Origin of the sequence: Halomonas sp. IOP_6, assembly GCF_021151565.1 — a bacterium.
Taxonomy (GTDB): Bacteria; Pseudomonadota; Gammaproteobacteria; order Pseudomonadales; family Halomonadaceae; genus Vreelandella; species Vreelandella alkaliphila.
On the sequence record NZ_JAIRBO010000004.1, the window covers coordinates 1 to 56,578 of the forward strand.

Annotated in this window: 54 protein-coding genes, 1 rRNA gene and 1 other RNA gene (1 of these 56 cut by a window edge); 25 read left to right on the forward strand and 31 right to left on the reverse strand. The window is 51.3% G+C overall.

What is annotated here, in order from left to right; all coding sequences use genetic code 11:
* Positions 1 to 107: ribosomal RNA gene (locus K7H08_RS08380) — 16S ribosomal RNA — on the reverse strand; the annotation flags it as partial.
* Positions 108 to 791: 684 nt separating this feature from the next.
* Between K7H08_RS08380 and pyrB the strand changes: the two genes are divergently transcribed.
* Positions 792 to 1,817 carry an aspartate carbamoyltransferase gene (pyrB, locus tag K7H08_RS08385; RefSeq protein ID WP_038480031.1) on the forward strand — a complete coding sequence of 342 codons (1,026 nt, stop codon included), beginning with the start codon at positions 792 to 794 and terminating at the stop codon, positions 1,815 to 1,817.
* A 15-nt stretch (positions 1,818 to 1,832) separates the two neighbouring features.
* Here pyrB and ruvX read toward each other — a convergent pair whose 3' ends face one another.
* The 7 genes from ruvX to K7H08_RS08420 all read right to left on the reverse strand — a co-directional run bounded on the left by ruvX (position 1,833) and on the right by K7H08_RS08420 (position 6,699).
* Positions 1,833 to 2,288: a Holliday junction resolvase RuvX gene (ruvX, locus tag K7H08_RS08390; RefSeq protein ID WP_038480028.1), complete on the reverse strand. Its 456-nt coding sequence runs from the start codon at positions 2,286 to 2,288 to the stop codon at positions 1,833 to 1,835.
* 12 nt (positions 2,289 to 2,300) lie between these two features.
* Positions 2,301 to 2,858: a YqgE/AlgH family protein gene (locus K7H08_RS08395; RefSeq protein ID WP_038480025.1), complete on the reverse strand. Its 558-nt coding sequence runs from the start codon at positions 2,856 to 2,858 to the stop codon at positions 2,301 to 2,303.
* A 73-nt stretch (positions 2,859 to 2,931) separates the two neighbouring features.
* Positions 2,932 to 3,888 (reverse strand): glutathione synthase, encoded by a 957-nt coding sequence (gene gshB / locus K7H08_RS08400; RefSeq protein ID WP_095603320.1) that lies wholly within the window; start codon positions 3,886 to 3,888, stop codon positions 2,932 to 2,934.
* Between the two features lie 76 nt (positions 3,889 to 3,964).
* Positions 3,965 to 4,669: a CvfB family protein gene (locus K7H08_RS08405; protein ID WP_038480019.1), complete on the reverse strand. Its 705-nt coding sequence runs from the start codon at positions 4,667 to 4,669 to the stop codon at positions 3,965 to 3,967.
* A 269-nt stretch (positions 4,670 to 4,938) separates the two neighbouring features.
* Entirely contained in the window at positions 4,939 to 5,694 is a 756-nt protein-coding gene (locus K7H08_RS08410) for a 16S rRNA (uracil(1498)-N(3))-methyltransferase (protein WP_198348710.1), read from the reverse strand.
* A gap of 2 nt (positions 5,695 to 5,696) precedes the next feature.
* Positions 5,697 to 6,206 (reverse strand): protein-export chaperone SecB, encoded by a 510-nt coding sequence (secB, locus tag K7H08_RS08415; RefSeq protein ID WP_083000211.1) that lies wholly within the window; start codon positions 6,204 to 6,206, stop codon positions 5,697 to 5,699.
* A 70-nt stretch (positions 6,207 to 6,276) separates the two neighbouring features.
* Entirely contained in the window at positions 6,277 to 6,699 is a 423-nt protein-coding gene (locus tag K7H08_RS08420; protein ID WP_089040097.1) for a rhodanese-like domain-containing protein, read from the reverse strand.
* 251 nt (positions 6,700 to 6,950) lie between these two features.
* On the opposite strand from K7H08_RS08420, the gene gpmI reads away from it, so the two are divergent.
* From gpmI to K7H08_RS08435, 3 genes are all read left to right on the forward strand, one after another.
* Positions 6,951 to 8,513: a 2,3-bisphosphoglycerate-independent phosphoglycerate mutase gene (gpmI, locus tag K7H08_RS08425; RefSeq protein WP_198348711.1), complete on the forward strand. Its 1,563-nt coding sequence runs from the start codon at positions 6,951 to 6,953 to the stop codon at positions 8,511 to 8,513.
* 5 nt (positions 8,514 to 8,518) lie between these two features.
* Entirely contained in the window at positions 8,519 to 9,655 is a 1,137-nt protein-coding gene (locus K7H08_RS08430; protein ID WP_231657690.1) for a murein hydrolase activator EnvC family protein, read from the forward strand.
* An 87-nt stretch (positions 9,656 to 9,742) separates the two neighbouring features.
* Positions 9,743 to 11,044 (forward strand): S41 family peptidase, encoded by a 1,302-nt coding sequence (locus tag K7H08_RS08435; RefSeq protein ID WP_120385981.1) that lies wholly within the window; start codon positions 9,743 to 9,745, stop codon positions 11,042 to 11,044.
* On the opposite strand, the gene K7H08_RS08440 is transcribed toward K7H08_RS08435, so the two are convergent.
* The 4 genes from K7H08_RS08440 to K7H08_RS08455 all read right to left on the reverse strand — a co-directional run bounded on the left by K7H08_RS08440 (position 11,041) and on the right by K7H08_RS08455 (position 15,581).
* Complete coding sequence (locus K7H08_RS08440) at positions 11,041 to 12,297, reverse strand: UbiH/UbiF/VisC/COQ6 family ubiquinone biosynthesis hydroxylase (protein ID WP_231657691.1); 1,257 nt, start codon at positions 12,295 to 12,297, stop codon at positions 11,041 to 11,043. The genes K7H08_RS08435 and K7H08_RS08440 overlap by 4 nt on opposite strands.
* A gap of 25 nt (positions 12,298 to 12,322) precedes the next feature.
* Positions 12,323 to 13,561, reverse strand: a complete 1,239-nt coding sequence (gene ubiH, locus K7H08_RS08445) for a 2-octaprenyl-6-methoxyphenyl hydroxylase (RefSeq protein WP_231657692.1) — start codon at positions 13,559 to 13,561, stop codon at positions 12,323 to 12,325.
* An 86-nt stretch (positions 13,562 to 13,647) separates the two neighbouring features.
* A complete protein-coding gene (gene pepP, locus K7H08_RS08450) occupies positions 13,648 to 14,988 on the reverse strand; it encodes a Xaa-Pro aminopeptidase (RefSeq protein ID WP_231657693.1) in 1,341 nt (446 codons plus the stop codon).
* Positions 14,989 to 15,002: 14 nt separating this feature from the next.
* Entirely contained in the window at positions 15,003 to 15,581 is a 579-nt protein-coding gene (locus K7H08_RS08455) for a UPF0149 family protein (protein ID WP_120385984.1), read from the reverse strand.
* 206 nt (positions 15,582 to 15,787) lie between these two features.
* On the opposite strand from K7H08_RS08455, the gene K7H08_RS08460 reads away from it, so the two are divergent.
* The 3 genes from K7H08_RS08460 (at position 15,788) to K7H08_RS08470 (ending at position 17,000) form a co-directional block, all read left to right on the forward strand.
* Entirely contained in the window at positions 15,788 to 16,096 is a 309-nt protein-coding gene (locus K7H08_RS08460; RefSeq protein ID WP_009723371.1) for a cell division protein ZapA, read from the forward strand.
* A gap of 51 nt (positions 16,097 to 16,147) precedes the next feature.
* Positions 16,148 to 16,330, forward strand: a non-coding RNA gene (gene ssrS, locus K7H08_RS08465) — 6S RNA.
* A 34-nt stretch (positions 16,331 to 16,364) separates the two neighbouring features.
* Positions 16,365 to 17,000 (forward strand): 5-formyltetrahydrofolate cyclo-ligase, encoded by a 636-nt coding sequence (locus K7H08_RS08470; protein ID WP_231657694.1) that lies wholly within the window; start codon positions 16,365 to 16,367, stop codon positions 16,998 to 17,000.
* 412 nt (positions 17,001 to 17,412) lie between these two features.
* Here K7H08_RS08470 and ilvA read toward each other — a convergent pair whose 3' ends face one another.
* Positions 17,413 to 18,927, reverse strand: coding sequence for a threonine ammonia-lyase, biosynthetic (gene ilvA, locus K7H08_RS08475; protein ID WP_038479987.1), 1,515 nt, complete (start codon positions 18,925 to 18,927; stop codon positions 17,413 to 17,415).
* Between the two features lie 160 nt (positions 18,928 to 19,087).
* On the opposite strand from ilvA, the gene rpiA reads away from it, so the two are divergent.
* Positions 19,088 to 19,762 (forward strand): ribose-5-phosphate isomerase RpiA, encoded by a 675-nt coding sequence (rpiA, locus tag K7H08_RS08480; RefSeq protein ID WP_231657695.1) that lies wholly within the window; start codon positions 19,088 to 19,090, stop codon positions 19,760 to 19,762.
* On the opposite strand, the gene waaA is transcribed toward rpiA, so the two are convergent.
* From waaA to K7H08_RS08495, 3 genes are read right to left on the reverse strand one after another with little or no spacing between them, the layout of a single operon-like run.
* Positions 19,754 to 21,043, reverse strand: a complete 1,290-nt coding sequence (waaA, locus tag K7H08_RS08485; RefSeq protein ID WP_231657696.1) for a lipid IV(A) 3-deoxy-D-manno-octulosonic acid transferase — start codon at positions 21,041 to 21,043, stop codon at positions 19,754 to 19,756. The two genes, rpiA and waaA, sit on opposite strands and share 9 nt — an antisense overlap.
* Positions 21,043 to 22,473: a bifunctional D-glycero-beta-D-manno-heptose-7-phosphate kinase/D-glycero-beta-D-manno-heptose 1-phosphate adenylyltransferase HldE gene (gene hldE, locus K7H08_RS08490; RefSeq protein WP_038479978.1), complete on the reverse strand. Its 1,431-nt coding sequence runs from the start codon at positions 22,471 to 22,473 to the stop codon at positions 21,043 to 21,045. Before hldE ends, waaA begins: the two co-directional genes overlap by 1 nt.
* Entirely contained in the window at positions 22,463 to 23,560 is a 1,098-nt protein-coding gene (locus K7H08_RS08495) for a glycosyltransferase family 9 protein (protein WP_038479975.1), read from the reverse strand. Before K7H08_RS08495 ends, hldE begins: the two co-directional genes overlap by 11 nt.
* On the opposite strand from K7H08_RS08495, the gene K7H08_RS08500 reads away from it, so the two are divergent.
* Positions 23,559 to 24,326, forward strand: coding sequence for a 3-deoxy-D-manno-octulosonic acid kinase (locus K7H08_RS08500; RefSeq protein WP_038479972.1), 768 nt, complete (start codon positions 23,559 to 23,561; stop codon positions 24,324 to 24,326). The genes K7H08_RS08495 and K7H08_RS08500 overlap by 2 nt on opposite strands.
* A 3-nt stretch (positions 24,327 to 24,329) precedes the next feature.
* Here K7H08_RS08500 and K7H08_RS08505 read toward each other — a convergent pair whose 3' ends face one another.
* Together K7H08_RS08505 and K7H08_RS08510 are read right to left on the reverse strand one after the other, a co-directional pair.
* Positions 24,330 to 25,244: a glycosyltransferase family 9 protein gene (locus tag K7H08_RS08505; protein ID WP_231657697.1), complete on the reverse strand. Its 915-nt coding sequence runs from the start codon at positions 25,242 to 25,244 to the stop codon at positions 24,330 to 24,332.
* Complete coding sequence (locus tag K7H08_RS08510) at positions 25,241 to 26,272, reverse strand: glycosyltransferase family 4 protein (protein WP_231657698.1); 1,032 nt, start codon at positions 26,270 to 26,272, stop codon at positions 25,241 to 25,243. The genes K7H08_RS08505 and K7H08_RS08510 overlap by 4 nt, the downstream gene beginning before the upstream one ends.
* A gap of 77 nt (positions 26,273 to 26,349) precedes the next feature.
* Here K7H08_RS08510 and K7H08_RS08515 point away from each other — a divergent pair, with 77 nt between their 5' ends.
* Both K7H08_RS08515 and K7H08_RS08520 read left to right on the forward strand, forming a co-directional pair.
* Positions 26,350 to 27,102, forward strand: a complete 753-nt coding sequence (locus K7H08_RS08515) for a glycosyltransferase family 2 protein (protein WP_231657699.1) — start codon at positions 26,350 to 26,352, stop codon at positions 27,100 to 27,102.
* Between the two features lie 135 nt (positions 27,103 to 27,237).
* On the forward strand, positions 27,238 to 28,890 hold the full coding sequence (locus K7H08_RS08520; RefSeq protein ID WP_231657700.1) for a sulfatase-like hydrolase/transferase: 1,653 nt from the start codon (positions 27,238 to 27,240) through the stop codon (positions 28,888 to 28,890).
* On the opposite strand, the gene waaF is transcribed toward K7H08_RS08520, so the two are convergent.
* Together waaF and rfaD are read right to left on the reverse strand one after the other, a co-directional pair.
* Positions 28,880 to 29,926: a lipopolysaccharide heptosyltransferase II gene (gene waaF, locus K7H08_RS08525; RefSeq protein ID WP_120385991.1), complete on the reverse strand. Its 1,047-nt coding sequence runs from the start codon at positions 29,924 to 29,926 to the stop codon at positions 28,880 to 28,882. The genes K7H08_RS08520 and waaF overlap by 11 nt on opposite strands.
* The gene (rfaD, locus tag K7H08_RS08530; RefSeq protein WP_038479957.1) at positions 29,919 to 30,875 is read right to left on the reverse strand and encodes an ADP-glyceromanno-heptose 6-epimerase; all 957 of its coding nucleotides are present in this window, start codon (positions 30,873 to 30,875) and stop codon (positions 29,919 to 29,921) included. The genes waaF and rfaD overlap by 8 nt, the downstream gene beginning before the upstream one ends.
* Positions 30,876 to 30,985: 110 nt before the next feature.
* Here rfaD and glyQ point away from each other — a divergent pair, with 110 nt between their 5' ends.
* The 4 genes from glyQ (at position 30,986) to gmhB (ending at position 35,638) form a co-directional block, all read left to right on the forward strand.
* Positions 30,986 to 31,945, forward strand: coding sequence for a glycine--tRNA ligase subunit alpha (gene glyQ, locus K7H08_RS08535; RefSeq protein WP_231657701.1), 960 nt, complete (start codon positions 30,986 to 30,988; stop codon positions 31,943 to 31,945).
* Complete coding sequence (glyS, locus tag K7H08_RS08540; protein ID WP_038479954.1) at positions 31,945 to 34,011, forward strand: glycine--tRNA ligase subunit beta; 2,067 nt, start codon at positions 31,945 to 31,947, stop codon at positions 34,009 to 34,011. The genes glyQ and glyS overlap by 1 nt, the downstream gene beginning before the upstream one ends.
* 241 nt (positions 34,012 to 34,252) lie before the next feature.
* Entirely contained in the window at positions 34,253 to 35,050 is a 798-nt protein-coding gene (locus K7H08_RS08545) for a hypothetical protein (protein WP_038479951.1), read from the forward strand.
* Positions 35,051 to 35,059: 9 nt separating this feature from the next.
* Entirely contained in the window at positions 35,060 to 35,638 is a 579-nt protein-coding gene (gene gmhB / locus K7H08_RS08550; protein WP_038479948.1) for a D-glycero-beta-D-manno-heptose 1,7-bisphosphate 7-phosphatase, read from the forward strand.
* Positions 35,639 to 35,794: 156 nt separating this feature from the next.
* Here the strand turns inward: gmhB and gyrB are convergent, their stop codons facing one another.
* The 4 genes from gyrB to dnaA form a co-directional block, all read right to left on the reverse strand.
* Entirely contained in the window at positions 35,795 to 38,215 is a 2,421-nt protein-coding gene (gyrB, locus tag K7H08_RS08555) for a DNA topoisomerase (ATP-hydrolyzing) subunit B (protein ID WP_038479945.1), read from the reverse strand.
* A 39-nt stretch (positions 38,216 to 38,254) separates the two neighbouring features.
* Entirely contained in the window at positions 38,255 to 39,358 is a 1,104-nt protein-coding gene (gene recF, locus K7H08_RS08560) for a DNA replication/repair protein RecF (protein ID WP_231657702.1), read from the reverse strand.
* 105 nt (positions 39,359 to 39,463) lie between these two features.
* Positions 39,464 to 40,567, reverse strand: a complete 1,104-nt coding sequence (dnaN, locus tag K7H08_RS08565; protein ID WP_009723350.1) for a DNA polymerase III subunit beta — start codon at positions 40,565 to 40,567, stop codon at positions 39,464 to 39,466.
* A 55-nt stretch (positions 40,568 to 40,622) separates the two neighbouring features.
* Positions 40,623 to 42,089: a chromosomal replication initiator protein DnaA gene (gene dnaA / locus K7H08_RS08570; RefSeq protein ID WP_038479938.1), complete on the reverse strand. Its 1,467-nt coding sequence runs from the start codon at positions 42,087 to 42,089 to the stop codon at positions 40,623 to 40,625.
* A 534-nt stretch (positions 42,090 to 42,623) separates the two neighbouring features.
* On the opposite strand from dnaA, the gene rpmH reads away from it, so the two are divergent.
* The 4 genes from rpmH to mnmE all read left to right on the forward strand — a co-directional run bounded on the left by rpmH (position 42,624) and on the right by mnmE (position 46,446).
* The gene (gene rpmH, locus K7H08_RS08575; protein ID WP_009723348.1) at positions 42,624 to 42,758 is read left to right on the forward strand and encodes a 50S ribosomal protein L34; all 135 of its coding nucleotides are present in this window, start codon (positions 42,624 to 42,626) and stop codon (positions 42,756 to 42,758) included.
* A 13-nt stretch (positions 42,759 to 42,771) separates the two neighbouring features.
* Positions 42,772 to 43,173, forward strand: a complete 402-nt coding sequence (gene rnpA, locus K7H08_RS08580; protein WP_084183640.1) for a ribonuclease P protein component — start codon at positions 42,772 to 42,774, stop codon at positions 43,171 to 43,173.
* A gap of 115 nt (positions 43,174 to 43,288) precedes the next feature.
* Complete coding sequence (gene yidC / locus K7H08_RS08585; RefSeq protein ID WP_089040122.1) at positions 43,289 to 44,974, forward strand: membrane protein insertase YidC; 1,686 nt, start codon at positions 43,289 to 43,291, stop codon at positions 44,972 to 44,974.
* A 101-nt stretch (positions 44,975 to 45,075) separates the two neighbouring features.
* Positions 45,076 to 46,446 carry a tRNA uridine-5-carboxymethylaminomethyl(34) synthesis GTPase MnmE gene (gene mnmE, locus K7H08_RS08590; protein WP_198348725.1) on the forward strand — a complete coding sequence of 457 codons (1,371 nt, stop codon included), beginning with the start codon at positions 45,076 to 45,078 and terminating at the stop codon, positions 46,444 to 46,446.
* 38 nt (positions 46,447 to 46,484) lie between these two features.
* On the opposite strand, the gene K7H08_RS08595 is transcribed toward mnmE, so the two are convergent.
* From K7H08_RS08595 to rdgB, 4 genes are all read right to left on the reverse strand, one after another.
* Positions 46,485 to 47,330: a 23S rRNA (adenine(2030)-N(6))-methyltransferase RlmJ gene (locus K7H08_RS08595; protein ID WP_038479928.1), complete on the reverse strand. Its 846-nt coding sequence runs from the start codon at positions 47,328 to 47,330 to the stop codon at positions 46,485 to 46,487.
* A 94-nt stretch (positions 47,331 to 47,424) separates the two neighbouring features.
* Positions 47,425 to 48,099: an OmpA family protein gene (locus tag K7H08_RS08600; RefSeq protein WP_038479925.1), complete on the reverse strand. Its 675-nt coding sequence runs from the start codon at positions 48,097 to 48,099 to the stop codon at positions 47,425 to 47,427.
* 48 nt (positions 48,100 to 48,147) lie between these two features.
* Complete coding sequence (hemW, locus tag K7H08_RS08605; RefSeq protein ID WP_038479922.1) at positions 48,148 to 49,317, reverse strand: radical SAM family heme chaperone HemW; 1,170 nt, start codon at positions 49,315 to 49,317, stop codon at positions 48,148 to 48,150.
* Positions 49,310 to 49,918 carry an RdgB/HAM1 family non-canonical purine NTP pyrophosphatase gene (gene rdgB, locus K7H08_RS08610; protein ID WP_038479919.1) on the reverse strand — a complete coding sequence of 203 codons (609 nt, stop codon included), beginning with the start codon at positions 49,916 to 49,918 and terminating at the stop codon, positions 49,310 to 49,312. Before rdgB ends, hemW begins: the two co-directional genes overlap by 8 nt.
* A gap of 284 nt (positions 49,919 to 50,202) precedes the next feature.
* On the opposite strand from rdgB, the gene K7H08_RS08615 reads away from it, so the two are divergent.
* The 6 genes from K7H08_RS08615 to K7H08_RS08640 all read left to right on the forward strand — a co-directional run bounded on the left by K7H08_RS08615 (position 50,203) and on the right by K7H08_RS08640 (position 54,393).
* Positions 50,203 to 50,895: a response regulator transcription factor gene (locus K7H08_RS08615; protein WP_038479916.1), complete on the forward strand. Its 693-nt coding sequence runs from the start codon at positions 50,203 to 50,205 to the stop codon at positions 50,893 to 50,895.
* Between the two features lie 22 nt (positions 50,896 to 50,917).
* The gene (locus K7H08_RS08620) at positions 50,918 to 51,433 is read left to right on the forward strand and encodes a curli production assembly/transport protein CsgE (RefSeq protein WP_231657703.1); all 516 of its coding nucleotides are present in this window, start codon (positions 50,918 to 50,920) and stop codon (positions 51,431 to 51,433) included.
* Positions 51,433 to 51,849, forward strand: coding sequence for a curli assembly protein CsgF (locus tag K7H08_RS08625; protein ID WP_051626403.1), 417 nt, complete (start codon positions 51,433 to 51,435; stop codon positions 51,847 to 51,849). Before K7H08_RS08620 ends, K7H08_RS08625 begins: the two co-directional genes overlap by 1 nt.
* Before the next feature lie 74 nt (positions 51,850 to 51,923).
* The gene (locus K7H08_RS08630; protein ID WP_038479910.1) at positions 51,924 to 52,754 is read left to right on the forward strand and encodes a CsgG/HfaB family protein; all 831 of its coding nucleotides are present in this window, start codon (positions 51,924 to 51,926) and stop codon (positions 52,752 to 52,754) included.
* Positions 52,755 to 53,021: 267 nt separating this feature from the next.
* A complete protein-coding gene (locus K7H08_RS08635; protein ID WP_051626402.1) occupies positions 53,022 to 53,570 on the forward strand; it encodes a hypothetical protein in 549 nt (182 codons plus the stop codon).
* 61 nt (positions 53,571 to 53,631) lie between these two features.
* The gene (locus K7H08_RS08640) at positions 53,632 to 54,393 is read left to right on the forward strand and encodes a hypothetical protein (RefSeq protein ID WP_038479907.1); all 762 of its coding nucleotides are present in this window, start codon (positions 53,632 to 53,634) and stop codon (positions 54,391 to 54,393) included.
* A gap of 74 nt (positions 54,394 to 54,467) precedes the next feature.
* Here K7H08_RS08640 and K7H08_RS08645 read toward each other — a convergent pair whose 3' ends face one another.
* From K7H08_RS08645 to thiD, 3 genes are all read right to left on the reverse strand, one after another.
* A complete protein-coding gene (locus K7H08_RS08645) occupies positions 54,468 to 54,848 on the reverse strand; it encodes a hypothetical protein (RefSeq protein ID WP_231657704.1) in 381 nt (126 codons plus the stop codon).
* 73 nt (positions 54,849 to 54,921) lie between these two features.
* On the reverse strand, positions 54,922 to 56,202 hold the full coding sequence (gene hemL / locus K7H08_RS08650; protein ID WP_038479904.1) for a glutamate-1-semialdehyde 2,1-aminomutase: 1,281 nt from the start codon (positions 56,200 to 56,202) through the stop codon (positions 54,922 to 54,924).
* Positions 56,203 to 56,238: 36 nt separating this feature from the next.
* Positions 56,239 to 56,578 carry the end of a bifunctional hydroxymethylpyrimidine kinase/phosphomethylpyrimidine kinase gene (thiD, locus tag K7H08_RS08655; protein WP_038479901.1) on the reverse strand. Its footprint extends 470 nt past the window's final position, so only the last 340 of its 810 coding nucleotides appear in the window; the start codon falls outside the window, past its right edge — the gene reads right to left on this strand; its stop codon occupies positions 56,239 to 56,241.

Here is a 56,578-nt window from a genome sequence, read left to right on the forward strand (position 1 = left end):
TCCGCCGCTCGTCAGCGGGTAGCAAGCTACCCCTGTTACCGCTCGACTTGCATGTGTTAGGCCTGCCGCCAGCGTTCAATCTGAGCCATGATCAAACTCTTCAGTTTAAAATCATTGTGATACTTACTCGTCACTCGAAAACGTAATGTTTACGAACAACAAAAGCGCATCAAACTTGGCTCAAGGTTCAAACGAATTCATTCAACTATTGTTTAAAAACTTACGTTTAAAAACTGTCGTTCTCATGACCGCTTGCCTTGATATTTGGTGATTTATCACCCTCATCGGCAAGCGCCCACATGAATTACCTGATCAAATTGTTAAAGAGCTGTTTTCGCTGCTGAACTTCCGAAGAAGTAACTGGCTAGCCGATGAACTGGCTTGCCTCAGCGAGGAAGGCGTATTCTACGCATTTCCTGGTGTTTGTCAATCACTGTTTTGAGTGAGTGAAGCGAGTGAGCGAAGAAAGCGAGATAACGTTGCTTTCTGGCGTGGCTCGTTTCAAAAAGCGTTGGAAGACATCGCAGTATATTGCTGCTGAGTTCTTCTAACTCTCTGACAAACCGAAGGTTTTCACCTTCATTCACCGCTGGTAACGCTGTGCGTCCCCGGCAGCGGATGCGTACTTTACGGATTCGCTGCCGTCTTGGCAAGAGCTATTTATAGATAAATGCAAAAAAGTTTTAAGGCAAACCGTTTTGTGTTTGAAAGCGCTTCGACGGCACTCCATTGACGGTTACACTTACTCAAGCTTTATAGCACCCAACGCCCACTTCACTTTGAGGTCCGTGATGAGCCAGCACCTATTAACTGTCGATTCATTACAGCGCGAAAGCGTTGACCACCTGCTACGCGTTGCGGCGCGTATGGAACCCATCGCCAGTCGCCGCCAAGTTACTCGGGTGCTGGAAGGTGCTGTGCTTGGTAATTTGTTCTTTGAAGCGAGTACACGCACACGCGTGAGCTTTAATGCTGCGTTTTGCCGTCTGGGGGGAAGTGTGTGTGACACCACCGGCTTTACTTTCTCTTCTATGGCCAAGGGTGAATCGCTTTACGATACTAGTCGAGTAATGAGTGGCTATTGCGATGCGATTGTTATGCGCCATCCAGATCAAGGATCGGTAGCAGAGTTCGCCGCTGCCACCAATGTGCCGGTAATTAACGGTGGGGATGGCCCTGGTGAACACCCAAGCCAAGCACTGCTTGATCTTTATACGATTGATAAAGAGTTTCAGCGATTAGGTAAATCACTCAGCGGCGCACATATTCTGCTGACCGGTGATTTGAAATATGGTCGCACCGTGCATTCGCTGATCAAGCTACTGTCTCTCTATGATCCGCTACGCATTACCTTGGTATCTCCACCGGGCCTGGAAATGCCGACCGCGCTGATTGACCTTGTGACGTCTCGTGGGCACCGCGTCGAACAACGTGACTCACTGGCCAGCGACTTCTCAGATCTGGACGTGGTTTACACCACACGCATCCAGAAAGAGCGTTTTACTGATGAAATGAACGAGAGCTTTCAGGGGCTTTCCGACGACTTTATGGTTAATCGCGACTTTCTGGATCAGCGCTGCAGCCAAAGTACGATTGTCATGCACCCACTACCCCGAGATAGCCGCCCTGGCGCCAATGACCTAAACGTGAACCTTAACGGTGATCCGCGTTTGGCGATTTTCCGCCAAACTGACAACGGGATACCCATGCGGATGGCCATTTTTGCCACGCTATTAAAGGTAGATGAGCTGATTGAGAAAGACCTGAGACCCGTGCGCTGGTTTGTGCCATCTCAAACCGGCACTCTAGACCGTTAAGTCATTACATCAGGTTTAATGAGCGATCCGCCCACCAGGAAGTCCTTCCTGGTGGGCAAACCAACCTTCTAGAATAAGCACAGCAGCTATGCCATCGACACTTTCTTCTCGATAGTTACCACGATGACCTGCCGCATGAGCGATCTGCTTCGCTTCGCGAGTAGAGCCACGCTCGTCAACCATTTCACAGGGCTTGCCATAGCGCCCGTGCAGGCGATTACCGAACTTGCGTGACCGTGCGCTCATCGCAGACTCAGTACCATCCATATTCAGCGGCAGGCCAACTACAAACAAGTCAGGCTGCCACTCCTCTACTAACCGTGTAACAACGTTCCAGTCAGGAATGCCGTCTCGGGCGGTTAGCGGCGTTAGCTCGCGTGCGCTATTAAGCAACTCATTGCCTACCGCGACGCCAATACGCCGAGTACCAAAATCAAATGCGAGTATTAGCCGTTGCCCACGATCAGCCATAAAACTCAACCATCATGCATGGCCCGCGTCGCGGGTCATCAGGTTTAGATCAACGCCCAGTATGCCAGCGGCAGCGGTTAGACGCTCGGCGGGAGGGGTGTTAAACAGTACGCTGCCTTGGCCTTCGACCGTCAGCCACGCATTCTCTTTTAGCTCGTCTTCTAATTGCCCAACGTCCCAACCAGCGCAGCCTAGGCACACCAGAAAATCTTCGGGGCCGGTATCGTCGGCAAGCGCCTGAAGAATATCCATCGAGGTGGTAAGCGCGATACCGTCTTCTACCTGAACACTGGAGTCCCACTCTTGGCTATCACCGATATGCAGAATAAAGCCACGATCCTTATGCATAGGGCCGCCATAATAGACCGGTGCATTACGGTGCGGGCTATCATCGCCTCCCAGCGACAGCTGCTCAAAGAGGGCATCGAGGGTAATTTCAAGTGGACGATTGGCGATGACCCCCATGCAACCATTGTGATCATGGTCGCAAAGGTAGATCAGGCTACCGGCAAAATTAGGGTCATCCAAGTGAGGCATAGCCATCAAAAAATGATGCTTAAAGCTTTGCATGCGTCTCCTACGGCTCGCTGAATACTCAACGAGCCTCGCGTTATTAGGCGAATAGAACGTTCAACGGCATCGGTTAGTTAAGACGACGCTCAATAGCATCCAGCAGCATTCCGGCAATGTCCGTGCCGCGCTGATCATCAATTTCACGTACACAGGTAGGACTGGTGACGTTAATTTCAGTGATGTAGTCACCAATCACATCTAAACCAACAAACATCAGCCCTTTTTCACGAATCATGGGTTGCACCTGCTGAATCAACCAGTGGTCACGCTCAGTCAATTCACGGCTGACACCGCGCCCGCCAGCGGCGAGGTTACCCCGAGTTTCACCCGCCGAGGGAATACGCGCCAGCCCGTAGGGCACGGGTTCACCGTCAACCAATAAGATACGCGTGTCGCCATCTTTGATTTCGGCTAGGTAGCGTTGCGCCATAATTTGCCGCTGGCCGTGCAGGGTTAATTGCTCAATGACCGCACCAATGTTGCGGCCATCAGGGCCAATATGAAAAATCCCAGTACCGCCCATGCCATCAAGGGGTTTGAAAATCACATCACCATGTTCCGCGTGGAAAGCACGCAGGACGTCATCACGACTGGCGACAATAGTGGGCGCACAGCACTGGGGAAACTGCTGGGCAAATAATTTTTCATTACACTGCAACAACGCAGCGGTTGGATTAACTACCAGAACGCCTTCCCGCTCGGCAAACCCCAGCAGATGGACCGCATTGGTAAAGTCGGCATCGACAGGCGGGTCTTTGCGCATTAGCACAATATCCAACTCCACCAGTGGGCGCTGAGCCGCTTCGCCGAGGTCGTACCAATGGTTAGGATCGCGATGCACCGTTAATGGGCGCATACGTGCATAAGCCTGTCCTGCGTTCAAGAAAAGATCTTCTTGCTCCATATAATGCAGTGTGTAGCCGCGCTCTTGCGCCGCCCACAGCATGGCCATGGTGGTATCTTTCTTGTAAGCGATGTCGCTGATGGGATCCATCACCACACCGAGATGCAACGTTGATTGGCTCATCGGGGTAACATCCATACATGAACAAAAGGTAAGCAGTATGCCGCACTGCCTGCACAGCTCCAACCGTCGCTAGGGACTACTCGTCTTGCCCGTCCGTTAACGCGCCCGGTACAAGCCGGATAGCACCAGGCTCTAGGGTAATTAACTGCTGCTTATAAAGTCGCCCGATGGCCTGCTTATAAGCACTCTTGCTAACACCTAATCGCGTCTTAATATCATGCGCGGAGCTTTTATCACCCAACGCTAGATAACCACCACTTTCACGTAGCGCCTGCAATACTTTATCACCCACTACATCTAAGCGAGCCACACCCGGGGGGAGCAGGCAAATGTCGACACGACCATCTTCGCGGCGCTGCTTTACATAGCCTTTCAGCGACTGCCCGCGGCGCAGCGGCTGGGTAATATCATCTTGATAGATCAACCCCCAATAGCGGTGATTAACCACTACCTTCATTCCAAGGTCGGTGCGATCGGCCACTACCACAGCCACTTCATCACCTTTTTCCAGCGCCCAAGCATCGTCTGTCAAAAAACGATCCAGGCGCATGGTAGCCACAGGTCGCCCTTGGTCATCGCTATACAGCATTACCAGTACCCGCTTACCGGGATCGGGACGAAAGCGCTGCTCGCTATAAGGCAGCAGTACATCTTTGGGCTGCCCCCATTGCAGAAACGCCCCTGTGCTATTGACCGCCGTCACGGTCAAATAGGCTACGTCACCCAGCTGAGCAGCGGCGTCGCTTGCGGAGCGGGGAGAAGAGTGAGACTCACGGACCATGGGTACCGTCCTTACAGAAAGTAGACTTTCATTATGGTGCCTTGCGCACGCAAGGCAAAGTGCAGCCGGTATACGTAAATTCGACAGCGCATAAGCAGCGACTGACACCACTCAACAGGGCATCAGCCCAGCTAGTAAGCACTTACTTACGCGCACCGTTAAAAAATAAGCCCCTAAAATATTCCTTAAGAATAGGCTCTTAAGAATAAATATTTAAAAATGAGCTCTTACAAGTGGGTACAGAGAAGTGAGCACTAAAAAGTGAGTACTTACACATCACCGAAGTGGTGCTGTAGCAACGTTAACGCAACAACAGGTGCCGTTTCAGTACGCAATACTCTTGGGCCGAGCGTCAGCGGTGTAAAACCACCGACAGTGGCCGCATTAATATCCGCAGCACTTAAGCCACCCTCTGGGCCGATTAAGAGCGCTACTGAAGCGGGGCATGGCTGTTGCGAAAATACATTGCCCGTCGCTAGGTGAAGCATCAAGCGTAACGGCTCTTGCCGCTCGGCCAGCCAATCATCCAGCGCTTTTGGTGGATAGACGGGGGGGACAACCGCTCGCCCACTCTGTTCACAAGCGCTAGCCGCAACCGCCTGCCAGTGAGCCAGTTTTTTCTCTTCACGATCGCCCTTGAGACGCACATCACCCCGCTCTGTGTAGAGCGGGGTAATCGCTGCAACGCCCAGCTCAACGGCTTTTTGAATGGCATAATCCATCCGGTCGCCTTTCGAGATCGCTTGGCCAAGGTGCACCGCTAACGGCGATTCGCCACTACCCGGCCAGACAGCCTCGATGATCACTGTCGTTTGCTTGCGACCAACATCGGCTAAGCGCACGCCAGCCTCTTGGCCGTTGCCATCAAACAGCATCAGCGGTGCACTTTCGCCCAACCGTAGCACCCGCGTCACATGCCGCGCTGGGCCGTCAGGCAGAGTGATGGTTGCGCCCACTGCAAACTCAGCGGGCACATAAAGGCGGGGCATTTTGCCGTGTAAGGCAACCCAGTCAGCAGCATGCATACTTAGTGAGTATTCTCGGCTGCTTGCTGAGCCTGCTGCGCTTCACGCTGCTTGCGCTGAGCATACATGGCTTCAAAATTCACCGGCGCCAGCATTAGCGGCGGGAAACCACCACGGTTGACTAGGTTGTCAACGCACTCACGGGCATAAGGGAACAGCAAGTTGGGGCAGAACGCACCCAGAGTTTGTTCCAGCTGAGCCCCTTCAATTCCAGCAATACGGAACAGGCCGGCTTGCTCTACTTCTGCAAGGAACGACGTAGTGCCGGTTTCGCTATCGTTAACCTGGGCAGTCACCTTTACAACCACTTCGTACTGGTCGTCGGCTATTTTCTGGCTAGTGGTGTTCAGATCCAGATTCACCTTAGGCTTAAATGCCTGCTTGAATACTGAAGGTGAGTTCGGCGCTTCAAAGGAAATATCTTTCACATAGATACGCTGTAAAGAGAACTTCAGCTGAGGCTTTTCGCCTTCTGCGGCGCCTGCCTGCGGGGTGTTGTTATCTTCCGCCATTGGGATACTCCTAATTGTTCATCTGCTAAAAAATTGCGCGACAGCGCACGGTTAAATACTTTCTACTTAATTACTTTTTTACCACCGGAAGACCATCGGCCTGCCACTGCACCATGCCACCTCTTAACTTATTGACACGTTCAAAACCTGCCTTAGCAAGTTTTGCCTGGGCAGCGCCAGAGCTCTGGCCATGCTTACATACCACGATGATCGGCTGGCTTTTCACTTTCTCCAGTTCATTCATGCGGCTGTCGAGGTTGCTTTGAGGAATATTGCGTGCACCTGCAATATGTCCTGCTTTAAAGTCTTTGCTTTCACGGATATCCAGCACCACCGCGTCTTCACGGTTAATAAGCTGAGTCGCCTGGGTAGAGGTCACAGCATGCGTGGCGGCGCTGCGCGCTTCGTACGCCACCCATGCTATTAATACCAGCAAAAACGCCCCGACAAGTAGGGGGTGGTTCATTACGAATTCGAACAGCTGATCGATCATCGTGAACACAATCTCTTGGTCTATGCAGAAAAAAGCGGCCTAGCCGCCTCCAGAAACGCAACAAGTATACACGTCACACGGCATACCGCGCAGGCCATGACGCCCAACGGCTGCCTGCGTTATGATGCCCCATGCGCGCGCCTGTCGCGACCCTGATTATAAGGTGTTGTCTGAAAACTGTTTGAGCAACCTTCACCAACGTTTCAAACAGCACCTCATGTCGCTTGGCTGACCAACATAACGAGGTTTTCATGGCTACAACTGCACCGCGCCCCGTGGCGCTAATCATTTTAGATGGCTACGGCCACAATCCCGATAGCGCCCACAACGCAGTGGCCGCAGCTAATACGCCCAACATGGACAAACTGTGGGCCAACCGCCCGCATGCCTTTGTGCACACTGATGGTCGCCATGTGGGTCTGCCTGACGGGCAGATGGGTAATTCTGAAGTAGGCCATATGAATATTGGTGCCGGACGCATTGTCTACCAGGACTTCACCCGCATCACCAAAGCAATTGAAGACGGCGATCTAGACACCAACGAGGTGCTGACCAAGCCCATCGACGAGGCCGTTGCCAATGGCCGTGCTGTCCACTTGCTTGGGCTGCTTTCTCCCGGCGGCGTGCACAGCCACGAAGACCACTTTATTGCCATGGCCGAGCTTGCTGCCCGACGCGGCGCGCAGCGCATTTTTATCCATGCGTTTTTAGACGGACGCGATATGCCGCCGCAAAGTGCGCTCCGCTCGATCGAGCGTGCTAATGCACGTTTGGCAGAGCTGGTAGGTGCCGACAATGGCTTTGTTGCATCAGTCATTGGCCGCTTTTATGCAATGGACCGTGATAACCGCTGGGAGCGGGTTGAGCAAGCCTACCGCTTGCTGACCGATGGTCACGCTGACTTTATTACTTCCAGCGCTGAAACCGCCCTGCGCGACGCTTACCAGCGCGGCGAAACCGACGAATTTGTCGCTTCTAGCAGTATTCCGCTGAATGGCACCGCCATTACGCTCCAAGACGGCGATGCAGCTATTTTCCTTAATTTTCGCTCCGACCGCGCCCGCGAATTAACGCGTGCAATCACTGAAGCTGAGTTTAACGGCTTTGAGCGACGTGTACGTCCTACGCTGGCTGGCGACGGTTTAGTCACGATGACCCAGTACGCCGCCAACATTCCAGCACCAGCGGCCTTTCCCCCTTCTGATCTCACCGACACCCTGGGGGAAGTGGTTGCTAAACGAGGCCTAACTCAGCTACGTATTGCAGAAACAGAAAAGTATCCCCACGTCACCTTTTTCTTCTCCGGCGGTAATGAAGCCGAGTACGCAGGCGAAGAGCGCATTTTAGTGCCCTCCCCTCGTGACGTTAAAACCTACGACGAAAAACCCGAGATGAGCGCCTTTGAGATCACCGATAAGCTGGTGAACGCTATCGACAGTGGTCGCTTTGACTTAATAGTGTGCAATTATGCCAATGGCGACATGGTTGGCCATACCGGTGACTTCAACGCCGCGGTAAAAGCGATTGAAACCGTTGATACTTGCGTTGGCCGGGTAGTAGAGGCCATTGAGCGTGCTGGTGGTGCTTGCCTGATCACAGCTGACCATGGCAATGCCGAACAGATGGTGCATCCAGAAACAGGCGCGCCGCAAACAGCCCACACTACCTTTACGGTGCCGTTGATTTACGTGGGAGAGCAGAATGGACGGCTGGAAGATGGACGACTGTGCGATTTAGCGCCGACGCTGTTAACCATGATGAACCAGGCTCAGCCCGAAGCAATGACAGGTAACCCACTGATTCATTTTGATTGATGCTGATGCGATGGACGTTAGCTGTCGCGCTCATGCTGGCGTTAGGTTATGCGCCAGCAAGTTTAGCCCAGCCAAATGAAAATGCCGCGCGCCAACAGTTGGATGCGATTGGCCAGGAGATCGAAGCGGCTGCCCAGCGCCTCAGTGCGACCGGGCAAGCGCGGGATAGCGCCGAGCGTGAGCTGCGCCATGTGGAAACGGAGCTTGCCGAGACTCACCAGCGCCTGGATCAACTTCAGGCTGAGCGCCGTCAACTGGCCGACGAAACGACCCAACTTCGCCAACACCGAGAGCGCTTGGAAGGTGAGCGTGAAGCACAATACGCTGCGCTGAGCCAACAGTTGGCAGCCCTTTATCGACTGGGGCCAACGCCCCAGTTAAAACTGCTCCTTAACCAAAGCGATCCAGCCGAGCTAGACCGAATGCAGGCGTATCTAAATCGCCTGACTCAGGCGCGTCAGCAACGCCTTACGGATATAAGCCGCCTCGACACCGCACTGGCAGATACCGAGCAAGCGCTCAGCGAGCGTCAAACGCGCCTTGATGCATTAGCCGACGAGCTAGAAGAGCAAAGCGCGATACTCGCTCAACGAACCGAGGAGCGGCGTGGCGTCGTAGCGACCCTAGATGACCGCTATGGCAGCGAAGAGGATCGCTTAGCCGATCTAAACCAAAGCCGTGAGCAGGCCGAGCAGCAGCTAAGGGCGATACAAGCGGAGCTGGCTCGTTTAGCCGAGCCAACACCGACCACACACATCACCCGCACGCAGGGCGATTTACCCTGGCCCGTTCAAGGAGCCATTACGGCAACCTTCCAGCGTAGAGACGGCGTGCACTATAACGGTATCGTGATCCGAGCAGATTCGGGCAGTGCAGTAACAGCCGTTCATACGGGCCGCGTGGTATTCGCCGACTGGATGCGTGGCTTTGGCAACCTGCTGATTATTGATCACGGTGACCAGATCATGACGCTCTATGCTCACTTGCAACAATTTAGTGCGCGGCCCGGTCAACAAGTAAGCCGTGGCGCTGAAATTGGACGTGTCGGCAACAGCGGCGGGCAGACCAACCCCGCGCTTTACTTCGAAGTGCGGCGTAGCGGTGAACCAATTAATCCACAACGTTGGATTGCACGCCGCTGACGGGATAAGCTGACTCCTATGAATTAACAATCATGTCTCAACTTATGCAGCGCCTTCTGGCGCTGCCTTTCGCCTAGCGGAGTCCGCATGACGCTATCTGTTACCAAGGTATCGGCCCCTGCCAAGCGCTTTTTGGCTACCCTGCTCCCGCTTGTACTGCTGACTGCTCCTCTCCCCTTAGTGGCTCAGTCTGCAAATAGCGTTGCTGATGACCTACCGCTTGAAGAGATCCAGACCTTTGCTGAGGTGTTTGAGCGCATTAAACGTGGCTATGTCGAAGAAGTTGACGACCGCACGTTATTGCGTAATGCCATGCGAGGCATGCTTAGCGAGCTAGATCCCCATTCAGCCTATTTAGACGAAGAAGAGTACCGAAGCCTGCGCGAATCCACCCAAGGTGAGTTTGGCGGTATTGGCATTGAAGTAGGCACAGAAAACGGGCAGCTAATAGTTATTACCCCCATCGATGACACACCGGCTTCACGAGCGGGTCTGTTATCCCGTGATGTGATTGTGGCCATCGATGGAACGCCAACCGACAGCTTATCGCTTCAAGAGGCGGTTAACCTGATGCGTGGCGAACCGGGTAGCCAACTGCGTATTTCCGTCTTGCGGGCGGGTGAAGAGTCTCCGCGTGAGTTCACACTAACGCGCGAAGTGATTCGCAATGAAAGCGTTAAGCATGAAGTGCTGGAGCCAGGCTATGGCTACTTGCGAATTAGCCAGTTTCAGTCGCGCACCCCAGAGCAGGCACGAAGGTCGTTAGAACGTATGGCCCGAGAGCAGCCACTTGAGGGACTCATTCTCGATTTACGCAATAACCCAGGTGGCGTTTTGCAGGCCGCCGTTGGCGTTGCCGACCTGTTCCTGGATGAAGGACTGATTGTGTACACCGAAGGACGACTTTCTGACACCGAAATGTCGTTTTCGGCATCGCCAGAGACACCCGCTGGTGATGTGCCGCTCGTTGTACTGATCAACAGCGGCAGCGCCTCGGCTGCTGAAATTGTCGCAGGGGCGCTTCAAGACCAGCGCCGCGGGGTGATAATGGGTACCGAAAGCTTTGGCAAAGGCTCCGTGCAGCAGATCATGCCGCTTGGCAATGGTGAAGGTCTTAAGCTGACAACCGCGCTTTACTACACCCCCAATGGGCGCTCAATCCAAGCACAAGGTATCGAGCCTGATGTGGAAGTGGTGCGCGGCCGGCTGGAAATAGCTGAGGGGCAACGTCGAATCCGCGAAGCTGATCTTGATGGTCATCTAAGCGGCCAAGACGCAATGCCCCGGGAGCGGGCTGAAATGTCTCAGCGCCTACGCGAGGACTATCAGCTCAGTGAAGCACTGAACTTACTCAAAGCATTGAACGTGGTGGATCGTCGGCGCCGTTAACGACACGACTGCGGCAGGCGTCCTCGCTCTCCGATTGCCTGCCGCATCACCAGTCGTTTTATCGGCACCAACTGGTTCATACCACTCATTCCCATATTGCGCGCCAGCGTCAATGCAGGCACCTGGCTACCGAAAAGCACTTTAAACCCTTTCATCAGCCCTAGCATGGCGCTGTTATCGAAGCGCCTACGCCGCTCGTAGCGACTCAGCGTGGTCAGCGCCCCCCAGGGGGCTCCTCGCTGCCATGCATTAATCACTTCCTCAGCCAGCACTGCCGCATCCATAAATCCTAGGTTAACGCCCTGCCCCGCTAGCGGGTGAATGCTATGGGCCGCATCGCCCACCAAGGCAAAATTAGGCTGTACGTAGTGAGCAGCGTGGCGCTGAATCAGCGGAAACCGATAGGCCGTATCAACGGCACTCACCTGACCTAAACGGTAGTCAAAGGCTTCACTTAGCGCCTGCCCCAACGCATCACTAGAGAGCGATGTAAGTTGATGTGCATGCTCAGGCGTGGTCGACCAGACAATCGAACAGTAGCGATCATCACCGCTCACTGTTAATGGCAAAAAAGCCAGTGGATGGCCAGCGATAAAAGCCTGGCGAGCCGTGTCGCCATGGGACTTTTCACACCTTACGGTGGTGACAACGGCCTCTTGCTGCATAGACTCTTCAGCCACCGATATCACTGCCAATTCACGCATGGTGGAGCGTGCACCGTCGGCAGCAATTAATAATGGCGTATTCAGTTGTCGGCCGTCATCCAGCACTAACCAGCGCCCGTTATCCGAGGTTTGCAAAGCCTCCACGCCCACTCCAAAGAAAGTGCTAACTGAAGGCAGCGCTAGCACCTGCTCATTTAACGCGGCCAATGTCACATCGTTTTCAACAATATGTCCAAGTACGGGCGCACCTGCTTCATCGGCGGAAAAATGGATGCTACCGCTGCCTTCTGCATCCCACACCTGCATATAACGGTAAGGCGTTACCCTAGTAGCAGCCATCGCGGGCCACGCCTTCAAGTATGAGAGCAGCCGCTGAGAAACCGGCGTCAGTGCACTCACCCTGGGGGCAGGCGGATGGTCACCAAAGGCATCTAAGCGCAGTGGTGCTGCTTTGGTTTCTACCAACGCCACTTGCATCCCAGCGTTAGCCAGCAGTCCTGCTAGCGCCGTGCCGACCATTCCAGCGCCTACGATCACCGCGTCAAAACGTTCAACCGGCACATCTATTGCCGCTGCTTGCGTTTTCATAACGTTCCCTTAGCTACTTGTTGCATCAGCGCTCCAGCCCCATTGCTCTGCGTGCCAAGCTGCGGCGAAGCGGGCCCACTAAATTAAGCCCCACCAGGCCGGCGGCTCGGGCATGCGGCAGTAGGGGCAGCGAATAGCCAAATAGACGCACTAACCCATCGCTAAACCGGATGACATTGGCACGGTCTTGCGCACGACGCTGCTCAAAGGCTAGTAGCATGTCCATATCACCAAGAGTACGTTGGTTCTGAGCGCCCTGCGCTAGCGCTTCGACCAGATCCATCACTGAGCGCAGTGCCAAGTTGAACCCCTGACCCGCTACCGGGTGAAGCGCATGGGCAGCATTTCCCAACACCGCCAACCCAGGTCGAACTGGCTCTTCCGCGGTAATCAGCGAAAGTGGGTAGCTGAAACGCTGCCCCACCCGAGTAAAACGCCCGACTCGATCACCAAAGGCAGCTTGTAGCTGGCGTAAAAACGCCGAATCGGAGAGCGCTAGTCGCGCCTGCTCTGTGCCGCTGGCATGCGTCCAGACCAGCTCCATCGCTTGGCCAGGCAGTGGCAGCAGTGCGATTGGCCCTTCTGCTGTAAAGCGCTCATAGGCAACCCCCTCGTGGGGCTGGCTAATACCGACATGGGCAATGACGGCTGTTTGCTCGTAAGAGCGGTGGCGACTACTGATGCCCAACTGCTCTTTCAGCCCAGATCGCCCGCCATCAGCGAGAATAGTCAGCGCTGCCGTTAGTTCACTGCCATCGGAAAGCAACAGGCGGTGGCCGCTAGCTTGTGGCGTGAGTTGCGCCACCGTTGCAGGGCAGTGCCACTCAATCGGCAGTTGCTGAAGATGGTGATGCAGCACGCGCCCCATCCAAGCATTAGGAATGACATGCCCCAATGCCGACACTCCCAGCTCCTGAGCACTAAGCCTCGTGGCACCTAAGCGCCCCCGCTCGCTGATATGAATGCGCTTGATCGGGGTAGCTTCACTGCGCATCGCTTCCCAAACACCCAGTTGGCGAAAGCGTTGGGCAGAGCCCTCAGCGATAGCACTGGCCCTAGCATCAAAGCTTGGCTGCCACGCTGACTTCTCAGCGTTTTCAGGTAAGGCTGCCGCTTCAACAATTGCCACACGCCAGCCGTAGCGCTCAATCAACGGCGCTAACGCACAGCCCAAGCTGGCACCGACCAACCCGCCTCCCACAATAACGATATCGTGGGTGAGCGTAGCTACTTGCTGCTGCCTTACCTGCTGAGTCTTATGCATTGCCATCTCCTACGGATAAACTAAACCCAGCAAATGTAATTTCGTAATGTAAATTACATAAACAAATATCAATAGAATTTTACTGCTTATTTATTAACCATTAATTGCTCTATATCAGCAATTCGCTTTGGCACGGCTGACGTAAGTACTTCATGCCCATCGCGGGTCACCACGACATCATCTTCAATACGAATTCCAATTCCGCGGTAAGCGGCAGGAATATCATCATCGCAGGGAATATATAAACCAGGCTCAATCGTGACGACCATGCCTTCGGTTAGCAGGCGCGGTGTCTCTTCATCCAACCGATAAGTTCCTACATCGTGTACGTCTAGCCCCAACCAATGGGACGTAGAGTGCAGGTAGAAGCGCCGATAGCTCTCATCGTCAATGCACGCCTGTACATCGCCCTCTAACAACCCGAGACTGATCAGTCCAGCGGTTAAATCCCTCACGACCCCTTGGTGAATATCCGCCAGCGTGGCTCCCGGCTTGACGGCGTGCACTGCACGCTCTTGCGCATCTAGCACCACTTGATAAAGCGCCCACTGAGCGTCATTGAACCGACCATTAACCGGGAACGTACGGGTAATATCCCCAGCGTAGAGGTCGAACTCGGCCCCTGCGTCAATCAGCACAAGTGTATCGGCCTGCAACGTATCGCTGTTCTCAATATAGTGCAGCACGCAAGCGTTAACGCCACCACCAACAATGGTGCTATACGCAGGCCCGCTAGCACCTTGCCAAACGAATTCGTGCTCTAACTCTGCCTGCAACTGATACTCGCTTAACCCTGGACGGCAGACACGCATCGCACGCGTATGCGCCTTTGCTGAAATAGCGGCCGCATGGCGCATTAAGGAAATTTCAGCAGGGCTTTTAATAAGGCGCATCTCATGAATAAGCGGGCGGCTATCCAACCATCCTTTCAATGCTGGCTTACCTCGGCGTAGACCAGCTTGAGCGCAGGCCAACGCCTCTTCTGCAATACTCAGCGCCTCGGGATTATCTAATGGCAGGTAGAGCAGTTCGCGGCCTGCCAATAGACCTGGTAACAGTTCTTCCCGCTGAGCATTTTCAAACGCTTGATCAATGCCATGCTGAGCCTCAACGCCCTGGGCTCCTAGCCGTCTACCTGTCCAGGCTTCCATAGTGGCGTCGCGGTCTTGGCAAAACACCACGCTTTGGCCTGCCTCGCGCCCAGGCAGCACTACAAGCAACGCATCGGGCTCTTGAATGCCGGTTAAGTAGTAAAAATCACTCTGCTGGCGGAACGCGTATTCGCTATCGTGAGAGCGCGTTACCAAGGCAGCGCTTGGCACCACTAGCGCAGCATTGGTAGGCAGCTGGGCAATGAGCGCTTCTCGACGCTGGCGGTATTCTGCCGGCGCAATAGCGGCGGGGCGAGGCAGTAACTCAGGCAACATAGATAACTCCTGTATTAATGAACGGGGGCGTCGGTCTGCTCAACCTGGGGCATTCCTGGGTGCTGCTCGGTGTAGAGCAGCATTGCCGCCATACGCGCGTGTTCCGTCAGCGCAAATAGATCATTTTCGTTTTCAGGACTATCCTCGATATCGGTTTCGATCTGTACGAGTCCTGCGAGATCATCGATGGCCTCCTGAAGCGTCTTAGACCAGCGTTCGCGTAGTGCCTCATCAGCTATGTCCTCAACAACTTCCATAAAACCCAGCGTCCACTCTTTTAGCCCCTGGGCTTGCTCGGCGAGTGAAAAAAGCTCATCGGGTAGCAGCGGTGTGTAATTCAAATCGCTGGCGCTCAATGCCTCCAGCGTTTGACGCCGCCAACCTAGTAAGCGTTCAGCGCTAGCAGGATCTCGCGGCTGCTCGACCCCTAAGCTTAGGCATACTTCTTCTAGCCATGCTTCAGCCGTCACATCACGCAGCGCTAACAGACCACTTAGGCGGCCATCCAAAAACGCGGGCGACTGCATACTTCCATGCAGAAGAAAAACATCCGCGACGTCAGAAAAATCCTGGCGTTCATTGATTAGGGACATGGGCATTGCTCGCTATACAAAATGGGGAATGAAGTCGTCGTAACAACATGTCTAAAAGGGTGTTAAACCGCAGAAGGAATCTTACGGCGCGCGCGCCTGTGCGTTGACCCCACATAAGCGGCTCTCTTATAGTGAATGCCAACTATCCTTCCTATGCAGCGATGTTAACGCATTGGTCAACAAAATGACCTGTGCTGGAGTTTTTGATGAGTAACGCGAAGCGGCCAACCAAAGAAATCACCCTACTGGGTCGCAGCTACATGATTGCTTGCGACACTGGCGAAGAAGCTAAGCTTGAACGTGCTGCTCGCTATTTAGATCGCGCGATGAATGGTATTCACGCCCAAAGCAACGCCCTTGGCAGTGAACGGGTTGCAGTGATGGCAGCCCTGAATATCACCCATGAATTGCTTGAGATTATGGATGAGCACCGCGCGAGCGAAGCAAACCTTAGCCGCCTAAACGACCGCCTTGAACGGGCACTAGCAGATACACGCCAACAAAAAGAACCGTAAGAACCTGCTGTCGGCTCTTTGGCATTATCACTGGCTCTGTTAGGATAGAGATGTTCTCTGGGGTGTACGCCAGTCGTTATAGTCCCTCGAGCCTATGCGAAGTACCCAGGGGGCCAAATGCTAGCCAAACCCGTGTGCACGTCCGTGCGTCGGAAAGCCTGACGGTTTGGCTGCGGCCACCCACCTGAACCAGTAGGTTCAGGGCCAGAACGACAGCGGCATTCTGGGGAACACTTAGTTTTGGTTAGCTCGTCATGAGTAGCTCGTTATGAACGATACTGCTGACCGCAGTTCATCAGGCGATAAAATTGCGCTTCGCCGTGAGCTTAGACGCAGACGCCGTATCCTTTCCCTAGATCAGCAAAAACAAGCCGCTGCCGCTCTTTGCCAGCGCCTTAAAGGGCTACCTGAAATTCGTCGCGCGAAACGCATTAGCCTTTATTTACCGGTTAACGGCGAGATAGACCCGACACCATTAATACCTTGGCTTCGTCAGCGAAAAGTAAGCATTTACTTACCGGTATTGCGCCCATTATCGACTAATCGCCTTTGGTTTGTTGCCTACCGCGAATCCACCCCCATGGTTAAAAACCGTTTTGGCATCGCAGAGCCCTGCTCACGATTTGCCGCCGATAAGCGCAATCGCCTGCCGGCTTGGGCGCTAGATACGCTTATTGTTCCGCTGGTAGGGTTTGATAAGCAAGCAAATCGCATGGGCATGGGAGGTGGTTTCTATGATCGTAGCCTCGCTTTTATGCGCCGCCGCCAAGGGCCAGTACCGACACTCATAGGCGTTGCTCACGCCTGCCAACAGGTGGATGCGTTACCCATCGAACCTTGGGATATTCCGTTGGACGTGATAGCTAGTGACACAAGGGTTATTCGACCAACTAAAACGGGCTGATCATTAAGATCAGCCCGTTTTAAATATCAACCTCGACTAGTTTGGCGCAGCGTTTACGCTGAAAGCGCTGTGATCAACTTAGTAAGTTAACTCCCCGATAGCGCTTGCGCGTATCCAGTGGCGAGTACTCCAAGTAAAAACACCACTGTTAGCGCCATCACCATATCAGGCTTTTTACGCCGCATGCCTCATCTCCAACGTCTTTCACGGTTGCCAAATGTCCTTAATGTGTCATCTAGACAATGTTTCTAAAATGATGACACACCTCATTAATTTCGCCCACGACTATAGGGCTATAGGGGAGGACTGACAACTGCTTTCAGTGCAATTTTTAACGCATCATTAAACGTTTTCAAAAGTTCACTTTTCTTAACAGCTCTGCACCTCGGGGTTAGTGATCACTTACAATTATTTACGCCATGAAGAGCCGATATGCTGGGTTATCACTCTCCCACCAATAACGGTAACCAATCGCATCTAAGTACTCTGCGACATGGGTTTGATCACTGCTCGGTACTTGCATACCGACCAATACACGACCGTAGGCAGCACCATGATTTCGGTAGTGGAACAGTGAAATATTCCAATCATGGGGTAGCTGGGTTAAAAAGTTCATGAGCGCACCAGGGCGCTCCGGGAACTCAAAGCGGTAGAGCTCTTCTTCAAAGCGCTCGCTAGGCCGACCACCGCTAAGATGGCGGATATGAAGTTTTGCCAGCTCATTGTCGGTCAAGTCTTCAACCTGATAGCCAGCTTCACGAAGCTTATCAATCACCGCCTGGCGGTCTTCCCCACCCGGTTTAACTTGAACACCCACAAAGATATGAGCCTCGCTATTATCTGCATAGCGATAGCTGAACTCGGTGACCATGCGCTTACCCAGCGTGCGGCAAAACTTTTTAAAACTGCCTGGGTTTTCCGCAATGGTCACCGCCAAAATCGCTTCACGCTGCTCACCCAGCTCGGTGCGTTCCGCAATATGTTGCAAACGATCAAAATTGGTATTCGCGCCAGAGTTAATACATATCAACGTCTCGCCTTCAGCACCGGTTTGCTGCACATATTTCTTCAAGCCAGCTAGCGAAAGCGCCCCTGACGTTTCTGCGACGGCACGAGTATCTTCAAAGATATCCTTCACCGCTGCGCACATCTCATCGGTATTCACCGTGATAACGTCGTCGATTAAGTCACGTACCAGAGAAAAAGGCACTTCACCGATTTGCGCGACGGCGACACCTTCCGCGAACACGCCAACTTGATCCAGCACGACCCGCTCCCCGGCTTCTAGCGCGGCTTTTAAACAGGCACTGTCTTCGGCTTCTACGGCAATGATTTTGATATCTGGGCGCAGATATTTCACATACGCTGCGACGCCTGCAATTAAGCCGCCGCCACCGACAGGAATAAAAATAGCGTCTAGACGGCCGCTGTGCTGGCGCAGAATTTCAACACCAATGGTGCCCTGACCTGCGACCACATCGATATCATCAAACGGCGGAATATAGGTATAGCCATGCTCTTTAATCAATTCTTGAGCATGCTCAGCAGCAGCAGCAAATGCATCACCTTTCAAAATAACCTTAGCACCGCGGGCACGTACTGCCTGAACCTTAATATCGGGCGTAATACGCGGCATCACAATAACCGCTTTCACACCCATCAACTTGGCTGCCATAGCCAGACCCTGGGCATGATTGCCCGCCGATGCCGCAATCACGCCCTTGGCCTTCTGCTCTTCCGTTAGCTGGGCCATTTTGTTGTAAGCACCACGAATCTTGAAAGAAAACACTGGCTGAAGATCTTCGCGCTTAATCAAAATTTGGTTATTGAAACGACGCGACAAAAAGGGAGCGGGTGAAATAGGGGTCTCACAAGCGGCTTCATAAACGCGGGCTTGGAGGATCTTTTTGACGGTTGCTTCGAGCATGCGGGAATCCCAAAAAAATAACGTGACCCTGACGGGAGAGAGCAAAGCCTTTATTGGTAGCAGATTACGCCTAGCGTCGTCTAGCGGCGTTTCCATCGGCAGTGGGCGCTAAGGCCGTTATACTAGAGAACACTGCCTAACCCTGACGCAGGAAAATATGATGACCCAAGATGAATTGAAAGCGGCCGTAGCGGATGCTGCAGTTAAAGAGATTGAGCCTCATCTCGAAAAAGATACCGTGCTAGGTATTGGCACAGGTTCAACAGCGAACCTGTTTATTGATCGTTTAGGCCCGCTAAGAGATCGTTTCAAAGGTGCCGTTGCCAGCTCAGAAGCCAGTGCTAAGCGTCTACAGGCGCTAGGTATTGAGATATTCGAGCTGAACAATGTTGGCGATGTGCCTTTTTACATCGACGGTGCAGACGAAGTAAACGCTAACTTACAAATGATTAAAGGGGGTGGCGCAGCGCTAACCCGGGAAAAAATCGTCGCCGCCTGCGCCAAGCGATTTATTTGCATTGCCGATGGTTCGAAATACGTGAACCAACTTGGCAACTTCCCGCTACCGGTAGAAGTTATTCCGATGGCACGCTCCTACGTCGCTCGAGAGCTGGTCAAGCTAGGTGCTGACCCCGTCTATCGGCAAGGAGTAGTCACCGATAATGGCAATCAAATTATCGACTGTTTTGACTTTATGATCGACGACCCAGCATCCATGGAAGCGTGTATTAATGCCATTGTAGGCGTCGTCACGAACGGTTTATTCGCCCAGCGCGGTGCCGATGTACTGCTGTTAGGTAAAACGGACGGCGTAGAACGAACCGCGTTACGTTAGCCACTGACCAAGCCCATCGAGCGTGCGCGCCAATGCGCCTCTATGGGCTTCAATCACCTCTCGCCCAGCCTGCCCAATTTGCAGAGCAAATGATGGCGTTGCCAGCCGCTCGGCCAGCGCGTCGGCTAAGGCTTCGGGTGTTTCCACAACGCTTAACGCGCCTGCCGCTAACAGCGGCTCAGCCACATCGCTAAAGTTGTCAAGTGAAGGGCCGCAGAGCACTGGCTTACCCAACGCAGCAGGCTCCAGTACGTTGTGGCCGCCCAACGGTACCAAACTACCGCCAACATAGGCCACATGCCCTGCTGCATACAGCGTTGCCAGCTCACCTAGCGTATCCCCCAGGTAAACCTGCGTTTGTGGCGTCACGGCCTGCTGCTGGCTGCGACGGCTGAGTGCCCAGCCGCCTTGGGAACACAGCTTGGCCACTTCGTCAAAACGCTGCGGGTGTCGCGGCACCAATACCAATAACGCTGTTGGAAAGCGCTTCAATAGCTGACGGTGAGCCTCCAAGAGCAGTGCTTCTTCCCCGTCGCGGGTGGAACCTGCCACCCACACTGGGCGCGCGCCCCAAGATTGAAGTAAGTACTCACTCTCTTTCAGAGCCTTTACCTGAGAGGGCATCTCAAATTTTAACGATCCAACGACCTGAGTTACTGCTGCGCGGCAACCCAGTGCCTGAAAGCGCTCGGCATCTTGGGCAGATTTAGCAGCCAGCCATGTGACGTTAGCTAATGCACTCGCCATTAACGAACGCAAGCGCTGATAGCGTGCAAAGGCTCGTGGCGATAGCCGCCCGTTGACGACTGCGACAGGTACTGCTTGTTGGTGGCAAGCGTGCAGTAGGTTGGGCCACAGTTCGGTTTCAAACAGAATGGCAAGAGTGGGCTGCACGCGGGTAATAAAACGCTTGGCCGCGCCCGGAAAATCCAAAGGAAGAAAGCAGTGAGCAAGCCTTACTTGATCTGGCGCGGTTTGCTCACCGATGAGTGCTTGAACCTGCTGAGCACCCGTCGCGGTCATTGTGGTCAACAACAGGCTGTGCTGAGGGTAACGCGCCAGAAAACCCTCTATTAGCGGGCGGGCAGCGCGCACTTCCCCCACCGAGGCACAGTGCAACCAAATTCGCGGCCCAGGGGGAAGCTTACCCAAACGCATACCAAGCCGCTGCAAGCGCGAGTAAGTAAGTACTTGCTCACGCCAGATGCGCCAGCCAATAAGCGGCGACAATATATAGAGCACCGCTGAATAAACAAGCCGAGGCCAAATCGGCGACGCCATTAGCCCTCGCGATCCAGGATGGAGCTAATCATTGCGGTGGTCGATACGCCATCTTCAAAGCCAAGTACTTTTACATCGCCGCCGTTGGCGATAACGGCCTCCCCTCCTGCAATATCTTCAGGGCGGTAATCGCCACCTTTCACCAAAATATCCGGCAAAACGGCTTCAATTAGCGCTTGGGGAGTATCGTCACTAAATGGCACGACCCAATCGACAGCGCCTAATCCAGCCAGTACTTGCATGCGGCGATTAAGCGGATTGATTGGCCGTTTAGGGCCTTTCAAACGGCCAATAGAGGCATCATCATTTACCGCAACGATGAGGCGATCCCCCAAGCGTTTGGCTTGTTCCAAGTAGGCCACGTGTCCTGCATGAAGAATATCAAAGCAGCCATTGGTCATCACCACGCGTTCGCCACGCAGCTGGGCTGCACGCACGGCGTCGACCAGCGGGACTTGGTCAATCACCCCGAACTCAGCCAGCTTGTCGCCGTGTAGCGCGGTGTAGAGCTCGGCTATCGAGAGCGTCGCCGTTCCCGGTTTGGCTACCACCAAGCCCGCCCCCAAGTTGGCCAGCATCATCGCTTCTGGCAATGCATGGCCTGATGCCAGCGCGAGCCCCATCAGGCCAATCACGGTATCGCCTGCGCCGGTTACGTCGAACACTTCCTGGGCTCGGGTGGGCAAATGGAGCGGTGCTTGGCCTTCACGAATAAGCGTCATACCTTTTTCACTGCGAGTGATCAGCAGCGCTTCTAACTCAAGCTCAGCGCGCAACGCTTCTCCGCGCTGGGCCAGAACATCGTCATTGGCACAGTGACCAACCACCGCTTCAAACTCGGTTAAATTAGGCGTAATTAAACTGGCCCCACGATACTTACTAAAATCTTGGCCTTTCGGGTCGACCAGCACTCGCTTGCCGAAAGCACGCGCCATCTGAATCAGCGTCTCAACCTGGTTAAGCGTTCCTTTACCGTAGTCAGAAAGAATCATCACATCGCAATCAGGCAGCGCTTTTTCGACCTGCTCCAGCAGAGCAGTGGTATCGACACCATCGAGGCGCTGCTCAAAATCCAGCCGCAGTAGCTGTTGATTACGACTCATCACACGCAGCTTGGTAATCGTTGGTATCTCTGGGCTTTGTTGAAAGTAAGTACTCACATTCGAAGATACCAAACGTGACGTCAGCAGCTCGGCGTTCTCATCCTCTCCCACCACACCTGCCAGGGAAACGTGGCCGCCTAGAGAGGCCACATTCAGTGCCACGTTCGCCGCGCCACCGGGACGATCATCAGCATCTTCGACACGCACCACCGGCACCGGCGCTTCGGGTGAAATACGCGACGTGCCACCATGCCAGTAGCGGTCGAGCATCACATCCCCCACCACCAATACGCGGGCATGTTCCAGGGCGGTTAAATCAACTCTCATCCAAAGGTCCTGTTGTTGGCGGCACTGCGGTATACGCCAGCAGCGCGTCTAGCTTAGCAATCACGTCGTCGGCTTTGATCAAATCCATGGCATCCGCATGGCGTACTCGCTGTCCCCAGCTAACCTCATCGACGGATTTATTCAGATACGTGCGAACCGCGTCGGGATAAGCATTGACCGCAAAATCCCGCCAACAATAAGGCGCGGCACGCTGGGGATTGGTGGTCGCATAGAGGCCAAGCGTGGGCGTGCCCATGGCATTCCCCATATGCGCCGGCCCCGTGTCGGGGGCAATGACCGCACGGGCATTGTCAATCAACGCCAGCACTCCTTTGAGCGATGTACCGCCGATAGCATTAATGACGCTACCCGGTTGACATAGCGCCTCAATTTGATCGCCGATTTCTCGCTCTAATGAACTCCCCCCACCGGTCAACACGCTCTTCAGACCATGGTGTACCCAAGCATGTTCAATCACGCTGGCATAGCCTTCCACTGACCAATTGCGAAAATTGCGCAGCCGTGCGTTGCTGCAAGGATTAATGACCAGATATGGCGTATCGCCACTGACCCCTCGGGCTTCTTCATAGGCCAGCGGTGGTACGGCCAGATTCCACTCCAATCGATCATCTTCTACGCCGAGCAAGCGAGCGAAGTCCATAAACGACTCCAACACATGGGCGTTAGGATGCGGCGCAAGCTGATGCTGTGTAAACCAGTGCTGAGCGTCTTTGGCGCGCGACTTATCATAGCCCACTCGTACATTGGCCTTGAGGCCAAGCGAAAGCACGCTGGCGCGTATCGCTTGCTGCATGTGCAGCAGTACATCAAAGCGAGTATCGGAAAGCTCTTTCCACAGGGCGCGCATGCCCGCAAGACCGGTGGACTTGTCATAGACAACAAACTCGACCCCAGAAAGCCCCGCCAGTAAACTGTGCTCTCCCTTGCCGATTATCCAGGTAATGCGAGCGTGCGGCCATTGGCGCTGCAACGCACGCACCGTGGGCACAAGATTGCACACATCTCCCAACGCGGAGAGGCGCAAAATGGCAATATGGTTAGGTTGAGCAGGCAGAGAGGGCTTCATGCGCTTAGCGGCACTCCGGCAAAGAAATTGGCTGATTTTACATGATGTAGACAGTTTAAGTGACGCTGCCACGTCACACCAACTGTCGCAACATGGATCTCAACATCGATCACAACAAAGGCCTCAAGGTCAGTCACACCCACTTCATCCTGATCTATTCCATCAGGCCTATTGGCGTGAGCGTAATTTAATCGTCGGGGAAGCACCAGGAAGGGGTAGCAGTTTTTTCTTAAAGGCCAGTGATTCAGAGCAGTGGGTATTGCGACCTTATCGCCGCGGTGGACTGATCGCCAAGCTAAGCGAGAAACGCTATCTGTGGCTGGGTGAAGAGCGCACCCGTGCGTTTCGCGAGTTGCGCTTAAACGCTGCGCTGTATGACCAGGGACTGCCTGTGCCGCGCCCCGTTGCCTGCTGTGTTATGCGTTATGGACCTACATATGAAGCGGCGCTCATCACCGTTAGGATTCCAGGCGCTCAGGCGCTGGCTAGCTTATTGGCGGCAGGGGAAGCGGATGAGGCGTTACTTCTGCGCGTTGGCGCAACGATCAAGCGCTTCCATCAAGCAGGCCTTGATCATGTTGATCTAAATGCGCGCAATATCTTGATCGCTCCCCATGGTGAACCCTGGCTGATTGATCTGGACCGCTGCCGCCTACGGCCACCAGGCAAGTGGCAGGAACACAATATAAACCGCCTAGCAAGGTCGCTAAAAAAATTCCATTGCCATAGTGTGCTGCCCACCATATTAAAAGGTTATGACCGTTAACCTTTATTTTTCAGCGCCAACATCATACGCGAGGATTTTCGATACGCAGTTTATTAGCTCGTCAGGAGTAATTGATGAAAGGTCTGTTTGTGATGAAACGTAACCACTGTTATCTCTCTCAAGAAACCATTCAGGTAAATATTCTTTAAAAACAATAACTTGATTAACTCCCATTATATGGGCGACATGCGATGGGCCACAATCGTTGCTAACAAATAGTTTGCAACCATTTACCAACCTAAAAAGAGTATTTACATCAGGGCTATGAATAACAGAAAACCCTTCTTGCTCAAGAATTTTCTTTTCCTCTTGTTCTTTTGGTCCTGTGAGAAAAACAATCTTCTCTGATCTTAACTCAGAAATCTTTCTTGCTAGCTGAATATAATTAGCAAGCGACCATTTTTTTTCTTCGCCCCCAGCACCAGGAGCAAGTACAACTTTATTGTTTAATACTCCATCAGACTCAATATGTTTTTTCAAACAGGGAGCAATATCTAATGTTGATGATATCCCTAGCAGTGACAAGAAAAGGTCTGCCCTGTAGGTAGTTACATCAAGAGGTACCGAGTGCGTATAAAACGCTCCAAATTTTTTAAACCCTACTCTATAAGGAATTCGCAGCTTCAGCATTTGCAGAGAAGTCCCAACACTAGAAGGACGCAAATTAAAACCAATATCGAAATTATATTTCCTACTTAAGCTAGTGGTGCTAAAGCCATCAATCACTTCAAGCTCGTTTAAAAAACCTGCTTCAACTAGAAAATCTGCCCCTGAATTTTTAGAGATACCTACCAATGTAGCATTTGGATACCTTTCCTTAACAGCGACTAAAAAAGGAATATGAACTACATATGCACCAAAAAAAGGCCTATTATGTAAAAATATAGCGATGCATTTAACTTTTAAAAAGTCGTTCATTTAAAAACAATTTCCTTATAGACATCGAGATAACTTTCAGCCATTCTTTCTTTACTATAAAGTTCTAAAAGAAGGCGTGCATTCTCAACAGCAGACTCTCTCATCTGTTTGTTTTTTGCTAGCTTTATTATCCAGCCCTCGACTTCTTCACTACTTCCTGGTGTTACTAAAAAACCTGTTTCACCATGCTTAATTAAATCAGGAATGCCGCCAACATTACTAGCAATAATAGGCACGCTTGCATCCATAACATCTAAAAGAACTGACCCTAGTCCTTCATTGCGAGATGGAAAAACAAACAGATCCAGCGCTGGAATAAAATCACCAATATTAGGCTTAAAGCCAGCCCATACAACATTTTTTAAGTGACTGCTTTCCAAGCGAAGCTCTTCCTCATCCTCACCTCGGCCAAAAAAAACGCACAGCACTTCGGGATAGCTATGCTGTAATCGTTCTGCAGCTTCAAGTAGTACCCGCTGACCTTTGTGACGATCAACTAATGCACCTATATGGCCGACAATAAAGCGGCCTGGATAGCTGGCACGAAAGCGAGCAGCAACTTGGGCATCCGCTGTAAACCCCGTCATCGCACTAGGAATCGTCAATACTTCATTCTTATTCCAGTGTGATAGCTGTTGCCGAATAATCGATGAAATAGCGACACAGCGGTCTGCATCACTATAGAACAGTCGATTCACCCATTTATCTTTAATGGGTGTATCCACTCGGCGAGTCACCACATAGGGTGTACCGTATATACGCTTATGCAACCACGCCCAGTGCACCGCTTTAGCTTCATGAGCATGCACTAACGATGCGCGGCCGGCTTGCCTATGCCCGGCCATCTGCTGGTTAGCATCCACGAATCTTAAGTTCTCAATGCATTGAAGTTCATTACGCAATGGAGAATCTTTCCTGCATACCAGCGTTTGCTGATCTACATGCCGTTGCAAGGCTTGAATTAGCAGCGCTGTCTGGCGTTCTCCACCGCGAAAACCTTTGGCAAGGTTAACGTGAATAATATGCAAATTGCCCTCATACAAATCGTTGCCATCACCCTGGTATAGTACTGTATCTACCAACCACCAGAGCAGGGTGTGAATAAATGTCTATGGATGTGAGCGTCGTTATCATTACCCGCAATGCGGCCGCGACACTTAGCCGAACACTAGACGCCTTGACGTGCTATGACGATGTCGTGGTATATGACAACGGCTCCACAGACGAAACATGTAGCATTGTACAAGCCTACTCCAATACAACATTACACCATGGTGAATTTTTAGGCTTTGGCCCTACCAAACGTGCTGCCGTGTCGTTAGCAAAATATGACTGGATCTTATCAATAGATGCTGATGAAGCGCCGACAAAAGAGCTCAACGCTACGATTAATGACTGGGTCGCCACTGCAACACCTCAACAGGCTGGTAAAATATTGCGCGAAAACTGGATGCTGGGTAAACCCGTTCATCACTCTGGCTGGGGAAATGACTGGTTAGTTCGACTGTTTAATCGTAACACGTGTAACTTTAATGATGCCGCTGTTCATGAGTCAGTAAACTTAGAAAAAAACACAGAAGTTTCTCCGCTTAATGGAAAAATTGAACACCTTGCCATTAACGATCTCTCCCAGTTCCTTGATAAAATAAATCGCTATTCAGATCTTCGCGCATCATCAAAAAAACTCAAGCACCACCCTTTTTCACTCATATTTCTCAAGGCACTTTTTGCATTTGTACGCACTTATTTTTTTCGCCTCGGCATACTGGATGGCTGGCGAGGGCTCACTATATCTGTGGCTAATGCAAACGGTGTTTTTTGGAAATATGCCAAAAATAATGTTAATAACCGCCTATAATACGTTGTAAATTTTCTATCACGACGTGTTGATATCACTAAAGATATCTCTACTACCGGGCAGTCTCTCACCTGATCCTGTGATCAATATGCGTCCGTATTTCTTTACTCTATCAACACTCGTTTCGGGAGACGCATGCCAGCACTAAGGTCACTCAAACTTACTCCATGGTTGCCACTGCTCGTGATCGGCATCTGTCTTGGCTATGCCCTCACCGTGCTTACTCGGCTACCTTGGTGGACACTATTTTTCACAGCCGCCGTGTGGGTAGGCTTCGGCATCAAGTTACGCTGGGGAGCACCGCTAAACGCCCGCTACCGCCCGGTGTGGCCTTGGTCGCTGGTGCCGCTCAGCTTGCTAGGCATTTATATCTACTTGGCTGACAGCTTTGGCAATGTTGATTTAGGTGCGGTATTTTTCCATCTTCAAGCGGGCATGGCCGAACATGGCGGTGCTGGAAAAATGATCACTGCCGTTATTTACACAATGAGCGTAATCGCAGTGCTGGCATCCGTTACCTGGATCACGCGGCATGATCAGCGATGGCGGCTAACTGAACGCTTTGCTGCACTTCTCTTGTTAGCAGCAAACCCAATGCTCTACGGTTTAGGGCAGCGCAGCGCAGCCATTGTAACGGACGATGGTGCTTGGCTAGATCGCCGTTACGTGCCGCCGCCCACGGAAGATCAAACCAATGCGCCTAACCTTCTGGTCATGTATCTGGAAAGCATTGAGCGTACGTATAGCAATGAACTATTTGGTGATGCTTACGCTGACTTAACCGCGTTAGGCGAACGCGGGCTGGTCTTTGAAGGTATCCAGCAAATGGAAAACACCGGCTGGACCATGGCAGGCATGATTGCTAGTCAGTGTGGCGTGCCGCTGATGCCTGCGGGACTTTTGCACGACAGTCAGTTCGAGCCGATTTCCAAAGTAGTTCCTGGCGTCGATTGCCTGGGTGATGTGTTAGCGGCTCAAGGCTATCGGCTTAGCTACTTGGGTGGAGCTAGTGCTCAGTTTGCCGGTAAAGGACTTTTCTATCGCGGCCATCAGTTTAATACGGTAAAGGGAAAGGAAGAGCTTTCAGCGCAACTCAATGACCCAGAATACATAAATAGCTGGGGTCTATACGATGACACACTTTACGATTTTACTGTGGATGAGATTCGTCGTTTGAGTGAAGAAGATGACGGCCCATGGGCAGTGGTTAATCTAAGCATTGCTGGTCACGCCCCTAACGGTTTTCCCTCCCAGACATGCCTAGACCGTCAGGGTGAATTCGATGGCCAAGATATCTTATATTCGGTGAAATGTTCAGCAAGTCAGGCGCGTGACCTTATTGAGCGTCTTGAACAAGAAGGCTTGCTCGAAAATACATTGGTTGTCGTTCTCAGCGACCACCTCACGATGCGAGTGTCGGTTTGGGATCAACTGACAACACTAGATCGAGACAATACGCTGATCATGCTGGGCGAAGGTATCTCACCGCTGACAGTGCATCGGGGGGCGACAATGTTAGACGTATTCCCGACTATTTTGGACGCGATGGGCCTACCGCTTAACGATAACCGTGCAGGGCTTGGGGCATCTCTACTTAGCAGTCAACCAACGCTGGTTGAAACGCATGGGCTTGAGGTGCTTAACGAGCGGCTCCGGGAAGAGACCGCATTACAGCACCGTCTTTGGGAAGGACTGACCCCTCAACGGCGCGAACCTCAAGAAAGCGCCGACCAACAAGTCATAGAAACGCCTGCTGATCAGGCTGATGAAGTCGAGATTATGCGCTAACGTTAGCGCCGTTAGCGCGCTGACTATCGACACTCATCGCTCGGTACACTTGCTCCACGCCTAAATCATTCAGACAGTTGGTATGCCCCAGCGGGCAGGTACGCTTAAAGCAAGGTGAGCAGGAAAGCGCCAGATAGTGAATGACAGCATTGTCGGTTAGGGGTGGTGTGTAAGCAGGAGATGAAGAACCGTACAGAGCGTGAATGCGTACGCCTACCGCGGCGGCAACGTGCATTAAGCCTGAATCGTTGGTGACCACCTGACGACAGTCTGCCAATAGATCTACCGCATCCGCCAATTGGGTTTTGCCGCATAAGTTATGCGCATGGGGCAACCCTTTCACAATGCTATCTCCGGCGGCATGATCTTTCGGCCCACCAAACACACGCACCTCAAACCCATCCTTAACCAGTCGCACTGCTAACGCATGGAAATAGCCTAACGGCCACTGCTTAGCGGGCCCGTACTCCGCTCCGGGCATCATACCAATAGCTGGACGCGACGATAGCGCGTGAGTAAGGCGTAAATTGACCAAGTTATTTCGGTCAATCGTTAAACGCGGCGTCGGAATCTCAAACTCGCCTTGTATGGCTTCTTCCAGCGGCAGACCCAGAGAAACAAACCGCTTAACCGTTTGATCCAACACCTGCTTATCCAGCTTGCGGCGCTCTTTCAATAAGCCGTAACGGTGTTCACCCAAAAAGCCGATACGCTCGGGAATACGCGCCATAAAAGGCACCAGCGCCGCTTTCCATGAGCGCGGCAGAACAATGGCACGATCAAAGCGTCCTCGTAGACGGGCAGCCAGCTCACGGCGGCTGGCAAGGCCAAATTCACCATGCCCCACTGCCAATGGAAGCACCTCGTCTACCTCAGGCATACGTTCCAAAATAGGCTGTGACCATGCCGGAGCGACCACCCCAAGGGTTGCCCCTGGGTTACGGTCTTTCAAGGTCATAAACAGGCTTTGCGCCATCACCATGTCGCCGACCCACGAAGGGCCGACCACCAATATGCGCTTGGCAGAATTAGCCATTTAGCCACTCCAAGTAGGCTTTCACACCCTGGGCAACGGTTTTGAACTCAACATCGCAACCAGAGGCACGCAGATTGCTGATATCTGCACGAGTGTAACTTTGATAGCGGCCTTTTAGTTCTTCAGGGAAAGGTATGTAGTCAATTTCACCCTGACCATAAAAGTCGATTACAGCCTCGCCAATGGCCTTGAATGGTTCTGCCCGTCCGGTGCCCAAATTAAAAATACCGGACGCATGAGGGTTATCTAAAAACCACAGATTGACGTCGACCACATCGCCAACGAAAACAAAGTCGCGACTCTGCATTCCCGCCTCATAACCGCCGTAAGCCCCAAACAGCTTTAACGTTTCCCCATTTCGAATTTGTAAATGGTTATGGTAGGCAACACTCGCCATCTTGCCCTTATGCTGTTCACGGGGGCCATAAACATTGAAATAGCGAAAGCCAACCACTTGTGTCGTCAACTCATCCCAGCGAGAGCGCACGTGCTGATCAAACAATAACTTAGAGTAGCCATAGACGTTGAGCGGTTTTTCGTGCTCAGGCGCCTCTTTAAATACCTCACTACCGCCGTAAGTAGCCGCCGATGATGCGTATAGAAATGGAATGCCTAACGCTTCACAGTAGTTAAGCAGCACTTTTGAGTACTCGAAGTTATTCTCCATCATGTAGTGCCCATCCCACTCCGTCGTATCGGAGCACGCACCCTCATGGAAAATAGCATCGATGGTCGGCAAATCGACCGACTCACCTCGCAATGCCGCCTTAATCCGCGCTAGAAAATCATCTTTATCCAGATAATCAGCCAACGTGCAGTCAGCTAAATTGACGAACTTAGTGCCGTCACGCAGGTCATCAACCACCATCACATCATCGCGGCCACGAGCGTTCAGCGCTTTGACAATATTGGCACCTATAAAACCAGCCCCGCCTGTTACAACGATCATCTCGTTCTCCTTACCAAAAGCAGCTCTGTTGGCTAACGTGCCTATAACCCATCTCTCTGTGATTGTATACTTGACGGCCTATGAATTCATGGCCAACGGTGCTTTCCGCGATGAGTGTCTCGACAAACCAATCGACACCCGATGTGTCGACATTTCAAGGCTTGATCCTTGCTCTGCAGCAATACTGGGCAGAACAGGGCTGTGTCATTCTCCAACCTCTCGATATGGAAGTCGGCGCGGGCACCTTCCACCCTGCCACTTTCCTACGGGCAATTGGTCCAGAAACCTGGAACGCGGCCTATGTGCAGCCTTCCCGCCGCCCAACAGACGGCCGCTACGGTGAAAACCCTAACCGCCTACAACACTATTACCAGTTTCAGGTGGTAATGAAGCCATCGCCCAGCAATCTGCAGGATCTCTATTTAGGTTCTTTAAAGCGCCTGGGGCTCGATCCTCTCGTTCATGACGTGCGCTTCGTGGAAGATAACTGGGAATCCCCTACCCTAGGTGCCTGGGGTCTTGGTTGGGAAGTGTGGCTCAACGGTATGGAAGTCACTCAGTTTACTTATTTCCAGCAGGCAGGCGGCATTGAATGCTACCCCGTTACTGGTGAGCTCACCTACGGGCTTGAGCGTATCGCCATGTACCTGCAAAACGTCGATAGCGTATATGACTTGGTATGGGCCATCGCTCCCGACGGCAGCAAGGTCAGTTACGGCGATGTTTATCTTCAAAATGAACGCGAGCAGTCGGCGTATAACTTTGAGCATGCTGACGTTGATCAGCTATTTGCCTCCTTTGACCACCAGGAAAAAGAGTGCAGTAAGCTCCTGGTAGCCAATCTACCGCTGCCTGCCTACGAGCAGGTTCTGAAAGCGTCCCATACGTTTAACCTGTTAGATGCTCGTCATGCAATTTCCGTGACCGAACGTCAGCGCTTTATTCTGCGCGTTCGCACCATGGCGCGGGATGTAGCCACTGCCTATTTTGAGTCTCGTAAAGCAGAAGGATTCCCGATGGCACCCGAAGCCCTACGCCGCGAACTACTAGCCGACCAGGGAGACGCATAATGGCTGTTGATACGCTTCTATTAGAACTAGGTGCCGAAGAGCTTCCCCCCGCTGCGCTAGATACACTTTCCGATGCATTTGCTGCTGGCATCGAAAAAGGCCTGCAAGAAGCCAAGATTTCCTTTCAAAGCATCGCCGCTTACGCAACCCCGCGACGTTTAGCAGTACAGGTTACCGGGCTTGCAGACAAACAGCCTGACCGTGAGGTTGAGCGTCGAGGCCCTGCCCTAGCCGCTGCATTCAAGGACGGCGTGCCCACCAAAGCAGCCGAAGGTTTCGCGCGTTCTTGCGGCGTCAGCGTTGATGAGCTGATTCACCTAGAAACCGATAAAGGTACTTGGCTTGGTTTCCGCGAACAGCAGCAAGGCGAGACTGTACAGGCGCTGCTGCCAGAGATGGTTCGCAAAACGCTACAATCGCTACCGGTACCTAAGAATATGCGCTGGGGTTCGTCACGCGTTGAGTTCTCCCGCCCAGTTCACTGGCTAGTTGCCCTGTATGGCAGCGACGTCATTGCCGCAGAAGCGCTTGGCCTTCAGGCTAGCCGTACCACCTTTGGCCACCGCTTCCATGCGCCAGATGCCATACAGCTTGAGCATGCCGATGACTACCTAGCCGCACTGGAAAATGCCTACGTCCTAGCCGATCGCCAACGGCGCCGCGAACGCATTCGTGAACAGGTATTAGCTGAAGCTGAGGTTCAAGAAGCCAATGCCGTTATCGACGAAGAGTTGTTGGTAGAAGTCAGCGGCCTGGTCGAATGGCCAGTCGCATTAACCGGCAGCTTCGATGAACGCTTTCTGGAAGTGCCCGCCGAGTGCTTAATCTCGTCCATGAAGGCTAACCAAAAGTACTTCCACCTGCTGGATGACCAAGGCAAGCTGAAACCGCTGTTCATTACTATTTCGAACATCGACAGCGCTGATCCGCAACAGGTGATTTCCGGCAATGAAAAAGTCATTCGCCCACGCCTGGCCGATGCGGCCTTCTTCTACGAAACTGACCGGAAGCGTACGCTCGCCTCACGTATTCCTCAGTTGGAAAGCGTGGTATTCCAACAACAGTTAGGTACGTTGGCTGACAAAGCACGTCGTAGCACAGCGATAGCAACGTATATTGCCGAGCATATTAATGCAGATGTGAGCCACGCCCAGCGCGCAGTGGCACTGGCCAAGTGCGACTTGGTCACCGAGATGGTGCTCGAGTTCCCAGAACTGCAGGGCATTATGGGCCGCTATTATGCCGAACAGGATGGTGAGCCAGCTGAGGTAGCTCAGGCATTAGAAGAGCAGTACCTGCCTCGCTTTGCCAGTGACGACATTCCACAAAGTCTTGCAGGCCAAGCGCTAGCATTGGCTGACCGTCTAGATACCCTTGTTGGCATCTTTGGTATTGGCCAGCGCCCAACCGGCGCAAAGGATCCATTTGCTCTACGCCGTGCCTCTATTGGTGTACTTAACATCCTGGTCAAAGGTCAGCTTAATTTAGATCTTCGCGAGCTACTCAGCGTAGCCGCAGAACAGCACCAAGGCCTGCCTAAGGCGGAAGGCTTGGTGGAAGACGTATTGACCTACATGCTGGACCGCTTCCGCGCCTGGGGCCAAGAAGAAGGTATTAGTGCTGAAATGTACTTGGCCGTACGCGCTCGCCCAGTAACCAAACCGCTGGATTTTGCTCGTCGCTTACGTGCCGTTAAGGCCTTTGCTCAGCGGGAAGAAGCCGCTGCTTTGGCTGCCGCGAACAAGCGGGTTTCTAATATTCTGAGCAAGCAGGAACACAACGGTAGTACCCAGGTTGATCAGAGCCTGCTGCAGGAAGAAGCTGAGAAGACGCTATTCAATGCAGTAACGGCCAGCCAACAGCAAGTAGCTCCGTTATTTTCAGCAGGTGACTACCAGCAGGCACTAGATGCATTGGCAACACTACGTGAACCTGTCGATGCTTTCTTCGATCAGGTAATGGTCATGGCCGATGACGACGCTGTCCGTCATAACCGCTTGGCACTGCTTGCCAGTCTGCAAGCGCTGTTCCTTGAAGTGGCGGATATTTCCCAGCTGCCACAATAAGACACTGTGCCGCTATCGGTTCACTCAGCTCAAATCGCAACAGAAAGCCCGGCTGCTCGAAAGCCGGGCTTTTTTGCTTTTCAAATTTGTATTACCTCTTTTCTCCAGACTAAACTCGGAGTTATGCCGACTAATTGTTTCACGTGAAACACCAAGGTAAAATTAGAAGCGTAATCACAGCGCCATTTCCTTGTAAAAGGTCGATGGTCATAACTTGCTTTTATCGCCATGGAAACGGCCTATGTATGACTTATTTTTGCTTGATACTCTCCCTCAGCAACAGACTAACATTGCGCCTTATACGCTTAACACACAAAGAGTATGGCTAAAAAAGGCGACGAAAAGAAATTCACGTCTTGCCTATCTGCCGCTTACCCTATTAGCTAAGTGGCTAAGTATCGAAGCACTTAAACCAGTCCCTAACTTAGGGGGTGAACAAAGCGTTGCCTTAGAAGCCGCTCGAATTAAATCTCTCTCAAAGGCAGGAATAGCAGTCCCGACTATATTAGCTGAAACCCCCCAAGCACTACTTCTTGCTGATGTAAGTGACACAGAAGAGCCTTCTCAAACGCTGCTAGATAAATTACTGACTGCCGAAAGTGTCAATGAAATTGATCACTACCTTCAGATGAGCACTCAGGCGCTGAATGATGTTCACGCAAAACAGTGTTACTTAAGCGAAGCCTTTGCCCGAAATATATTGGTCAGTAAAGAGGGTATTGTCTTTATCGATTTTGAGACCGATCCGGGCACCTATCATGAGCTAACAAACTGCATGGTCCGCGATTGGCACTGCTTTATCTTCTCTCTCTATGGCAAACTAAGCACTCATGCCCCTCATATTGAGCGTTTAACGCCAGCCCTACTTGACGGATTGAGACAGTCGCAACCAAAGGTTCAAGAACGCTTCATTAGCACGCTCTCACGTTTTAAGCGCTTAGGTCGTATCCCCTTTCATCGTTTAGGTAGTGATGGAAAGAAAATTGCAGTCACCCTTAATGCACTGTCCATTCTTGACCAACAGCTACGTAGCCAATAGAAGGACGCTATGTCCATTACTTCAGACTCATCAAGGCTCCCTGCAGCCTGCCTAGTCATTCTTGATCGTGACGGTGTTATCAATCACGATTCTGATGCTTATATTAAATCACTAGAAGAGTGGGTCCCCTACCCTTCAGCGATCGATGCTATTGCACAACTAAACAAGGCAGGATATACCGTGGCAATAGCTACCAATCAGTCGGGTATTGCACGGGGCTATTACGATGAGGCAACGCTCCATTCAATGCATGATCGCTTAATAGCACTGGTTGAAGCGAAAGGTGGACGTATTGCCCATATTGCTTACTGCCCTCACGGCCCCGATGATCAATGCGCTTGTCGAAAACCCTTGCCAGGATTACTTTTGCAAATTCAGCAGCAATTAGGAATGGATAGCCTCACCGGCAGTTGGATGGTCGGTGACAGCCTACGAGATCTCAAAGCGGGTGAATCAGTAGGATGTCGTCCAGTGTTGGTCAGAACAGGTAAAGGAGAGAAAACGCTAGCCAGTCATACTAATCTTGAAAATACGCTTGTTTATCCAGATCTAGCTGCATTTGCAGATTGGCTATGCCAACAGCAGTAATGGGGTTTCTTTCTTCCGTCCCCTTCCTCTCTCTACTCTAGACACGCAAAAAAACGCCGCTCCCATTTAATTAGGCGCGGCGTTTTATTTTTCATTTGACTGAGTTTATTAGTGCCTATCGCACTGTTTCACGTGAAACACACGCTGATAAACACATCAGACATCAAGATTAGCAACTAGCGCATTCGTCTCGATAAAATCACGGCGAGGCTCAACTTCATCCCCCATTAACGTGTTGAACATCATATCGGCAGCAACCGCATCTTCAATGGTTACTCGCAGCATACGACGGCTGTCGGGATCCATGGTGGTTTCCCACAGCTGATCGGGGTTCATTTCCCCCAGTCCTTTATAGCGCTGGAAAGAGAGCCCACGCTGCCCCTCTTGCATCAACCAAGCCAGCACTTCAGAGAAGTGTGTGACTGGCTTCTGACGCTCACCACGGGCAATGTAAGCACCTTCTTCAAGCAACCCGTTCAACGTCTCACCGAGGCCCGTAATGGCTCGATAATCAGTACTCTCAAAGAAGTCCAGTCCCCACACATACTCAGTTGTAACGCCGTGGGCAATCAAAGACACCGCTGGCAAGTGCAAACCGCGCTCGCTATCTTCATGCAGATAGAACTGGTAACGCGGTCCGCCTTCATAGGCCACCATGTCATCCATTGCTTTCTGTAGCTCAGCAATCCAATTTTCCATGGTGACACGGTCTTTAAGACTAACTTCGCCTTGAAGCGCCGTTGCATGTACGGCTTGCTTGAGCACTGCGATAGGATATACCCGCGCAAGGCGGTCAATCCGCTTCATCACATTTCGGTATTGAGTAACCAATGCTTCTAGCTGCGAACCAGCGATACCAGGCGCATCAGCATTGACATATAACCCAGCCCCATCTAATGCAGTGGTGGTCAGGTAGTCGGTCATTGCCTGTTCATCTTTCAGGTAGAGCTCTTGCTTACCCCGCTTAATTTTATAAAGAGGGGGCTGAGCAATAAAGATGTGACCACGCTCAATCAATTCAGGCATCTGACGGAAAAAGAACGTTAGCAGTAACGTGCGAATGTGCGAACCGTCAACGTCGGCATCCGTCATAATAATGACTGAATGGTAACGTAGCTTATCGGGATTAAACTCTTCGCGACCAATACCACAGCCTAACGCTGTAATCAGCGTGCCGACTTCTGCTGATGACAGCATCTTATCGAAGCGCGCTTTCTCAACGTTTAGTATCTTACCTTTCAGCGGCAAAATTGCCTGGGTACGACGATCACGCCCCTGCTTAGCACTGCCACCAGCCGAGTCACCCTCCACCAGATATAGTTCTGATTGGCTTGGATCTTTCTCTTGGCAGTCAGCAAGCTTTCCAGGTAGCCCAGCGATATCGAGCGCACCCTTACGGCGAGTCATATCCCGTGCTTTACGAGCGGCTTCTCGCGCCCGTGCAGCATCTAGCATCTTGTTAACGATCGATTTAGCTTCGTTAGGCTTCTCGATCAGATAGTCAGCAAATAGCCGCCCCATTTCTTGCTCAACCGCCGTTTTAACTTCGCTGGAAACCAGCTTGTCTTTGGTTTGAGACGAGAATTTAGGGTCGGGAACTTTAACAGAGATAATAGCGGTCAAGCCTTCACGAGCATCGTCGCCCGACGTATTGACCTTGGATTTTTTCAACAGCCCCTGAGCTTCGATATAGTGGTTAAGCGTTCGCGTAAGCGCGGCACGAAAACCCGCTAAGTGGGTTCCACCATCTCGCTGAGGAATATTATTGGTGTAGCAAAAAATGTTTTCAGTGAAGGCCTCGCTCCACTGCATCGCCACTTCTACTTCAACGCCATCTTCTCGCACTGCATTGAAATGAAAGACGGGATTCAGAACTGTTTTATTTTTGTTCAGGTGATCGACAAATGCCTTCAAACCACCTTCATAATGAAATAGCTCCTCTTTGCCGCTACGCTCATCCATTAAACGGATAGCAACGCCTGAGTTCAAGAATGAAAGTTCACGTAGGCGCTTGGCGAGAATATCGTAGTGAAATTCGATATTCGCAAAGGTATTCGGTGATGGACGAAAATGTACACGAGTGCCACTTTTTTCCGTTTTACCGACAACACCTAGTGGCGCTTGAGGTACACCGTGATGATAGACCTGCTCAAACACTTCCCCTTGACGCCAGATGGTTAGCCGCAGTTCTTCCGAAAGCGCGTTAACAACCGACACCCCTACACCGTGTAGACCGCCTGACACTTTGTATGAATTATCATCAAACTTACCGCCAGCGTGCAGCACTGTCATGATAACTTCTGCGGCTGAGACGCCTTCGCCTTCATGCAGCTCAGTGGGAACACCACGGCCATTATCACTTACCGTTACTGATTCATCCGGGTGGATAACCACACGAATTTCACTACAGTGACCTGCCAGAGCTTCATCGATGGAGTTATCCACCAGCTCGAAAACCATATGGTGCAGCCCGGTGCCGTCGTCGGTATCGCCGATATACATGCCTGGGCGCTTGCGCACTGCGTCTAGCCCTTTGAGCACCTTAATGCTTGATGAATCGTAAGCCTGCTCGCTCATTGACCACTCCGTCGTGAAGTCTGTCTCGTTCCGTGTCGCCTACCCGTCCGGCAGTAATTGGCTTAACCCTTGACTGGACTGTTTCACGTGAAACATCCCGACATCTGTTGAGGGTTCCCATATACCACGAAGCGCGGAGGGTTCGACGCTTGTAATAAATGCCTGACATTGCATCTTTTCAAGTAAATTGCAAAACCGACCTCGGTGCGTGCTATCTAGCTCCGCTGGTAAATCGTCGATTAAGTAGATGCAGTGTCGTTGTGTGGTACTTTCCAGAAGCCGCCCCTGGGCAAGCTTTAATGCACTAACCACCAGCTTTTGCTGGCCTCTGGAAAGGACTTCAACAGCAGGCTGCTTGTTTAATCTGATTCGCAAGTCTGCTCGTTGCGGCCCCTGCTGGGTAAAGCCCATTTGCTGATCCGCTTGACGACTATCCTGCAAAACCTCCGCAAGTACGCGCTGCTTATCCCAGCCTCTTACATAACGCAGCGCTAAATCGGGTAGAGAGATCAGCTCCTTTAAGGTTTCATCGAATACCGGCAAGAACTCGTTGAACCATGCTTGCCTGAGTGCATCCATCTGCTCCCCCCAGGTAGCTAACTCATGCTCCCATACCGCTATTTCGCTTGGGACTATTCTACCACGCCTAAGGAGCGCATTCCGATGTTTCACCGCGCGACGCGTTCGCTTCCATGCGTCGAGAAAAGAGTGTTTCACGTGAAACACTCCCCAATCCAAAAACTCTCTGCGACCTGCGGGCGATCCTTCAAGAAGGCGAAAGCCATCTGGATTTATTAGCTGCAACGGCATAGCTTCAACCAGTTCGGCCAAGCGGACGCCTTTCTCTCCACGCAAACGCAACTCTAGCTCGCGCTGTGCGCGCATTCTTCTCACACCAAGCGTAACCTCAGGGTCTCCTGCCAAACGGCCGTAGAGCGTCATATAGGGCGCCTCAGACTGTATAGCATGTTTAAGCTGGCGAGTCCGGAAAGAGCGCCCCATTCCTAAGATATGAATACCTTCCAGCAGGCTTGTTTTACCACTGCCGTTAACGCCGTATATCACATTAATACGGGATGCAGGGCACATCTCAACTGGCGCTAAATTACGCAGCCCCTGAAGATTTAACCGAGACACACTCATTAACGACTGCCAGTAAATAAGACCATAAAACCTGCCATCCTTTAAAACGCGAAAACGGCGCTTCTGCCATCAGAAGCGCCGCCCTCATTAGCCAGCTATTGCGGGCTATAGCCGCATCGGCATAACAACATAAAGCGCATCACCGCCGCCAGGTTCTTCTAACAGCGCACTGCTGTTGGGATCTGCCAGCGTCATCTGCACTCGATCCTCATCCAGTACCGAAAGCACGTCTACTAAGTAACCTACGTTAAAGCCAACTTCCATGGCTCCGCCATTATACTCAACGGCCACATTCTCTTCGGCTTCTTCCTGTTCAGGATTATTGGCCATTACTTTAAGATTGTTTTCCTCAAGGTACAGCCGCACACCACGATATTTCTCATTCGAGAGAATAGCAGTACGTGAAAGCACCTGACGCAATTCAGCACGCTCAGCGATTAGTACTTTATCGCCATTGCGCGGCACTACACGCTCGTAGTCAGGGAATTTGCCGTCAATCAGCTTAGAGGTAAACGTAAAGTCGCCTGTATGAGCGCGAACATGGGTTGAACCCAAGGTAAGACTTACCGGCTCATCGCTGTCATCCAACAAGCGGGAAAGCTCTAGGATGCCTTTACGCGGCACAATAAGCTTTTGCGCTTGGTCAACCACAATATCGATAGGCCGTGAGCACATAGCCAAGCGGTGCCCATCAGTGGCAACGGTGCGCAACAAATTACTTTGAATTTCGAGCAGCATGCCGTTCAGATAATAGCGAACATCCTGCTGGGCCATTGCAAAAGACGTTGACTCAATCAGGTGCTTCAATGTCCCTCTGGGCACACTAAGCTCCTGACTACCATCAGCATCTTCAATATTTGGAAACTCTGCAACGGGCAGCGTCGAAAGCGTAAAGCGCGAACGACCACTGCGCAGTACGGCACGCCCCTCTTCTACCGCCAACTGAATCTCAGATTGATCAGGCAACGATTTACAGATATCCATTAGCTTACGAGCAGGAACCGTGGCAGCACCCTCTTGATCAACTTGGCTCGCCACGGTACGGCCCACTAGCTCTACTTCTAGGTCGGTACCGGTTAATGCTACCTGATCCCCTTCTACTTGGATCAGTACATTAGAAAGTACTGGTAGCGTTTGGCGCCGTTCGACTACGCCCGCCACCAGAGTCAGCGGGCGAAGCAACGCCTCTCGGGAAATAGTAAATTTCATCGGTACTCCGGTTTCTATCCTGAAAGGCCCGCAATGCAGGCCCAAACGATAACGGTTAACTAGTTAGCAGGCGAAGAAGATTCTTGTAATCTTCACGAATATCCGCATTTTCCTCTTGCAGCGCTTTTACTTTACGACAAGCGTGCAATACGGTCGTGTGATCACGGCCACCAAAGGCATCGCCTATTTCCGGCAAGCTGTGATTTGTCAGCTCTTTAGCTAGCGCCATAGCAACTTGCCTCGGCCGTGCGACGGAACGAGAGCGGCGTTTAGAAAGCAGATCGGCAACTTTAATTTTGTAATATTCGGCAACCGTTCGCTGAATATTATCAACCCCTACCTGCTTATCTTGAAGCGCTAACAGGTCTTTAAGCGATTCGCGAATAAAGTCCTGGGTAATGGTTTTCCCCATGAAATGCGAATCTGCAATCACCTTTTTCAGCGCACCTTCAAGCTCGCGGACGTTCGAGCGAATCTTCTGAGCAATAAAGAAGGCAGCGTCGTGTGGAAGATCAACTTTCGCCTGATCTGCCTTTTTCATCAAAATCGCTACACGGGTTTCAAGCTCTGGCGGCTCAATAGCCACTGTCAGGCCCCAGCCAAAGCGCGATTTCAGACGCTCCTCCACACCACTAATCTCTTTTGGATAGCGATCAGAGGTAAGTATCATTTGCTGCCCACCCTCTAACAACGCATTAAAGGTATGGAAGAACTCTTCCTGGGAACGCTCTTTTCCAGCAAAAAACTGAATATCATCAATAAGTAGCGCATCAACGCTGCGATAAAAGCGCTTGAAGTCGTTAATCGCATTTAACTGCAGTGCTTTTACCATATCCGCGACAAAGCGTTCAGAGTGTAGATACACCACACGGGCATTTTCGCGGCGGCCAGCCAGGGCGTTACCGACAGCGTGCATCAAGTGTGTTTTACCTAAACCAACACCACCGTATAAAAACAGCGGGTTATAGGCACCGCCAGGATTTTCAGATACCTGACGGGATGCCGCACGAGCGAGCTGGTTCGATTTACCTTCAACAAAGGTATCGAAGGTAAAATTAGGATTAAGACCACTACCATGTTTTAGGCTGCCTTCAACCTGTACCTGGCGCTCATTTCCTCGCCGATTCGGTGACTCTTCACGCAGTTGATCAATTTCTCGCTCATCAGCAAGGTCTCCCCTTGGCGGCGTATGAACCGCAGGCGATGCTTGCCTTGAGGGAGATGCTGAGACCGGATTACCCAAATCTCTTGGCTGCGGGGCAGGAGCAGCCACACGGCGGCTACCTACCGTCAAACTGACTTTGGGAGGCTTGGATGGCGCAAGTTCTCGCATCAGCTCGCTGATACGCTTTGAATACTTATCACTCACCCAGTCGCGCACAAAGCGATTCGGCGCCAACAAGCGCAGCTCATTGGTCTCTCCTTCTTCTGCCTGCAGCGGACGTATCCAGGTATTGAACTGCTGTGAATTCAGTTCGTCCTGCAGGTAGTCCAGGCACTGTTGCCAAAGCGCGAGTGACACTCATCTCACCATCGGTTGAAAACGGCCGACCATTGTAGCGCCCAACGAGACGGTTATCCACACGCACTAACGCCTCTTTTTGCCCTGTGGACAACTATTCATGAGGCATAGGGAAAAGCTGGTAATGGATCAAGGAAAAAGCTGTTTTGATGTCTTCTATACCCTGTTGAACACACCTAATTAACAGTTTATTTAAGGCTTATCCGAAGGTTATGCACAGATTTTTTATGTTTTTAAGCTGTTGATAAAAATAAGCTAAAATAGCTTATCCACAATTAGTATCCCCACTATTAATAACAATAGGTTTTAAATAATTCCATTAGTAATAGTAGTGTCATGGCAAGAAGCCACGATGGCGATGTACGAAGAGCCTCCATTGCCTTTTTAACGCTTTTTATGCAAGGAAAAATTGCACCTGACGCGGGAAGTCTCTACAATTTCCGGTCTTGAATTGAAACTCCCCGGCTAGTTCCTCACTGGACCGGGTCTTTTGGAATTCACTTTCCGTCCTAAACCACGTGGGAATAACGAGTTATGAAACGCACTTTTCAACCCAGCGTTCTCAAGCGCAAGCGCGCGCATGGCTTCCGTGCTCGTATGGCAACCAAAAACGGCCGTGCCGTTATCGCACGCCGCCGCGCCAAAGGCCGCAAGCGTCTGAGCGCCTGATCTCGGATTGCGTGTGCCGCATCAAGGCTTTCCCCGGTGCTTACGTTTGCTAAACGCCGGGGATTTTAGTCACGTGTTTGAACAAGCAGACCTGAAGGTTCATGGCAAAGGTATGATGGCGCTAGCGCGTTTGAGTACCCGGGGACATCCCCGCATTGGACTGGTGGTCAGCAAAAAGAATGTGAAGCTCGCTGTTGATCGCAACCGCTTTAAGCGACTCGTGAGAGAATCTGTTCGCCTCCGCCAAGATCACTTACCCTCTGTGGATATCGTGATACTGGCAAAGCGTGGTGTTCAAGATATTGATAACGAGACGCTTAATCGCCAGCTAAATGGCATGTGGAAACGACTTCAGCGTGACGCACAGGCGGTGTCTGTACCACTCCCGCCTAATGGCGTAACACGTGACGCTTGACGACACACCTCGCCGCTCGACCTCGGCCTGCCGCCTGGCAGGCTTTCGTGTGTCATGGGTCGAGTAAATGACACTGCGCCATTAGCATGTTCACCACCCATCGGGCAGAACCCTCATGGACGTAAAACGACTTTTATTACTGATTCCACTGGCAGTACTTGCCTATCTATTGGTTGTACAGTGGAATCAGGATTATGGGCAAATAAGCGTCGATTCGACGCCTGAAATTACCCAAAACAGCAACGGCTCATCCGCCAATAATGTTGGCAGTGATGATTTATCGGTTCCTAGTTCATCGGCTCCCCAAAATGCCATTAGTGAAGGCATGCCTGGAGAAGCAGAAAGTAACTCGTCTAGCCGAGACTTTATTGCTGTCACGACCGACGTTCTCGACGTACGTATTGACCCACATGGTGGCGATATCGTGTACGCCGCTCTACCGCAGCATAAGCTAACGCAGGATTCAGATCGTAACTACGTGTTGCTTTCTGATAACTCAACGCGTAGTTACGTCGCTCGTTCGGGTCTTCAACTGGACGGCCAGGCTAGCCGCATTGCCTTCACGCCCGAGCGTACCGAGTACCGCTTAGGGAACGATGAAGAGCAGCTAAGTGTTGATTTAACAGCGGAAGTTAACGGCGTTGAGGTTATTAAGCGATTGACGTTTAAGCGCGGCGACTACGCTGTCAACGTTAGTTACTATTTAGCCAACAACACCGAGTCACCGATTAGCGCACGCTTTATCGGTCAACTGGCGCGCGATAATAGCCCTGACCCCTCAAGTGGCGTCTCTATGGGTATGAAATCGTATCTTGGTGCAGCCTACTCTACCCCTGACGCGCGGTACGAAAAAATCGACTTCGACGATATTCAAAGCCATAACTTTGAAAATCGTGAGGCGCAGGGTGGCTGGATTGCGATGATCCAGCACTACTTCGTATCTGCCTGGGCACCGGCGCAAAATCAGCAAAACCTCTACTATGTCACTACCGATTCACGGGATCGTAATGTCGTAGCGTTTGCTGGCCCCACGAGCAGTGTGGCCGCTGACGGCGAGGCAACGCTAAGCGCAACGCTGTACATGGGGCCCAAGGTTCAAGACTATCTTGAACAAGTCGCTCCCAACCTACGCCTAACCGTAGATTACGGTTGGCTGTGGTTTATCGCTAACCCGCTGTTCTGGTTACTGGATAAGATCCACGACATCGTTGGCAACTGGGGCTGGTCAATTGTACTGCTGACCGTACTCGTGAAACTGGTGCTGTTCCCGCTATCCGCCAAAGCCTACAAGTCAATGGCGCGTATGCGTAAGCTTGGCCCGGAAATGCAGCGTCTCAAAGAGATGTATGGCGATGATCGCCAGAAAATGTCTCAAGAGATGATGAAGTTCTACCAGAAGGAAAAGATCAATCCTCTGGGCGGCTGCTTACCAATTCTGGTGCAAATGCCGGTCTTTATCGCGCTGTATTGGATGCTGCTTGAGTCTGTTGAGCTGCGCCATGCGCCGTTCATGTTCTGGATTCAAGATCTGTCGGTGAAAGATCCGTACTTTATCTTGCCAATTCTGATGGGGATCTCGATGTTCGTTCAGCAAATGCTGAACCCGACACCGCCCGATCCCATGCAGGCGAAGATTATGAAGATGCTGCCGATTATCTTCACCTTCTTCTTCCTGTGGTTCCCAGCAGGTCTGGTTATCTACTGGGTCGTCAACAACATCATCTCGGTGGCGCAGCAGTACCTCATTACGCGTAATATTGAGAATGATCCAAACGTCGGCAAAGGGTTGCGAACCAAGTAGCACGCTCCCTTCTCCTACCTCCAGACCCCCGCCCTAGCGGGGGTCTGGCGTTTTAGGATGAACAACGCGACAATCTTCGCCATACACCAACGAGAAGCGCCATGGCCGATCGACTTTACACCCAAGACACCATTACCGCTCTGGCAACTCCTCCTGGCCGCGGCGGTGTTGGCATTATTCGCGTCTCAGGCCCTGCCTGCCGCGATATCGCTGCCGCAGTACTTGGCCACTGCCCCTCCCCTCGTTACGCTCACTACGGCCCGTTTTATGCCGCTGAAAGCGTTATTGATGAAGGCATTGCCCTGCTGTTCAACGGGCCCCACTCATTTACCGGTGAGGACGTGCTTGAACTGCAAGGACATGGCGGGCCAATCATTATGGATATGCTGCTTGAACGCTGCCTACAGCTTGGCGCACGCCTAGCACGCCCGGGTGAGTTTTCAGAGCGTGCCTTTCTAAACGACAAGTTGGATTTAGCCCAAGCCGAAGCCATTGCCGACCTGATAGACGCCACTTCCCGTTCCGCTGCCGAAAATGCCGTACGTTCGCTACAGGGCGAGTTTTCCCAGCGTATCTCGGCGTTAGTGGAGCGACTCATTGAGTTACGGGTATACGTCGAAGCGGCGATTGATTTCCCTGAGGAGGAAATCGACTTTTTAGCCGACGGCCACGTCGCCAACCGTTTAGACAGCGTTCAGCAAGCGCTGACGGCGGTTCGCAAAGCCGCAGGCCAAGGGGCACTGTTACGCGAAGGAATGAGCGTGGTGATTGCTGGACGACCTAATGCCGGTAAGTCTAGCTTGCTCAACGCACTGACCGAACAAGATACCGCCATTGTCACGGATATTGCCGGCACCACCCGTGACGTGCTGAGGGAATATATTCACATTGATGGCATGCCACTGCATATTATCGACACCGCAGGGCTACGCGACACCCCCGATGCCGTAGAGAAAATCGGCGTTGCCCGTGCTTGGGAAGAGATCGAAAAAGCCGACCGCGTGCTGTTATTGGTAGATGCCTCAACGACTGATGCGACCGATCCTATGACTATTTGGCCGGAATTTGTCGCCAGGCTCCCCGATCAAACACGCCTGACACTGGTGCGAAATAAAATCGATACCAGCGCCGAACAAGCCGGCATTGATTTATCCACAACCCCACCAACGATCAGACTATCCGCAAAAACTGGCGTGGGTGTGGATAACTTAAAAACCCATTTAAAGGACATCATGGGGTTTTCTGCGACGACTGAAGGGAGATTCTCAGCCCGCCGTCGCCATTTAGACGCCCTAGATCGCGCCATGATTGCGCTGGAAACAGGACGCGCCCAACTAGATGGCTACGGTGCAGGGGAATTGCTGGCCGAAGACTTGCGCGATGCTCAGCAGGCGTTAGGCGAAATTACCGGTGAATTCAGCGCTGACGACCTGCTCGGCGAAATCTTTGGCAGTTTTTGTATTGGGAAATAATCATCTGCTTTGGTCAATAACAGACAGTGGCTAACAAGCTATTCGCCTACCAGCCACTCTGACCGATAGTCACTTTCCGAGCCTAGCAGCGGCGTAATGTGCTCCATCGCCGCCGCTAGACGCTCATCTAATCCCCAGGGCGGGTTAATCACTAGCATTCCACTACCGTACATGCCATGGCTTTGCTCGTTTGGCGTATGCCGTTGAAGTTCGCTGCGCCAAATTTTACGGATGCCGCTCTCCCTCAAGCCGTTTAGCAGCGAGAGATGGTTGCCTGCTGGTAGCAATGGATACCACACCAGGAGCACCGCATGTCGCGCTTTTGCCAGGCTATAAGTCACCGCATCAACCACCTCCAGATATTCCGCTTTACGTTCGTAGCTAGGGTCAATCAATACGCACAAACGCGGTGTTGCAACCGGTACCAGCTCACTCAAACCTGCCAGTCCATCTCCATAAATTCGCTGCGCCTGCGGGGAAAGCGATTGGGTACTTAAGTGCTCATGCTCACCTGGATGAAGCTCAAATAACGTCAGGCGATCTTGCTCACGAAGCGGCTGAGAAAGCCACCAAGGTGAGCCAGGATAATGGGTAAGCTCAGATGCATGGGGCTGGGCAGTTGCCAACGTGGTTAGCCAACTACTCAGTAAAGGGTCACTTAGCTGCTCGCTCGCTTTCCACAGCGGCCAAATGCCCTCACGGTATTCTTGAAGCCGCTGAGTCTCTTTGGTGTTAAGTGGATAGAGGCCTCGTCCCGCATGAGTATCTATATATGTAATGGCTGTTTTTTTACGTAATAAGTAATCAACCACCGCGTAAAGCGTTAAATGTTTCTGCACATCGGCAAAGTTACCGGCATGGTAAGCGTGTTGGTAAGACAGCATAGTCGCTCGCTAACAGAGAATCGAAAAAAGCCCGCTATGTGAGCATAGCGGGCGTTTATCGGCAATGCCGAGGTTAGCTAATCAATCGTTAGTGTTAACCCTGGCCATTTCCCGTGGGACTCAAGGTGATTTCAACACGGCGGTTTTGCGCCCGCCCTTGTTCAGAATTATTGCTAGCAACCGGCTGATTGGCCCCATATCCCATGGTGTTTAATCGAGCGGAGGACACGCCATTTTGGCTAAGGTAATTACCCACAGACTGGGCACGGCGTTCAGACAGACGCTGGTTATAATTTGCATCTCCGGTGCTATCAGTGTGGCCAGCAATGTTGACGCGAGTATCCTGATACTGGGTCAGTACATTCGCTACTTGGTTAAGGGAGTTACGCGCCTCACTGGTAAGGTCAGCTGAGTCGAAACCAAAGGTAACGCCACTGGGCATATTAAGCACAATATCGTCACCGCGACGATCAATCTCAATACGCGAGCCCTGGAGATTTTGGCGCAGCTGTTGCTCCTGACGATCCATGTAAACGCCTATACCGGCACCCGCTGCAGCACCTACCGCCGCACCAATCAATGCGCGATCACGACGGCTAGTGCTGCCATCGCCAGACAGCGCACCGGCAGCAGCGCCAATGGCCGCGCCAATGCCAGATCCCATCGCAGTGCTAGAGCGCTGCGTCTGACCGCCATAAGGGTCCGAGGTAGCACAACCAGCTAACAAAATGGCTGCCGCCAGCGGGGTCAGTAGTCGAGAAATACGCATCACTCACTCCTTGATAATCTTCAGGGTAATTGCTTTATATATCGCTGATCACTCATCGCTTATTAATGTCAGCAATTCATTCAAGAATAATAGACCTTGAGGCGATGCACGCAGCTTTTCGGGCATTTCCATTAAAAGTCCTTTTTCATACGCGCTTTGTAACCGTGAAAGTAACACGGCTGAGGGCTGTCCTGTGTAAGCCGTCCAGACACCCATTGCGACCCCATCGGTTAAACGTAACGCATTCATCGCAAATTCAAGGGGTAGCTCCTGCGTTGCTATCGGCTGCTTGCCGGCCACAAAGCCACGCGGATCATTTGCACGACGTAAATACGCCTCTGGCTGACGTGTTTTCCAGCGCCTTTCGATATGCCGCTGCCCCTGACTATCGACCGTCGTCAGCTTTCCATGCGCTCCCGCCCCAATACCCAAATAATCGCCAAACTGCCAATAATTGATGTTGTGGCGACTTTGTTGTCCCGTTCGCGCGTAGGCGGAGATTTCATAGCGCCGCAAACCGGCTTGCTCAAGGCGTTGATGGCCAGCTTCTTGAATGTCCCAGAGAGCCTCTTCTTCTGGTAACACAGGCGGATGAGAGAAAAACGCCGTATTCGGTTCAAGCGTTAACTGATACCAGGAGAGATGCTCTGGCTCCAGAGCCAATGCTTGATCAATATCCTCCATCGCTTGAACCGGGGTTTGTTTGGGTAACCCATGCATTAAATCAATATTGAGATTATCAAACCCAGCCTCACGCGCCTGGCGAACAGCATTGACCGCTTCTTGGCCGCTATGAATACGCCCCAACGCGCTAAGCTGTTCAGGGCGAAAGCTCTGAACTCCCAAAGACAAGCGATTGATCCCGGCTTCTCGATAACCAATAAAACGCTGCTGCTCGGTCGTGCCAGGATTCGCTTCAAGGGTAATTTCAATAGTAGAAGAGAACGGCAATCGAAGACGTATCTCTTTGAATAATCGATCGTAAAAAGCTGGCGATAACAGGCTTGGCGTGCCACCGCCAATAAATATCGTTTGAATCTCTCTTTCATTCGCTAACGATAAATCACCCTCCAAATCACTGAGCAGGGCGTTTAGATAAGCGTCTTCGGGCAGCTCGTCAGTACTGGGCTCATGGGAATTAAAGTCACAGTACGGGCACTTCCGTACGCACCATGGCGTATGGATGTATAGGGATAAGGGAGGCAATAGCTCAGCCATGCGCCACCTTCAACAGTTCAACCAAGCCCTGTAATGCCCGCCCACGATGACTAAGTCGATTTTTGGTTTCACTGGATAACTCGGCAACACTCATTCCTTGGTCCGGTAACCAGAACAGAGGGTCATAACCAAAACCGCCATTACCTCGCGGGTGCGCCAGAATTTCACCTTCCCAACTGCGTTGCACGATCACAGGTACAGGGTCTTCGGCATGACGCAAATACACCAATACGCACCAATAACGTCCACTACGCTGACCTTCAGCATAGCGACTGAGCGACGTTAATAACTTCTCATTATTGCGCTCGTCACTTTTAGGCTCACCGGCATAGCGCGCTGAATAGATACCCGGCGCACCGTGAAGTGCATCCACCTCAAGACCTGAGTCGTCTGCCAATGCAGGCAATCCACTGATTTTACTTGCCTCACGAGCTTTCAGAAGTGCGTTTTCTACAAAAGTAAGCCCTGTTTCTTCCACATCTCCCACTCCAAATTCGGATTGCGGACGAACATCTAACCCAAGAGGTGCTAGTAATTGATTGAATTCTTTTAGTTTTCCTACATTTCCACTGGCTAAAACTAAGGTATTGGGCGATGCCATAACGATATCTCCAAAAGGAAGGTTAATGAGTTTACATATATCAAAATTTCTTCTAAAGCAGGCTGTTTGTTACATAATGTAATTGTTAAAACTAATTTAAAAACTGCTTATATTAATAACAAACAACATTATAAACATACACTTAAACGCATTATTCTAAAAAATACTATATATATTCAAATTGATTTCACCAGATTTCTAATAACAAAACTTTACGAAATGTATCTTATAGGCAACACTTCTGAGAGCACCTGCTCACTCTTTCTTTCCACGAGGGCTTCCCAATGTCACAGGAAAAGACCATAGGTTTGGTGTATCTCATTACCGAAAAAAGTCCGCAATCACAGCTATTTGCAGACTATTTACACGATCACACCAACTGCTCAATTAGCATTTACTCGCCAGACGTCACCATACCCTCTTCACCCGTCGAAAAGCTGCTCATCCTCATTGACAGTGATCATATTAGTGTAGAGACATTGCCAGACTGGCAAGAGAAACTGCCAGAAGCATTAACAAAAACCCCTCTAGCCGCTTTCAATATTCGCGATATGGACCATGCCCTAGAAGCTCTCTCGTGCGCTCAACTGAAAGGGGTATTTTATCGCAATGAGAGCTTAGAGGTATTTTGCAAAGGTATCCACGCGTTACTTGATGATGAGCTGTGGATGTCTCGTGAGTTAATGGCACGACTGATTCTTTTTTATCGCAAGTATCAAAGCAACGCGTTCCGCCCAGCCTGTGGATTAACCAACCGTGAAATGGAAATTATCTCTTTATTAAGTGCGGGTTCCTCCAATCAACAGATTGCCGATAAGTTGTTTGTAAGTGAACACACCGTTAAGTCTCATCTTTATAACATCTTCCGAAAAATAAACGTTCACAATCGCATTCAAGCACTTAACTGGATCCATCAGAACCTTGGTCCAATTCTTCCTAATATAGAAACTGCACGCAGTTTACAACGTCATCGGTAGCCTTTTAAAAGGGTATATAGCTATGAATTTACGTCGCTATTTACTGGTCATTTTTATCAGTTTTATTGCATTAACTACTGATACATTTGCCAATGAACCAACCAATTCTTCCCGGGCATTAGCCACCAGTGAGCAGGAAGAAGTCAACGCTATTAACCAACTATCAAGTCCCGATGGCCCAGAAATTCAAGGACAGCGAAATAGAGGTAGTGAGCTTACCGGTATCATGGTCGACCGTACCGTCACCATGGCAGGCAAGACCTTCTATCGCGCTTTCAGCCAGCGGGCTATGGATAACCTCATTATCGGTAATGCCACGATTACCATTCAAGAACGTCCCGATGCCCGTTGGGGCAGCCAAATTGCCATCGTGGAAGGCAACCGGATGTACTTCAGAACACAGCTCTCTCCCAGGATTAGCGAAGCTGACCGCGTAGCAGGAGAAGCTGTAAATATCGTTGAGGAGGCACTTCTCCAGCAGCAGCTGGCATCTGCTCTTACCTCAGATAAAGACTTGGGAAAAGAGGAGTTATTCTGATGAAAAACTGCAGAAAAATAGCTTGCGCTACGTTCATAGTGTTAATGGGAATAGGTGCTCACGCGCACTCAGGTGATTTAATTTATAAACCTATTAACCCTTCTTTTGGCGGCGATCCTTTTACAGGTAGTTACCTGTTAGGTAAAGCCCAGTCACAGGATACCAATACAGATCCAAATGCACGTAGGGGGCAAACATTATCATCCACTGAGCGCTTATTACAAAGTTTAGAAAGTCGATTGATATCACAGCTCATTTCCGATGTTAGCCGTGGTGAAGTCAGTGAGGGTAGCTTCGATAGTGATGAGTTCGGCGTTGTCGTGAGTGACAATAACGGACAACTAATTGTGCGTGTTGTGGATAAAGTTACTGGAGATGTAACAGAGATTAGCGTTGGCGGTTTATTTAACCCTTAACAACGACATCAATATCAACCGCTAAAAAAACCAGCAATAACGACTAACGCTATCTGCTTTGTCAGGGGATCATTATGAAAATTATCGCCTCAATTGTCATCGCTAGCCTACTGAGTGGCTGTGCAGGAATGGTGGCAACGTCTGAAAATTTAGAAGGTGCTGAAGCAACACTCACGCCCAGAGGAGCTACCTACCAAGATCTTGTATCGCTCCCGCCACCGTCAGGAAAGATATTTGTCTCTGTGTATGATTTTCGCGACCAAACAGGACAATACCGACCAGCCCCCGCCAGTACGTTTTCAACTGCGGTAACCCAAGGGGCTGCAGCAATGCTTACCGGAGCCCTGTCTGACTCTGGCTGGTTTATACCGCTGGAACGTGTTGGGTTACAAAACTTGTTAACTGAACGCCGTATTATTCGCGCAGAATTCGAACGCTTTGGGCAGCCCGATACGCTGCCATCGTTAAGAGCAGCGTCGGTTATGCTAGAGGGCGGCATTATTGCTTATGAATCGAACGTACGAACCGGGGGAGCCGGTGCTGAATATTTTGGCATTGGGGCGTCAGGCCAGTACCAGGTAGATCAGGTAACGGTGAATTTACGTGCGGTGGAAATCTCAACAGGCGAAATATTAGCTAACGTCACCACCACCAAGACCATCTATTCAAAAGAGCTACGAGCTGGGGTTTATCGCTTTATTGATTTCAGACGCTTATTAGAGGCCGAAGCCGGTATAACTACAAACGAACCGGTTCAGCTCGCGGTAATGTCAGCAATAGAATCTGCTGTCATTCACCTTGTAGCGAGAGGCATTGAAAACCGATTATGGAATCTTGCTCCCGGAACCAGTATTCAAGAAACCATTTTAGATGACTATCTTAATGCATCGATACCTATGCTTTAGTAAGAATTAATCAAGGGAACACTACTTAAATAAAACTATAAAAAACAATGGCCACTCAACAGAGTGGCCTTTTTTATTTAAAAAACAAATACTATATAATTACATAACTAACAAACAAATAATTAAGAAAGTAGTAAACACAAAATATTATAAATGTTAAACATATAACCACAGCATTAACAAAACTTCCTATAGCGTCATTTTTAGAATGGTCCAAACTCAATCCATGAAACAAAAAGACACATTGAGTTTCAAAAGGAATTAAAAATGAAACATTATAGCTATCGGCTCAGGACAGCTACAACGAACAGAATTCGTTGTAGTGCTGTGATAACGGTAGCCACTTCATTGCTGACTTTTTCTTCTGTATTGCAAGCTAACGAGAATGAAAGCGACTTATTTAATAGAAGTGCAAGAGTTACTCAGTTTGCGGCCATTGATAACGCCGCGCTAAACAGCAATCTAAGCATCATTCGTCAACAAGGTAACAATAATAAAGCAAGTGTTGCCCAGTCACGTTCTGTGAGTTATCAGCTTTCTAACTTTGCCTATATCGATCAAATCGGCAACGGTAATCAAGCAAGCATAATGCAAAGTAACGGAAATAATACCGGAATTATTTGGCAAGTGGGCGACGACAACACCGCCTCTATTAATCAGCAAGGTAATAGCGCCCAGTATAAAGCCGACATTTATCAAAATGGATTTAAGGGTGACGTTTCAATTTCGCAATCGGGCAGTGGCTCACGTGGTGTAAGTGTCCAGCAACAAAACCTTTCGGGCAATGCACGACCAGTCACTATCGATACCTACTGAGTCGCCAGCTGCTTCTCAGTAAACAACCAAAGCAAGTCGATCGAAAAAAAGGGGAAACACCATGAAAACTCAAATGACCGTTATCGCTGCTGCTGTTGCAATGGCTGTTAGCTTCTCTAGCCAAGCGCGTGACTTTGATGACTCTACAACAAACCCTGCTGCTAACGCAGGGACAGAACCCGCGTTTGTAAACCAGCAAGATATCCGTGAAGGCATGAACGGCTTCGCTCGTGACCCAATGCGGACTTCGATTATTGTTCAAGTTGGTGACGATAACGCAGCTGAAACTGATCAGTATGATAACGAGCAATACTCACGCGTTGGCCAAGAAGGTAATAACAACGACTCTTATGTTTATCAAAGCGGCGATCAGCATGAGTCGATTGTTTATCAGATAGGCAATTATAATGATTCAGTCGTAGTACAAGATGGTGGCAGTCTTAACGACTCCTATGTACGTCAACAAGGCGACAACAACAGCTCTACTGTTGCTCAATTCTTGAACACTGCGCAAAGCGACTCAATTATTGAGCAGTTCGGTAACGGAAACGATGCTGACGTTTACCAAGCATTAAATACTGATGAAACGTGGAGCTTTATCCATCAGGACGGTGATAACAACGAAGCTAATGTTCTCCAGGTTGAAGCAGACCTGAGCGCTTCCTACATTTATCAAGGTGGCGAAGGCCATGTAGCGAATGTCTTCCAGACAGGCAACAGCAACGTGTCGACTATTCGCCAGAACACCGTTGGTGGTAGCGCTGCTTCAGCGTCTCACTTCCAGGCTGGTAACAACAACTCTGCTATCTCTACTCAGTGGTAAGCATCTTTGTAGGTACGTCTGTAAGTACTTACTTAGCTCAGGAAACCGCCCCCTTCGGGGCGGTTTTTTTATGTTTAACGCACCATTACCGTTAACGTGCCGCCTTTCCCTTGGGTAGCAGAACGCGAGCGATTACTGCCTTTAACGATATCTACTTCTAAACGATCATCTTCGCTGAGCAGTTTTACCGTACCTTCAAGCGTGGTGCCTTCAAAGGTAAATTCAGCGGGCACTGTGCCGCGTGTTTCGGGGTGATCAATGGTTTCATCGTTATGAGTAGTGCGCCATTGGGCTGAGAATTCCGCGCCAGGTGTGCCACCCATGGTGATATGGATTTGAGTCATATCCTGCTCCTGTGCGGCCATCCCCGTTAACGGTAGACCAAGGGTGAAAACAGCGGCTAACAATATGCCGTTAAAGCGTGAAGAGTGCCAAGCCAATTGTCGTTTCATCATGTGTTTACCTCACTAACCACAGAGCCGCTCAATAGGAGCGGCTCTTGCAGTGTAGCAGGCGCTTTACTTTATGTTACATAACGGCAAAGGCTTTTTCTGCAGCATCCAACGTTAGCTGAATATCTTCTGGCGTGTGGGCACTCGACATAAAGCCAGCTTCATAGGCAGAAGGTGCGAGATACACACCGTGATCAAGCATAGCACCAAAGAAGCGGCGGAAAGCATCGGGGTTGCAAGCAGTGGCTTGGGCGAAGTTATCTACACGGGATTGCGACGTAAAGAAAACGCCAAACATGCCACCTGCGGATTGGGTCATCATCGGTACGCGGGCAGCGTTGGCACGCTCTTGCAAGCCGGTACACAACGTTTGCACCCGTTGAGTCAGCGCATCATGGAAACCAGGCACCTTTAGTTTGGTTAGCAGAGCGACCCCTGCAGCCATGGCCAGCGGGTTACCGGACAGCGTACCCGCTTGGTAAACCGGCCCCAGCGGCGAGATATTCTGCATAATTTCTTGTTTACCGCCAAACGCCCCAACGGGCATGCCGCCGCCAACGATTTTACCTAAGCAGGTAAGGTCAGGCGTTACGCCGTAATGTGCCTGAGCGCCACCTAAAGCGACGCGAAAACCGGTCATGACTTCATCAAAAATCAAAATACTGCCGGATTCATTGCACACCCGGCGCAACGTTTCCAAGAAGCCCGGCTGGGGAGGAATGCAGTTCATATTACCCGCCACCGGCTCCACGATAATGCAGGCAATTTGCTCTCCGATCTCTGCAAAACACGCTTCCACCCCTTCAGGGTCGTTATACGAAAGCGTGATGGTGTGCTCAGCGAGTGATGCGGGTACGCCTGGTGAGCTAGGTTCCCCGTGGGTTAACGCGCCGGAGCCCGCTTTGACGAGCAATGAATCCGAGTGGCCGTGATAATTGCCTTCAAACTTGACGATTTTGTCGCGTCCCGTTGTTCCGCGCGCAAGTCGAATGGCCGACATCGTCGCTTCGGTGCCCGAGCTGGTCATACGCACCATTTCCATGGAAGGAATCATTTCACAGATCAGATCAGCCATGGTGGTTTCGACAGCGGTCGGCGTACCAAAGGAGAGGCCGTTATCTAACCGCGCTCGCACAGCGGCCAGTACATCCTGATCGGCGTGTCCAGTGATCATCGGTCCCCATGAGCCGATATAGTCTACGTAGCGGTTACCTTCCACATCGAATAAGTAGGCACCCTGAGCACGTTCCATAAAAACAGGCGGGCGATGTAGGCCTTTAAAAGCACGAACAGGGGAGTTAACTCCCCCCGGAATGTGACGACTGGCAAGGTCAAATAGTTCTGCAGATGTGGTCATGGCATCCTCAACATTAATGGCTTACTGCCAATGAGATCAAAAGCGTACGGGGCGTGGCAAGCGTTTCGGTAAACACTGTCCGCTAGGGGGCTGATAACCATGAGACAAACTCTCCCAGGTAAAGTGCTGGGCTTGCTCACAGGCAGTTGGTAAGCGCTCACCAACGGCTAAACGAGCCGCAAGCGCTGAGGCTAATGTACAGCCTGATCCGTGAAATACTTCAGGCAAACGTGGCCACTGCCATTGGCGCGTAGTGTCAGGAGAGTGCAGCGTATGCACAACCTGTTGCGTATTACCCGGGAGTGGATCGTCGGTGGCGGTCACAAGGACACCTTGGCAACCCTGCGCCAGCAACGCAACAGCACGTGCTGTGTCA

What these genes read in the sequence shown, in the direction of transcription:
- K7H08_RS08645 (WP_231657704.1), bottom strand. Translation starts at nt 54,848, where the DNA reads ATGATGAAACGACAATTGGCTTGGCACTCTTCACGCTTTAACGGCATA.
- K7H08_RS08635 (WP_051626402.1), top strand. Translation starts at nt 53,022, where the DNA reads ATGAAACATTATAGCTATCGGCTCAGGACAGCTACAACGAACAGAATT.
- yidC (WP_089040122.1), top strand. Translation starts at nt 43,289, where the DNA reads ATGGACGTAAAACGACTTTTATTACTGATTCCACTGGCAGTACTTGCC.
- mnmE (WP_198348725.1), top strand. Translation starts at nt 45,076, where the DNA reads ATGGCCGATCGACTTTACACCCAAGACACCATTACCGCTCTGGCAACT.
- waaF (WP_120385991.1), bottom strand. Translation starts at nt 29,926, where the DNA reads ATGGCTAATTCTGCCAAGCGCATATTGGTGGTCGGCCCTTCGTGGGTC.
- K7H08_RS08395 (WP_038480025.1), bottom strand. Translation starts at nt 2,858, where the DNA reads ATGCAAAGCTTTAAGCATCATTTTTTGATGGCTATGCCTCACTTGGAT.
- K7H08_RS08410 (WP_198348710.1), bottom strand. Translation starts at nt 5,694, where the DNA reads ATGCATGCTGCTGACTGGGTTGCCTTACACGGCAAAATGCCCCGCCTT.
- gshB (WP_095603320.1), bottom strand. Translation starts at nt 3,888, where the DNA reads ATGAGCCAATCAACGTTGCATCTCGGTGTGGTGATGGATCCCATCAGC.
- rdgB (WP_038479919.1), bottom strand. Translation starts at nt 49,918, where the DNA reads ATGGCATCGCCCAATACCTTAGTTTTAGCCAGTGGAAATGTAGGAAAA.
- rpiA (WP_231657695.1), top strand. Translation starts at nt 19,088, where the DNA reads ATGACCCAAGATGAATTGAAAGCGGCCGTAGCGGATGCTGCAGTTAAA.
- K7H08_RS08505 (WP_231657697.1), bottom strand. Translation starts at nt 25,244, where the DNA reads ATGAACGACTTTTTAAAAGTTAAATGCATCGCTATATTTTTACATAAT.
- pepP (WP_231657693.1), bottom strand. Translation starts at nt 14,988, where the DNA reads ATGTTGCCTGAGTTACTGCCTCGCCCCGCCGCTATTGCGCCGGCAGAA.
- secB (WP_083000211.1), bottom strand. Translation starts at nt 6,206, where the DNA reads ATGGCGGAAGATAACAACACCCCGCAGGCAGGCGCCGCAGAAGGCGAA.
- ubiH (WP_231657692.1), bottom strand. Translation starts at nt 13,561, where the DNA reads ATGCATAAGACTCAGCAGGTAAGGCAGCAGCAAGTAGCTACGCTCACC.
- K7H08_RS08615 (WP_038479916.1), top strand. Translation starts at nt 50,203, where the DNA reads ATGTCACAGGAAAAGACCATAGGTTTGGTGTATCTCATTACCGAAAAA.
- K7H08_RS08470 (WP_231657694.1), top strand. Translation starts at nt 16,365, where the DNA reads ATGAACGATACTGCTGACCGCAGTTCATCAGGCGATAAAATTGCGCTT.
- gyrB (WP_038479945.1), bottom strand. Translation starts at nt 38,215, where the DNA reads ATGAGCGAGCAGGCTTACGATTCATCAAGCATTAAGGTGCTCAAAGGG.
- K7H08_RS08435 (WP_120385981.1), top strand. Translation starts at nt 9,743, where the DNA reads ATGACGCTATCTGTTACCAAGGTATCGGCCCCTGCCAAGCGCTTTTTG.
- waaA (WP_231657696.1), bottom strand. Translation starts at nt 21,043, where the DNA reads ATGGCGTCGCCGATTTGGCCTCGGCTTGTTTATTCAGCGGTGCTCTAT.
- K7H08_RS08495 (WP_038479975.1), bottom strand. Translation starts at nt 23,560, where the DNA reads ATGAAGCCCTCTCTGCCTGCTCAACCTAACCATATTGCCATTTTGCGC.
- K7H08_RS08630 (WP_038479910.1), top strand. Translation starts at nt 51,924, where the DNA reads ATGAAAATTATCGCCTCAATTGTCATCGCTAGCCTACTGAGTGGCTGT.
- K7H08_RS08520 (WP_231657700.1), top strand. Translation starts at nt 27,238, where the DNA reads ATGCCAGCACTAAGGTCACTCAAACTTACTCCATGGTTGCCACTGCTC.
- K7H08_RS08600 (WP_038479925.1), bottom strand. Translation starts at nt 48,099, where the DNA reads ATGCGTATTTCTCGACTACTGACCCCGCTGGCGGCAGCCATTTTGTTA.
- hemW (WP_038479922.1), bottom strand. Translation starts at nt 49,317, where the DNA reads ATGGCTGAGCTATTGCCTCCCTTATCCCTATACATCCATACGCCATGG.
- hemL (WP_038479904.1), bottom strand. Translation starts at nt 56,202, where the DNA reads ATGACCACATCTGCAGAACTATTTGACCTTGCCAGTCGTCACATTCCG.
- recF (WP_231657702.1), bottom strand. Translation starts at nt 39,358, where the DNA reads ATGAGTGTGTCTCGGTTAAATCTTCAGGGGCTGCGTAATTTAGCGCCA.
- K7H08_RS08420 (WP_089040097.1), bottom strand. Translation starts at nt 6,699, where the DNA reads ATGATCGATCAGCTGTTCGAATTCGTAATGAACCACCCCCTACTTGTC.
- gmhB (WP_038479948.1), top strand. Translation starts at nt 35,060, where the DNA reads ATGTCCATTACTTCAGACTCATCAAGGCTCCCTGCAGCCTGCCTAGTC.
- K7H08_RS08405 (WP_038480019.1), bottom strand. Translation starts at nt 4,669, where the DNA reads ATGGTCCGTGAGTCTCACTCTTCTCCCCGCTCCGCAAGCGACGCCGCT.
- K7H08_RS08640 (WP_038479907.1), top strand. Translation starts at nt 53,632, where the DNA reads ATGAAAACTCAAATGACCGTTATCGCTGCTGCTGTTGCAATGGCTGTT.
- gpmI (WP_198348711.1), top strand. Translation starts at nt 6,951, where the DNA reads ATGGCTACAACTGCACCGCGCCCCGTGGCGCTAATCATTTTAGATGGC.
- hldE (WP_038479978.1), bottom strand. Translation starts at nt 22,473, where the DNA reads ATGAGAGTTGATTTAACCGCCCTGGAACATGCCCGCGTATTGGTGGTG.
- glyQ (WP_231657701.1), top strand. Translation starts at nt 30,986, where the DNA reads ATGAGTGTCTCGACAAACCAATCGACACCCGATGTGTCGACATTTCAA.
- dnaN (WP_009723350.1), bottom strand. Translation starts at nt 40,567, where the DNA reads ATGAAATTTACTATTTCCCGAGAGGCGTTGCTTCGCCCGCTGACTCTG.
- glyS (WP_038479954.1), top strand. Translation starts at nt 31,945, where the DNA reads ATGGCTGTTGATACGCTTCTATTAGAACTAGGTGCCGAAGAGCTTCCC.
- K7H08_RS08620 (WP_231657703.1), top strand. Translation starts at nt 50,918, where the DNA reads ATGAATTTACGTCGCTATTTACTGGTCATTTTTATCAGTTTTATTGCA.
- ruvX (WP_038480028.1), bottom strand. Translation starts at nt 2,288, where the DNA reads ATGGCTGATCGTGGGCAACGGCTAATACTCGCATTTGATTTTGGTACT.
- K7H08_RS08460 (WP_009723371.1), top strand. Translation starts at nt 15,788, where the DNA reads ATGAGTAACGCGAAGCGGCCAACCAAAGAAATCACCCTACTGGGTCGC.
- K7H08_RS08545 (WP_038479951.1), top strand. Translation starts at nt 34,253, where the DNA reads ATGTATGACTTATTTTTGCTTGATACTCTCCCTCAGCAACAGACTAAC.
- K7H08_RS08430 (WP_231657690.1), top strand. Translation starts at nt 8,519, where the DNA reads ATGCGATGGACGTTAGCTGTCGCGCTCATGCTGGCGTTAGGTTATGCG.
- rpmH (WP_009723348.1), top strand. Translation starts at nt 42,624, where the DNA reads ATGAAACGCACTTTTCAACCCAGCGTTCTCAAGCGCAAGCGCGCGCAT.
- K7H08_RS08455 (WP_120385984.1), bottom strand. Translation starts at nt 15,581, where the DNA reads ATGTCCCTAATCAATGAACGCCAGGATTTTTCTGACGTCGCGGATGTT.
- K7H08_RS08500 (WP_038479972.1), top strand. Translation starts at nt 23,559, where the DNA reads ATGCGCTTAGCGGCACTCCGGCAAAGAAATTGGCTGATTTTACATGAT.
- K7H08_RS08515 (WP_231657699.1), top strand. Translation starts at nt 26,350, where the DNA reads ATGTCTATGGATGTGAGCGTCGTTATCATTACCCGCAATGCGGCCGCG.
- rfaD (WP_038479957.1), bottom strand. Translation starts at nt 30,875, where the DNA reads ATGATCGTTGTAACAGGCGGGGCTGGTTTTATAGGTGCCAATATTGTC.
- K7H08_RS08625 (WP_051626403.1), top strand. Translation starts at nt 51,433, where the DNA reads ATGAAAAACTGCAGAAAAATAGCTTGCGCTACGTTCATAGTGTTAATG.
- pyrB (WP_038480031.1), top strand. Translation starts at nt 792, where the DNA reads ATGAGCCAGCACCTATTAACTGTCGATTCATTACAGCGCGAAAGCGTT.
- K7H08_RS08595 (WP_038479928.1), bottom strand. Translation starts at nt 47,330, where the DNA reads ATGCTGTCTTACCAACACGCTTACCATGCCGGTAACTTTGCCGATGTG.
- ilvA (WP_038479987.1), bottom strand. Translation starts at nt 18,927, where the DNA reads ATGCTCGAAGCAACCGTCAAAAAGATCCTCCAAGCCCGCGTTTATGAA.
- K7H08_RS08440 (WP_231657691.1), bottom strand. Translation starts at nt 12,297, where the DNA reads ATGAAAACGCAAGCAGCGGCAATAGATGTGCCGGTTGAACGTTTTGAC.